50 protein-coding genes and 1 tRNA gene (1 of these 51 only partly in view) are annotated in these 49,401 nt (G+C 70.2%); 24 read left to right on the top strand and 27 right to left on the bottom strand.

Annotated elements, in window-relative coordinates; all coding sequences use genetic code 11:
* Nucleotides 1–517: 517 nt before the first annotated feature.
* Nucleotides 518–1,294, bottom strand: a complete 777-nt coding sequence (locus ABD848_RS05160; RefSeq protein WP_344967836.1) for an enoyl-CoA hydratase-related protein — start codon at nt 1,292–1,294, stop codon at nt 518–520.
* A gap of 162 nt (nt 1,295–1,456) precedes the next feature.
* On the opposite strand from ABD848_RS05160, the gene ABD848_RS05155 reads away from it, so the two are divergent.
* From ABD848_RS05155 to ABD848_RS05110, 10 genes are all read left to right on the top strand, one after another.
* Nucleotides 1,457–2,614 carry an acyl-CoA dehydrogenase family protein gene (locus ABD848_RS05155; protein ID WP_344967834.1) on the top strand — a complete coding sequence of 386 codons (1,158 nt, stop codon included), beginning with the start codon at nt 1,457–1,459 and terminating at the stop codon, nt 2,612–2,614.
* A gap of 52 nt (nt 2,615–2,666) precedes the next feature.
* Nucleotides 2,667–3,980 carry a phenylacetate--CoA ligase family protein gene (locus ABD848_RS05150; RefSeq protein ID WP_344967832.1) on the top strand — a complete coding sequence of 438 codons (1,314 nt, stop codon included), beginning with the start codon at nt 2,667–2,669 and terminating at the stop codon, nt 3,978–3,980.
* 21 nt (nt 3,981–4,001) lie between these two features.
* Nucleotides 4,002–5,177: a thiolase family protein gene (locus tag ABD848_RS05145; RefSeq protein WP_344967830.1), complete on the top strand. Its 1,176-nt coding sequence runs from the start codon at nt 4,002–4,004 to the stop codon at nt 5,175–5,177.
* Nucleotides 5,178–5,769: 592 nt separating this feature from the next.
* Complete coding sequence (locus ABD848_RS05140; RefSeq protein ID WP_344967828.1) at nt 5,770–7,278, top strand: 3-hydroxyacyl-CoA dehydrogenase; 1,509 nt, start codon at nt 5,770–5,772, stop codon at nt 7,276–7,278.
* A gap of 266 nt (nt 7,279–7,544) precedes the next feature.
* Nucleotides 7,545–8,363, top strand: a complete 819-nt coding sequence (locus ABD848_RS05135; protein WP_344967826.1) for a CoA-transferase — start codon at nt 7,545–7,547, stop codon at nt 8,361–8,363.
* Between the two features lie 160 nt (nt 8,364–8,523).
* Nucleotides 8,524–9,291, top strand: a complete 768-nt coding sequence (locus ABD848_RS05130) for a CoA-transferase (protein WP_344967824.1) — start codon at nt 8,524–8,526, stop codon at nt 9,289–9,291.
* Entirely contained in the window at nt 9,284–10,405 is a 1,122-nt protein-coding gene (locus ABD848_RS05125) for an acyl-CoA dehydrogenase family protein (RefSeq protein ID WP_344967822.1), read from the top strand. Before ABD848_RS05130 ends, ABD848_RS05125 begins: the two co-directional genes overlap by 8 nt.
* Nucleotides 10,402–11,463 (top strand): acyl-CoA dehydrogenase, encoded by a 1,062-nt coding sequence (locus ABD848_RS05120; RefSeq protein ID WP_344967820.1) that lies wholly within the window; start codon nt 10,402–10,404, stop codon nt 11,461–11,463. The genes ABD848_RS05125 and ABD848_RS05120 overlap by 4 nt, the downstream gene beginning before the upstream one ends.
* On the top strand, nt 11,460–12,263 hold the full coding sequence (locus ABD848_RS05115) for an enoyl-CoA hydratase-related protein (RefSeq protein WP_344967818.1): 804 nt from the start codon (nt 11,460–11,462) through the stop codon (nt 12,261–12,263). The genes ABD848_RS05120 and ABD848_RS05115 overlap by 4 nt, the downstream gene beginning before the upstream one ends.
* A 90-nt stretch (nt 12,264–12,353) precedes the next feature.
* Nucleotides 12,354–12,845: a hypothetical protein gene (locus ABD848_RS05110; RefSeq protein ID WP_344967816.1), complete on the top strand. Its 492-nt coding sequence runs from the start codon at nt 12,354–12,356 to the stop codon at nt 12,843–12,845.
* 612 nt (nt 12,846–13,457) lie between these two features.
* Here the strand turns inward: ABD848_RS05110 and ABD848_RS05105 are convergent.
* From ABD848_RS05105 to ABD848_RS05050, 12 genes are all read right to left on the bottom strand, one after another.
* The gene (locus ABD848_RS05105) at nt 13,458–15,557 is read right to left on the bottom strand and encodes a heavy metal translocating P-type ATPase (RefSeq protein WP_425567435.1); all 2,100 of its coding nucleotides are present in this window, start codon (nt 15,555–15,557) and stop codon (nt 13,458–13,460) included.
* Between the two features lie 108 nt (nt 15,558–15,665).
* Nucleotides 15,666–16,181, bottom strand: coding sequence for a DUF2752 domain-containing protein (locus ABD848_RS05100; RefSeq protein WP_344967814.1), 516 nt, complete (start codon nt 16,179–16,181; stop codon nt 15,666–15,668).
* A 240-nt stretch (nt 16,182–16,421) separates the two neighbouring features.
* Nucleotides 16,422–17,306, bottom strand: a complete 885-nt coding sequence (locus ABD848_RS05095; RefSeq protein WP_344967812.1) for a F510_1955 family glycosylhydrolase — start codon at nt 17,304–17,306, stop codon at nt 16,422–16,424.
* A 250-nt stretch (nt 17,307–17,556) separates the two neighbouring features.
* Nucleotides 17,557–17,949 carry a hypothetical protein gene (locus ABD848_RS05090; RefSeq protein ID WP_344967810.1) on the bottom strand — a complete coding sequence of 131 codons (393 nt, stop codon included), beginning with the start codon at nt 17,947–17,949 and terminating at the stop codon, nt 17,557–17,559.
* A 221-nt stretch (nt 17,950–18,170) separates the two neighbouring features.
* On the bottom strand, nt 18,171–18,878 hold the full coding sequence (locus ABD848_RS05085) for a hypothetical protein (RefSeq protein WP_344967808.1): 708 nt from the start codon (nt 18,876–18,878) through the stop codon (nt 18,171–18,173).
* Nucleotides 18,879–19,143: 265 nt separating this feature from the next.
* Complete coding sequence (locus ABD848_RS05080) at nt 19,144–19,647, bottom strand: hypothetical protein (protein WP_344967806.1); 504 nt, start codon at nt 19,645–19,647, stop codon at nt 19,144–19,146.
* A 156-nt stretch (nt 19,648–19,803) separates the two neighbouring features.
* Nucleotides 19,804–20,112, bottom strand: a complete 309-nt coding sequence (locus ABD848_RS05075; protein WP_344967805.1) for a hypothetical protein — start codon at nt 20,110–20,112, stop codon at nt 19,804–19,806.
* Nucleotides 20,105–20,542, bottom strand: a complete 438-nt coding sequence (locus ABD848_RS05070; protein ID WP_344967803.1) for a MerR family transcriptional regulator — start codon at nt 20,540–20,542, stop codon at nt 20,105–20,107. The genes ABD848_RS05075 and ABD848_RS05070 overlap by 8 nt, the downstream gene beginning before the upstream one ends.
* A 4-nt stretch (nt 20,543–20,546) precedes the next feature.
* A complete protein-coding gene (locus ABD848_RS05065) occupies nt 20,547–21,059 on the bottom strand; it encodes a hypothetical protein (protein WP_344967801.1) in 513 nt (170 codons plus the stop codon).
* Nucleotides 21,060–21,097: 38 nt separating this feature from the next.
* The gene (locus ABD848_RS05060; RefSeq protein WP_344967800.1) at nt 21,098–21,598 is read right to left on the bottom strand and encodes a DUF6789 family protein; all 501 of its coding nucleotides are present in this window, start codon (nt 21,596–21,598) and stop codon (nt 21,098–21,100) included.
* Between the two features lie 448 nt (nt 21,599–22,046).
* Nucleotides 22,047–23,015: an SDR family NAD(P)-dependent oxidoreductase gene (locus ABD848_RS05055; protein ID WP_344967798.1), complete on the bottom strand. Its 969-nt coding sequence runs from the start codon at nt 23,013–23,015 to the stop codon at nt 22,047–22,049.
* Nucleotides 23,016–23,734: 719 nt separating this feature from the next.
* Nucleotides 23,735–24,166, bottom strand: coding sequence for a SpoIIAA family protein (locus tag ABD848_RS05050; RefSeq protein WP_344967796.1), 432 nt, complete (start codon nt 24,164–24,166; stop codon nt 23,735–23,737).
* Here ABD848_RS05050 and ABD848_RS05045 point away from each other — a divergent pair.
* The 9 genes from ABD848_RS05045 to ABD848_RS05005 all read left to right on the top strand — a co-directional run bounded on the left by ABD848_RS05045 (nt 24,165) and on the right by ABD848_RS05005 (nt 29,372).
* A complete protein-coding gene (locus tag ABD848_RS05045) occupies nt 24,165–24,857 on the top strand; it encodes a hypothetical protein (protein WP_344967794.1) in 693 nt (230 codons plus the stop codon). The two genes, ABD848_RS05050 and ABD848_RS05045, sit on opposite strands and share 2 nt — an antisense overlap.
* 59 nt (nt 24,858–24,916) lie before the next feature.
* Complete coding sequence (locus tag ABD848_RS05040; RefSeq protein ID WP_344967792.1) at nt 24,917–25,123, top strand: hypothetical protein; 207 nt, start codon at nt 24,917–24,919, stop codon at nt 25,121–25,123.
* A gap of 70 nt (nt 25,124–25,193) precedes the next feature.
* Nucleotides 25,194–25,403, top strand: coding sequence for a hypothetical protein (locus ABD848_RS05035; protein ID WP_344967790.1), 210 nt, complete (start codon nt 25,194–25,196; stop codon nt 25,401–25,403).
* A gap of 74 nt (nt 25,404–25,477) precedes the next feature.
* The gene (locus ABD848_RS05030; protein ID WP_344967788.1) at nt 25,478–25,783 is read left to right on the top strand and encodes a hypothetical protein; all 306 of its coding nucleotides are present in this window, start codon (nt 25,478–25,480) and stop codon (nt 25,781–25,783) included.
* 166 nt (nt 25,784–25,949) lie between these two features.
* Nucleotides 25,950–27,182 (top strand): helix-turn-helix domain-containing protein, encoded by a 1,233-nt coding sequence (locus ABD848_RS05025; protein ID WP_344967786.1) that lies wholly within the window; start codon nt 25,950–25,952, stop codon nt 27,180–27,182.
* A gap of 87 nt (nt 27,183–27,269) precedes the next feature.
* A complete protein-coding gene (locus ABD848_RS05020) occupies nt 27,270–27,530 on the top strand; it encodes a hypothetical protein (RefSeq protein ID WP_344967784.1) in 261 nt (86 codons plus the stop codon).
* The gene (locus ABD848_RS05015) at nt 27,527–27,733 is read left to right on the top strand and encodes a hypothetical protein (protein WP_344967782.1); all 207 of its coding nucleotides are present in this window, start codon (nt 27,527–27,529) and stop codon (nt 27,731–27,733) included. Before ABD848_RS05020 ends, ABD848_RS05015 begins: the two co-directional genes overlap by 4 nt.
* Nucleotides 27,734–28,033: 300 nt before the next feature.
* Nucleotides 28,034–29,101, top strand: coding sequence for a methyltransferase domain-containing protein (locus ABD848_RS05010; protein WP_344967780.1), 1,068 nt, complete (start codon nt 28,034–28,036; stop codon nt 29,099–29,101).
* An 88-nt stretch (nt 29,102–29,189) separates the two neighbouring features.
* Nucleotides 29,190–29,372: a helix-turn-helix domain-containing protein gene (locus ABD848_RS05005; protein WP_344967778.1), complete on the top strand. Its 183-nt coding sequence runs from the start codon at nt 29,190–29,192 to the stop codon at nt 29,370–29,372.
* Between the two features lie 368 nt (nt 29,373–29,740).
* Here the strand turns inward: ABD848_RS05005 and ABD848_RS05000 are convergent.
* The 3 genes from ABD848_RS05000 to ABD848_RS04990 all read right to left on the bottom strand — a co-directional run bounded on the left by ABD848_RS05000 (nt 29,741) and on the right by ABD848_RS04990 (nt 30,907).
* Nucleotides 29,741–29,827 (bottom strand) — tRNA-Ser (locus ABD848_RS05000).
* Nucleotides 29,828–29,932: 105 nt separating this feature from the next.
* Nucleotides 29,933–30,451 (bottom strand): SigE family RNA polymerase sigma factor, encoded by a 519-nt coding sequence (locus ABD848_RS04995; RefSeq protein WP_344967776.1) that lies wholly within the window; start codon nt 30,449–30,451, stop codon nt 29,933–29,935.
* Nucleotides 30,452–30,694: 243 nt separating this feature from the next.
* Nucleotides 30,695–30,907, bottom strand: coding sequence for a hypothetical protein (locus ABD848_RS04990; RefSeq protein ID WP_344967774.1), 213 nt, complete (start codon nt 30,905–30,907; stop codon nt 30,695–30,697).
* Nucleotides 30,908–31,196: 289 nt separating this feature from the next.
* Here ABD848_RS04990 and ABD848_RS04985 point away from each other — a divergent pair, with 289 nt between their 5' ends.
* The gene (locus ABD848_RS04985; protein WP_344967772.1) at nt 31,197–32,150 is read left to right on the top strand and encodes a hypothetical protein; all 954 of its coding nucleotides are present in this window, start codon (nt 31,197–31,199) and stop codon (nt 32,148–32,150) included.
* Nucleotides 32,151–32,153: 3 nt separating this feature from the next.
* Entirely contained in the window at nt 32,154–32,945 is a 792-nt protein-coding gene (locus ABD848_RS04980; RefSeq protein WP_344967770.1) for a MauE/DoxX family redox-associated membrane protein, read from the top strand.
* 69 nt (nt 32,946–33,014) lie between these two features.
* On the opposite strand, the gene ABD848_RS04975 is transcribed toward ABD848_RS04980, so the two are convergent.
* Both ABD848_RS04975 and ABD848_RS04970 read right to left on the bottom strand, forming a co-directional pair.
* Complete coding sequence (locus tag ABD848_RS04975; RefSeq protein WP_344967768.1) at nt 33,015–34,214, bottom strand: ATP-binding protein; 1,200 nt, start codon at nt 34,212–34,214, stop codon at nt 33,015–33,017.
* 666 nt (nt 34,215–34,880) lie between these two features.
* Nucleotides 34,881–35,603, bottom strand: coding sequence for a hypothetical protein (locus ABD848_RS04970; protein ID WP_344967766.1), 723 nt, complete (start codon nt 35,601–35,603; stop codon nt 34,881–34,883).
* A gap of 148 nt (nt 35,604–35,751) precedes the next feature.
* Here ABD848_RS04970 and hisC point away from each other — a divergent pair, with 148 nt between their 5' ends.
* Nucleotides 35,752–36,834 (top strand): histidinol-phosphate transaminase, encoded by a 1,083-nt coding sequence (gene hisC / locus ABD848_RS04965; RefSeq protein WP_344967969.1) that lies wholly within the window; start codon nt 35,752–35,754, stop codon nt 36,832–36,834.
* Between the two features lie 81 nt (nt 36,835–36,915).
* Here the strand turns inward: hisC and ABD848_RS04960 are convergent, their stop codons facing one another.
* The 7 genes from ABD848_RS04960 to fbaA all read right to left on the bottom strand — a co-directional run bounded on the left by ABD848_RS04960 (nt 36,916) and on the right by fbaA (nt 46,934).
* Nucleotides 36,916–38,166 (bottom strand): transcriptional regulator, encoded by a 1,251-nt coding sequence (locus ABD848_RS04960; RefSeq protein ID WP_344967967.1) that lies wholly within the window; start codon nt 38,164–38,166, stop codon nt 36,916–36,918.
* Between the two features lie 272 nt (nt 38,167–38,438).
* Entirely contained in the window at nt 38,439–39,731 is a 1,293-nt protein-coding gene (gene murA / locus ABD848_RS04955; RefSeq protein WP_344967764.1) for a UDP-N-acetylglucosamine 1-carboxyvinyltransferase, read from the bottom strand.
* Nucleotides 39,732–40,849: 1,118 nt separating this feature from the next.
* Complete coding sequence (purB, locus tag ABD848_RS04950) at nt 40,850–42,157, bottom strand: adenylosuccinate lyase (RefSeq protein ID WP_344967762.1); 1,308 nt, start codon at nt 42,155–42,157, stop codon at nt 40,850–40,852.
* A gap of 347 nt (nt 42,158–42,504) precedes the next feature.
* On the bottom strand, nt 42,505–43,767 hold the full coding sequence (gene purD, locus ABD848_RS04945) for a phosphoribosylamine--glycine ligase (protein ID WP_344967760.1): 1,263 nt from the start codon (nt 43,765–43,767) through the stop codon (nt 42,505–42,507).
* Nucleotides 43,768–43,878: 111 nt separating this feature from the next.
* Entirely contained in the window at nt 43,879–45,162 is a 1,284-nt protein-coding gene (locus tag ABD848_RS04940; protein ID WP_344967759.1) for an adenylosuccinate synthase, read from the bottom strand.
* Nucleotides 45,163–45,350: 188 nt separating this feature from the next.
* Nucleotides 45,351–45,767 (bottom strand): DUF3151 domain-containing protein, encoded by a 417-nt coding sequence (locus tag ABD848_RS04935; protein WP_344967757.1) that lies wholly within the window; start codon nt 45,765–45,767, stop codon nt 45,351–45,353.
* A gap of 144 nt (nt 45,768–45,911) precedes the next feature.
* Complete coding sequence (gene fbaA / locus ABD848_RS04930) at nt 45,912–46,934, bottom strand: class II fructose-bisphosphate aldolase (RefSeq protein WP_344967755.1); 1,023 nt, start codon at nt 46,932–46,934, stop codon at nt 45,912–45,914.
* Between the two features lie 335 nt (nt 46,935–47,269).
* On the opposite strand from fbaA, the gene ABD848_RS04925 reads away from it, so the two are divergent.
* Complete coding sequence (locus tag ABD848_RS04925; protein WP_425567433.1) at nt 47,270–47,731, top strand: RodZ domain-containing protein; 462 nt, start codon at nt 47,270–47,272, stop codon at nt 47,729–47,731.
* Nucleotides 47,732–47,851: 120 nt separating this feature from the next.
* On the opposite strand, the gene pyrE is transcribed toward ABD848_RS04925, so the two are convergent.
* Complete coding sequence (pyrE, locus tag ABD848_RS04920; protein ID WP_344967753.1) at nt 47,852–48,385, bottom strand: orotate phosphoribosyltransferase; 534 nt, start codon at nt 48,383–48,385, stop codon at nt 47,852–47,854.
* Between the two features lie 87 nt (nt 48,386–48,472).
* Between pyrE and cutA the strand changes: the two genes are divergently transcribed.
* On the top strand, nt 48,473–48,814 hold the full coding sequence (gene cutA / locus ABD848_RS04915) for a divalent-cation tolerance protein CutA (RefSeq protein WP_344967751.1): 342 nt from the start codon (nt 48,473–48,475) through the stop codon (nt 48,812–48,814).
* Nucleotides 48,815–48,895: 81 nt separating this feature from the next.
* Here the strand turns inward: cutA and ABD848_RS04910 are convergent, their stop codons facing one another.
* Nucleotides 48,896–49,401: the 3' portion of an ATP-binding protein gene (locus ABD848_RS04910; protein WP_344967749.1), read on the bottom strand. It continues 46 nt past the right edge of the window; 506 of the gene's 552 nt are visible here — the last part of the coding sequence; its start codon lies beyond the right edge, outside the window; its stop codon occupies nt 48,896–48,898.

Here is a 49,401-nt window from a genome sequence, read left to right as displayed (position 1 = left end):
CGTTGGTGGGTTGTTGTGGTGTGGTGGGGTTTTTGTCGCGATCGTTTCGTGGTTTCGGCAGCTTCTGGGGGCCGTTGGTGGGTTGTTGTGGTGTGGTGGGGTTTTTGTCGCGATCGTTTCGTGGTTTCGGCAGCTTCTGGGGGCCGTTGGTGGGTTGTTGTGGTGTGGTGGGGTTTTTGTCGCGATCGTTTCGTGGTTTCGGTGGTTTCTGGGGGCCGTTGGTGTGTTGTTGGTGGCTGGGGCCGGTGGCGATAGTTCGCAGTGCTACCTCGGTGCGTCTCCCTGGGGCGCGGCCCCAGGCTGCCGAGCGAGCGAAGCGAGGGAGCGCATAGCGGCGCGAAACCTTTTCCGCTCCCCGAATATGCGCGGGATTCAGTTCTCGCGCCTCGGCCGCGCGACGGAAGACGGCCCGCTCCCTGCGTACACGCGAGACCCGGTCATGCCGGCCCGGAAGCCGGCGCTCCTCTCGTATGAGGGGAAAGACATAGCGGGGCGGGCGCTGTCGCAGCGCGGGCGGCTATTCGCCGGTGAAGTGGGGGGAGCGTTTTTCGAGGAAGGCGTTCGTCCCCTCCGTATGGTCGGCGGTGGACAGCAGCGTGGCCAGCCCGCCACGCTCGTGGGCCAGCCCTTGCGTCAGGCCGGTCTCCTCGGCGGTGCGCAGTGCCGACTTGGCGACCATGGTGGCGGCGGGGCTGAACCGTGCCATCTCGACTGCGGTGGCCACGCCGGCGTGGACGACGCGCTCGCGCGGAACGACCTCGTGAACCAGTCCCCACTGCCACGCCGTCCACGCGCTGACCGGTTGGGCCAGCAGCACGACCTCGGCAGCCCGATAGCGTCCGGTCACGCGCCCCCACCGCTGGGTACCGCCGGCCCCCGGGATGATGCCTAAGCGGATCTCAGGCTGGCCGAACATCGCGGAGTCGGCGGCTACGACGAGGTCGCACAGCAGCGCCAGCTCGCAGCCCCCGCCCAGCACGGGGCCGGCGGCAGCGGCGACGAGCGGCTTGGGGAAGTCGGTGAACCGTTGCCACAGCGCGCGTCGGCGTGACCGCAGGTAGGCGATGGGGGCGGTGTCGCGCAGTTCGCGGATGTCGGCACCGGAGGCGAAGACGCGCGTGCCGCCGGTGACGACCACGGCACGCACCTGCGGATCGGCGTCGGCGCGGTCCAACCCCGCCGCCAGTTCCTCCAACGTCTGGCTGGTGAGGGCGTTGCGCTGGGCGGGGCGGTCGATGCGCAGTACGAGGACGTCGTCGCGTCGTTCGTGGACGACGGCGGGTTCGCTGGTCATAGCGGATCTCCTGCCGGATTGGGGTGGGAGGTGGGCTTGACTGTCACATACGACTCGGTATGTTTGAGCAACATACTACGAAGTATGACGTGGCGGTGGGGGCTCTCCCCGGGGCGGCCCGGCGACACCCCACGGAAACCCCCATCGAGGAGAGGAAACGCCGTGGCAGTGATCTGGGGACCCACGTTCGACGAGGACGAAGCCGCATGGGTGGCACGTGCGCGGGAACTCGCCCGGAGCCGGTTCGCGCCCCTGGCAGCCGAACTCGACCGCGACCAGCGCTACCCGTGGGAGAACGTGGCCGCGCTGAACGAAAGCGGCCTGGCCGGCCTGCTCGTGCCCACCGAATACGGCGGCGCGGGCGGCTCCCTCACGCTGGTCTGCGGCGTCATCGAGGTGATCTCCACGGCGTGCGCCTCCACCGGCGCCATCCTCAACGCCTGCGCCCTGGGCGCCTACCCGCTGTTGCTGGCCGGCACGCCGCAGCAGCGCGAGCACTACCTCGGCGGCATGACCGCCGGCCGGGCCGTGAGCTTCGCCCTCACCGAGGAGGGCGTGGGCAGCGACGCCGCCGCCATCCGCGCCACGGCCGAGCCAGAGGGGGAGGGCTACCGGCTCCGCGGCGAGAAGATCTACATCGGCAACGGCGGTGCTTCTCAGACCTATGTCGTCTTCGCACGCACCGACCCCGAGGCGGGCAGCCGCGGCATCACCGCTTTCCTCGTCGACAAGGACGCCCCCGGCGTCGTCATCGACCACTACGAGGACAAGATGGGCATCCGGGGCACGCTCACCAGCAACCTCAAACTCGACACCCACGTGCCCCGCGACAGCGTCCTCGGCGAGCCCGGCCGCGGGTTGAAGCTGGCGCTACAGACCCTCAACGCCGGCCGCATCAGCGTCGCCGCTCAATCCACCGGCCTGGGCCTGGCCGCCTACGAGACCGCGAGCGCCGAAGCGGTGCGCCGCGCCACCTTCGGCCGGCCCATCATCGACAACCAGGGCATCTCCTTCCCGCTGGCCGACGTGGCCACCGACCTCACCGCGGCGCGCATGCTCACCTTCACCGCCGCGCGCGCGTTCGACGCCGGCGACGCCGCCGCCACGCTGGGCGCCATGGCCAAGCTCCACGCCAGCGAGGCCGCGCACCGGGCGGCCGACGTCGCCGTCCAGGTCCACGGCGGCGCGGGCTACTGCAAGCCCAACCTCGCCGAGCGGCTCTACCGCGACCAGCGAATCCTCCAGATCTACGAGGGGTCCTCCGAGATCCAGCGGCTGGTCATCGGGCGTGCCGTGGCCGACGAAGCCGCTCTCCGCTAGCCCAGCCGCCCCGCCCGACCCGACCACACCCGAGCCAGCAACGGGGTACGCGATGACCGCACGACCATGGGATTCCTGCGAGACCTGGCCCCGCGACAAGATCCGGGAGCACCAGCGCGTCGCCATGCGTGACCAGCTCGAACGGGTCTACGCTCGCAGTGCCTACTACCGGCGGGTCTGGGACGCGCTGGGCTTCTCCCCCGGCGACGTCGGCGACCTCGACGACCTGGCCGCCCTGCCGATCACCACCAAGCGCGACTACCAGACCGCGCTGACCCACGATCCACCCTGGGGCAGCGCCCTCGCACTCGCCCCCGAGCAGGTGCGCCGCGTCCACTTCTCCTCGGGGACCACCGCCGCCCCCACCCCGGTGTGCTGGAGCGCCTACGACCTCGACCGCTGGGCCGACCTGTACGCGCGCGGCGCCCACAGCCAAGGCGTGCACGACGGCGACGTCTACCAGTGCCTGTTCAGCTACGCCTGGTTCGTCGGCGGCCTGGGCGTGACCAGCGCCTACACCCGCCTCGGCGCCACGGTGATCCCCGGCGGCAGCGCCGACACCCAGCGCCAGATCGACACCCTGTTCCACTACGGCACCACCGCCGTCGGCGGCACCCCGTCCTTCCTGCTGCACCTGGCCGAGACCGCCGCCGAAGCCGGCCGGCCGCTGCACGAGTCCAGGGTGCGCACGGTGATGACCGGGGGAGAGCCGGGCGGCCAGCTCGCCGGCACGCGCGCCCGGCTCGAACACGAGTGGGGCGCCCGCGTCTACGACGGCTACGGCAGCCTGGAATTCCAGCCCATCGCCTGGGAGTGCGCCGAGCAGGCGGGCGCCCACCTGGCCGAGGACTTCCTCTACGCCGAAGTCCTCGACCCCGACACCCACCGGCCCGTCCCCGACGGCACCGCCGGCGTGCTCGTACTGACCCACCTGGACAAGCGGGCGTGCCCGCTCGTGCGGTGGTGGACCGGCGACATCGTCGTCCGCGACTCCCGGCCCTGCCCCTGCTCGCGCACCCACGCCCGCCTGGTCGGGGGCGTGCGGGGCCGTACCGACGACATGCTCGTCGTCCGCGGCGTGAACCTCTTCCCCAGCGCGGTGGAGGACATCGTCCGCCGCACTCCGGGCGCCACCGGCGAGTTTCGGATCGTCGTCGACCCCGATGTCACCGACCCCGAGACCGGCTACCTCACCGGCATCAAACTGCGCGTCGAAGCGCTGCCCGAGACTCACCGGCGGCTGCGCGGCGAACTGGCCGCCGCCATCCGCGCCGAACTGACGGTGCGCGCCCTGGTCGAGCCGCTCCACCCCGGCGAACTGCCACGCACCACCCACAAGGCACGGCGGGTCGTCCGCACGCCGTGACCCCCCGGCAAAGGAGATCGCTTGTCCCACGAAGCTTTTCTGGTCGGCGGCGTGCGCACCCCGCACGGCCGTTACGGCGGCAGCCTGCGCGAGGTGCGCCTCGTCGACCTCGGCGGGATCGCCGGCGCCGCCGTCATGCAGCGCGCCGGACTGGACCCGGCCCTGGTCGAGGAGGTGGTGGTCGCCAACTGCCGCCAAGCCGGCAACGGCCCCAACCCGGGGCGCCAGATCAGCCTGCGCGCCGGCGTCCCCGAAGCGGTGCCCGCCCAGACCATCAACATGGCCTGCGCCTCCGGGCTGAAGGCCGTGGCCATGGCCAGCCACGCCGTGGCCACCGGCGAGGTGGCCACCGCTCTGGCGGTCGCGGCCGAGAGCATGAGCACGATGCCCTACCTGGCTTCGCACCAGTTGCGCTGGCAGGGAATGCGGCGCGGCGACATCACCCTCGCCGACGGCTGGCAAGACGGCGGCACCGACCCCGTGTGTGGGCTCACCATGGGCCAGACCGCCGAGAACATCGCCGCCGACCACGACATCAGCCGCGCCGACCAGGACGCATGGGCGCTGCGCAGCCAGCAGCGGGCCGCCGAGGCGTGGCGTGCGGGGCGCTTCGCCGAGGAGGTCGTCGCCGTCCCCCACGGCGACGGCGTCTTGGAACGCGACGAGACCTACCGCGACACCACCGCCGAGAAGCTGGCCAAGCTCGCACCGGCCTTCGCCGCCCAGGGCACGGTCACAGCGGGCAACTCCAGCCAGATGGCCGACGGCGCCGCGGCCGTCGTCGTGGCCGGCGGCGACACCGTCCGCGCCCACGGGTTGCGCCCCTGGGCGCGGCTGCGCTCCTTCGCCGCCGTGGGTGTCGACCCCAGCCGGATGGGTGTCGGGCCGGTGGCGGCCATCCCGCCGGCCTTGCGGCGCGCGGGGCTCACCGTCGACGACGTGGACCTGTTCGAGATCAACGAGGCCTTCGCCGCGCAGATCGTCCACAACGTCCGGCAGTTGAAGCTGTCAGAGGACCGGGTCAACGTCAACGGCGGCGGCATCGCGCTGGGCCACCCCACCGGCCAAAGCGGCGCCCGCATCGTCGTGTCGCTGCTGCACGAGCTGGCCCGCCGCGGCCAGCGCCTCGGAGTGGCCAGCCTGTGCGTCGGCGGCGGCCAAGGCGTGGCCGCCGTCATCGAACGGGTCGACCCGTGACCGGCCGACACCGCGCGACCGGGCCGCGGGGGAGCGATCGGCAAGGCGCCGCTGTGGTGCCGCCGTGTCCGGCGTTGCAGGCGCCCCCGCGCCTGGCCACCGTGCGGGCCGGATCGGAACAGTCGATCCCGCCTCGCGGCAACGCGCCGGTCCCGCCGCCTATGACACGCCCTACTCCCCAGTGGGGACAGTCGTCGCGCCTCGCCCCCCGAGGCGCGGAGGCGGCCACGCCGCGCCGCCAGGGTCCCCCTCCCTCGGCCGAAACGAGGGGACTGCCTTGTGCGGGGCGGGTGCTCTGGTTCGCCGGCGGTTCCGTCGGCAGCGGTCGTTTTGAACAAGCGGCCCGGGAGGGTCGGCCGATCCTCGCTTCCGTGACGGCTCCACCGGCCGGGCATCCCGTTTCCCCGCCGGCTGGCCAGCCCGGCCTGGGGGCTCGCCCACCCCGCCAGGGCGGGTGCTACCGCCGATCCGAACCAGCGCGGGGGCGGGCCGTCGCCTCGGCGGCCACGCACCCTCTCCCGCCCCGCCCCGCAGGACCGCGAATCCTCCCCCGCCCCACGGCCGGGGCCACCAACCAACGTACGGAGATCCGATGAGCACGCTCTTGGCAACACCCGTGACGGTCATCGGCCTTGGCGCCATGGGGCGGGGCATCGCGCGAGCATTCGCCGGCCACGGTGCCCGGGTCACTGTGGTCGACGCCGACCCGGAAGCCACCCGCGACGGCCACCGCCAGACCCTGGACGAGGCGGCCGGCGACGGCGAACCCGTCGAGCTGACCGCCGCCCCCGACCTGGCCACGGCCGTGGCCGGCGCCGCCCTTGTCATCGAGGCGGTTGTGGAGGACATGGCGGCCAAGAAGGACCTCCTGGCCACCGTCTCGGGCGCCGCCCCCGCTGAAGCGGTCGTGGCGACCAACACCTCGTCACTGAGCATCGGCGAGATGGCCCGCGCACTGGAGGCACCCCACCGCTTCGTCGGCATGCACTTCTTCAACCCGCCCACCCGGATGCGTCTCGTTGAACTCGTCCGCGGCGCCCACACCGACGACCGCACCGTGGCGCTGGCCGGCGAATGGGTGCGCGCCGTCGGCAAAACCCCCGTGGTCTGCGGTGACTCCCCCAACTTCGTGGTCAACCGGATCTGTCGGCCGCTGTACTACGAGGCCCAACTGCTGGTGACCCAAGGCGTTGAGCCGGCCACCGTGGACGCGGTCGCGCGGTGCGCGCTGGGCCACCGGATGGGGCCGCTGCAACTCCTCGACTTCACCGGCCTGCACACCCACCTGGCCTCCTCTGAGACGGCGCTGCGCGAGTTCGGCGAACCCCGCTACCGGCCCGTCCCGCTGACCCGCCGGCTCGTGCGCAGCGGGCTCACCGGCCGCGCCGCCGGCCGCGGCTTCTACGACTACACCGCCGAGAAACCCCGCGCGGCCTTCGACCGGGTCGTGCGCACCTCCCAGGAAGCGCCGGCGGGCACGATCCACCTTGCCGGCCCCGGCACGGAGGCGCTGCTGGGCAACGAGCGGCTGCGCACCGCCCGCGACGGCGCCGCCGAGACGGTCCTCTACTCGGCGCCGGTGGCCCTCACCGACGACGATCTGGCCGCCGTGGTGCGGCTGCGCGACTCCGGGCGCCGGGTCGTCGTCGACTCCTCCGACGGCCGCCTGATCGAGGACCTGCCGACCGGGGTGGAGTGGCTGCGGCTGCACGCCCGCCAGGACGAACCCGCCGCGGAGGTCGTCGAGGACACCGAGGCGGCCATCGCCCCGGGGGCGGGTGTGGCGGCCGTCGCCCGCGCGGTCGGCGCCGTCACGATCGCCGTCCCCGCCCTGCCCGGCCTGATCGCCGACCGGCTCCAGCACTGCCTGGTCAACGAGGCCGTGTTGCTGGTCGAGGAGGGCAACGCGAGTCCCGCCGACGTCGACACCGCGCTGCGCCTAGGCATGAACCACCCGGTCGGCCCCTTCGAATACCTCAACGAGCAGGGCGCCGGCCTGGTGTACCGGGGCGTGTGCCAACTGCTCGACGGGTTCGGCGACGCCCGCTACCGCCCCTGCCAACTGCTACGTCGCCGCGCGGCCGGGCAGCGGCGCCAATGAGTCGGCCACCGAAGTCCGCGAGGACCGTGTCCGTCCCATCGCCGCACGTGCCACGAGAGCCGGTCGGTTTTCCAGCGGCGCAGCCCCGGGCCGCAGCCGTGAGGTTAACCGCCCCCCGCCGCGCGATCCGGGCGAAACCCGCACAGCAAGGGCGGGAGACCTCGCCGGTGGGCGGCCTGCGAAGCGGGAACCAGCGGGAAACCGTGAGGAAGCACCGATCCACCGCGAGTGGAATCTCCCGGCTTTGGCCGAAAGGAGGCCAACGCATGTCCCTTCCCCACCGTGTGGACCTGGCCACGGCAGTGGAGCGCCACACCGCCGACGGCCAGACGGTCTACCTCGGCAACTTCGGGGCCCAACTGTTCTGTGTGGGCCACGAGCTGATCCGGCGCCGCCGCGGGCTGCACGCGGTCGTGCCCTCCGGCGGCATCCTGCTGGACCAGCTCATCGGCGCGGGCACCCTCGCTGCCGCGACCTTCGCCCACTGTTGGAGCCCCGTGGGACCTGCCCCCGCCTGGAACTTCCGCCGTGCCTACCAGCGCGACGGAGTCCACGGCGACACCGTCACCTGGCACGAGATGAGCCTGGGCGCGATCAATGCCGCGCTGACCGCCGCCGCGTGGCGGGTGCCGTTCATGCCGGTGCCCGCCGTCGCGGCGACCAGCTACCTCACCGAGGGGCTGGGGCAGGGGCGCTACGGCAGGGCCACCTCCGACTTCGGTGAGGCCACGGTGGTCGCCGCGCTGCGTCCCGACGTGGCTTTCCTCCACGCCGACGTGGCCGACCCGTGGGGCAACGCCCTGGTGCGCGCGCCCCTCGCCGACAGCGCGGTCGCAGCCCAAGCCGCCGGCGACGTCGTTCTCGTCGTCGAGGAGAGCGTCAGCGCCGCGCGGCTGCGCGAGCTGGGCGGCGGAAACCTGCCCGGCGCCCTCGTCTCGACCGTGGTCGTCGAGCCGGGCGCCGTGCGCCCCGACGGCGCCGCCGGCCGCTACGACCGCGACCTCGCCGCCTACCTGCACTACGCCGAAGCCGCGGCGAGCCCGGAGTCGTTCGCTCGCTGGCTGCACCGGGAGGTTCTTCAGTGACGTCTGCCCGCCCCCAACCAGCCCACCTGCCGGGGGCATTCCGCTGGCCGGCGGCCGTCCCACCCGCGCGGCGCCGAGACCCCCGGTCGACACCCCCTGCCGTGCCGGTCGTGCCGCACTCCTCGCGCCGCGGCGCGAGGGCCGTTCTCGGAGGTGAGCCATGAGCACCGACCCCGCGGTTCTGGGGTTCCTGGCGCACGCCAGCGAGTACTACGCCGACGGCGCCACCGTCTTCACCGGCTTCCACTGGCCCGTGCTCGCCGCCGAACTCGCCGCGCGGCTGCGCGGCGACCGGTTCACCCACTACTTCGAGGCCGGGGTGGCGTGCGGGGGTCAAGCCCGCCAGCTTGCCACCAGCACCACCGACTACGCCGCCTACCACGGCTCCCACGGCTTCTCCGGCGCTATGGCCGACGTGCTCTTCGGCCTCGCGCCCCGGTTCGACCTGGCCGTCCTCGACGCCGGCACTGTCGACATGGCCGGCCGCGTCAACGCCACCGCCGTGGGCGACCTCGCCGCCCCGCGCGTGCGGTTGCCCGGCGGCGGAGGCGCCGCCGACATCGCCGGCGGCGCCCGCGATCTGCTGCTCCTGCACGGCGGTCACGACCCGCGGCGGTTGCAGCGCCGTGTGGACCACGTGACCGCCGCCCCCGGCGAGAACACCCGCGTGCGGCTGCTCACCCGCTGGGGGCTGCTGCGGCTGGGCCGGCGACCGTACCTGCTTGAACGGTTCGACACGCCTGGCCACACCGCCTTCACCGAACAGTTAACCCACCTCGGCGTGGCCCACGAGGAGGCCCCCTGGGCCGCCCCCGTGGCGCCGACGGCCCTGCGCGCCGCCGAGCGGGTACTGATCGACGCGGCCCACCGCGGCTACGCGGTGGCGGCCCGCGCCCTGGCAACCGACAAGGACACCACTCATGACTGACACCCCGCACGAGCTGTCCGTGCTGCGCCACGAGGTCCGCGCCCTGCTCGACCAGTGGCGTGCCCAGGAGTGGTTCGTTCCCCGCTGCGACGCTTGGCTGCGCGGCTACGACCTCGACTTCTCCCGCGCACTGGCCGAGCGCGGTTGGATCGGCATCACCTGGCCCACCCGCCTCGGCGGCGGCGCCCGCTCCAACCTCGCGCGGCTGGTCGTCACTGAGGAACTGCTCATGGCCGGCGCCCCGGTCGCGGCGCACTGGATCTCCGACCGCCAGATCGGACCGGCGATCCTGCGCTATGGCAGCCCGCGCCTCCAGGAGGAGTTCCTGCCCGCGATCACCTCGGCCCAGGTCATGTTCTGTCTGGGGATGAGCGAGCCCGAAGCCGGCTCCGACCTCGCCGCGGTGCGCACCCGCGCCGAGCGCGTCGCCGGCGGCTGGCACGTCACCGGGACCAAGATCTGGACCAGCCAAGCCCACCGGTCGACCCACGCCTACGTGCTGGCGCGCACCGGTGCCGCCGACCCCAAACACGAGAATCTGACCGAGTTCGTCCTCGACCTGTCCGCCCCCGGGGTGACGGTGCGGCCCATCATCGACATGGCCGGCGAACACCACTTCAACGAGATGATCTTCGATGGGGTGTTCGTGCCCGAGCACTGGACCATCGGCGAGCCCGGAAACGGCTGGCACCAGGTCACCGAGCAGTTGGCCTTCGAGCGCGGCGGCCCCGAGCGCCTTCTCAGCACCTTCCCGCTGCTGCACACTCTCATCGACCGCACCGACCCGCAGGACCGGCACGCGCGGCGCACCGTTGGTCGCCTAGCGGCCCGCCTGCTCGTGCTGCGCCGCATGGCCTGGGAGATCGCCGCCGCCATGGACGCCGGCGCCGCCCCCGTGCACAAGGCGGCGATGCTCAAAGGCATGGGCACGACCTTCGAGCGCGAGGTCGTCGAGGCCGCCGGGGAACTGCTCGACACCGAACCCGACCCCACCGGGGCGGGCGCGGCCCGGCTGCTGGCCGACGGTGTCCTCGCCGCGCCGGGCTTCAGCATCCGCGGCGGCACGACAGAGATCCTCGCCACGATCGTGGCGCGAGAGGAGGTCCGTCGATGAGCGACAGCGACCTGCTGCGCGAGATCGCCGCCGACGTGCTCACCGGCGCCACCTCGGAGAACGACCCCACCGTGGTGCCCGACGTGTGGCCGCAGATGTGCGAGCTGGAGTGGCCCCTCATCGGTGTCGCCGAGGAGGACGGCGGCGCCGGCGGCACGCTGAACGACCTGCTGGTGCTAGTGGCCGCCACCGGAGAGCACACCGTGTCCGCGCCGCTGGCCGAGACCGCCCTGGCCCACCGGCTCCTGCCGCCCACCGGCGCCGCCCCCGAAACCGAACCGGAGGCGATCGCGACCGTGGCCCTGCCCAGCCCCGGCCGCCCCTGCCACTATCGGGAAACCCCTGAAGGGCTGCTGCTGGACGGGCACGTGGAACGGGTGCCCTGGGCCAGGCACGCCGACCGCGTGCTCGTGGTGCTCGACCGCCACGTCGCCGTGGTGACCACTCGGGCGGCGGGCTGGCAGGTGGCGACGGGCGAGAACCTCGCCGGCGAGCCCCGCGACACCGTCACGTTCACCCGCTGCACAGTGCCGTGGGCCGACGTGGTCGAGTCCCCGCTCGCCCCCGACGCCGTGCGGCGCCACGCCACGGTGCTGCGCTCGGCCCAACTCCTCGGCGCGCTGCGCGCCGCCGTGCGGATGACGACCGAACACGCCGGCGTACGCGAACAGTTCGGCCGCCCGCTGCGCGCCTTCCAAGCCGTGTCAGCCATGATCACCGAGGCCGCCGGCCGGCTCGCCGGGGCCGAGAGCGCCGTGTGGGCCGCCGCCAACCGGCTCGACCACCCCGACGCCGAGGTTGACGTGGCCGCCGCCCGCGTCTGGACCGGTGAGGCCGCCGGAGAGGTCGCCCGCCTCGCCCACCAGGTGCACGGCGCCATGGGGATCACCCGGGAGCACTCCCTGCACCACGCCACCCGGCGACTGTGGTCATGGCGCGCCGAATGGGGGACGGCCCACGAGTGCGGCGACCGGCTCGGCGCTACGGTGCTGCACGGCGGAGCCGACGAACTCCGGCGCCTCCTCACCGCCTCCGAACCGGGAAGGAACGACCTGTGACCAGCAACACCGGCAGCAGCCACACCCCCGACGGCGCCGTCACCACCGAATGGGCCACGCTGCGATTGCAGCGCCACCCCGACGGCGTGCGCGTGCTCACCCTCGCCAACGAGCGCAAACGCAACGCGATCAGCCTACAGATGCGCGACGACCTCGCCGCGTGCGTCGCCGACGTCAAGACCGACCCCGACGCGCGGGCCCTGGTGGTGACCGGCGCGGGGATCGCGTTCTGCGCCGGCGCCGACCTGCCCGAGGTCTTCGGCGGGCCGCAGCGCTCCGTCGCCCAGACCCGCGACCACCTCAAGCGGATCTACGACTCCTTCCTCGCGGTGAAGGACCTGGCGATCCCCACGCTGGCGGCGGTCAACGGCCACGCTGTCGGCGCGGGCGTCAACCTCGCGCTCGCCTGCGACATGCGGCTGGCCGGGCCGGACGCCACATTCGGCGTCACCTTCACCCGTATCGGGCTGCCCCCCGGCGGTGGCTGCACCTACTTCCTCGTGCGCGAGCTGGGCACCCAGCAGGCCATGCGGCTGCTGCTGAAAGGCGAGACCCTCGACGCCGAGCAGGCCCTGTCCTACGGCCTCACCTTGGGAACCTATGACGACCCGCTGGCCGAGGCGCTGGAGTTCGCCCACGGTATCGCCGCCCTCGACCCGCACCTGGTGCGCGACATCAAGGCCGGCGTCGCCCTGGCACAAGAGGGGCTGGAGCCGGTGCTGGCCCACGAGGCGTGGGCGCAGGCCGCCACGGCCGCCGACCCCGAGGTCCGCGACAAGCTCACCCGGCCCCGGCGCTGACCAGAACGGGAAAGCGGCGACGGCTCGGCCGTGCGCCACGGCGACGCCGGGACGGTGCTCTCGGTTGAGATTTAAGAGAGGTGATGGTCGGTGGACAACGGGTGCGCGGTGGAGGTGGCCACCTCGATCCGGTACGCGGAGGGGAGGTTCGTCGACATCCACTCCGCGCTCCCACCCCGGTCCGGTCACCTCCCATCGGCCGGGGCGATCGAGCTGACCTTCGGTGAGACGCCCGTCTTGACCCGGGACATGTGGGACGACATCACCCTGCTGTGGATCAACCTGGTCGGTGCCCTCACCGACCTGGTACACCACGGCAGGGGAGCGGCGCGCTTCCCCGACCAGCCCATGGTGTGCGTGCTGCGGCGCAGGGGCAACGGCTGGGTCCGGGTGTCGGTCGAGGACGGCGGCCCGGAGCCGCTGACGGCGTCATCGGCGTTGGAGAGCGACCTGCTCGCCTGCCTGCGCCGGGAGGGGCCGGCGATCCTGCGTCGGCTCGGCGCCCTGGACCCCGACGGTGAGGGATGGGCGGACGAGGCCATCGCGGAGTTGGAGTCGCTGCCGCCCACTGGCCGGTGCTGACCTGCCCCGCAGGGCGGGAGCGCGCACCGGCCGAGGAGCCCGTCCCCCGCGGCCGGGCGAAGGGAGCCTCGACGGGGGCGTGTCATGCGGACGGTGGGGTGAGGGCGCCGTGCGGGGGTTCTCGCCGCTCGTCCCTCGATCGCTCCGCGATCTCGGCAGCCAGGGGGTGGGCTGTGGTTGGGGAGGCGCCTTGACCCGCCAGCCCCCCGGCGGTGTCGCCACCTCCCACGGCCCCTGAACTATAGGACCGCCCCTCCACCCCGGCGGCTACCTGTACGGGCTCGCACCACTGCCGGTTGTCCGTCGCTTCATGGACAGCGGCGTTGTCCTGTTGGGGTTGCGCTCATCGGCCGGCGCCGCCCTAGCCCCGCGGTCCCTGCGAGCCGCCGGGATCGCGAAGCGATCGGGGAGGGAGCGAACGAGGAACACCCTTGACCACCGCGTCTGCTTCCAGGCCCTGCCCGCGCGCAGGGAACCGCGAGCGGCTTATAGCGGTGGGGCACTCCCGCGTGCGGGAGTGCCCCACCGCTTGCTCCGCCACGGGCGTCGACGCCGTGGCGCTACCTGATCTGCGGCTCCGGCGACGCTGCCCCGCCGTGTGCCGGCGTCTCCTCATCGGGGGGCGATGCGCACGCCGCGCAGGAGTTGGGCGTTGAGAGCGACGACGATGGTGGACAGGCTCATCACGATCGCGCCGACCGCGGGCGGGAGCACGAACCCGACCGGCGCCAAAACGCCGGCGGCCAGCGGGACGGCGACGACGTTGTAGCCGGCCGCCCACCCCAGGTTCTGCCACATCTTGCGGTAGCCGGCCGTGGACAGCGTGCGTACCGCCACCACGCCCCGGGGGTCGTCGGAGGCGAGGACCACTCCGGCCGACTCGATCGCGACGTCGGTTCCCGCGCCGATGGCGATGCCGACGTCGGCGCGCGCCAGAGCGGGGGCGTCGTTGACCCCGTCACCGACCATGGCGACCCGGCCGCCGCGCGACTGTAGGTCCCGCACGACCCGTTCCTTGGCCTCGGGCAGCACCTCGGCGAAGACCTCGTCGATACCCAGTTGGGTCGCCACCGCGTTGGCGACACTGCGGGCGTCCCCGGTGACCATGGCCACCCGCGTCCCCGCATCGTGCAGGGACCGCACCGCCTCGTAGGATTCCGGACGGATCTCGTCGGCCAGCCCCACGGCGCCGATGACCTGCTCGTCGGCTAGCACGTGCAGCACCGTCACTCCGCGCTGCCGCCACTGGCGGGTACGTTCGGCCAGCGATCCCGGCTCGCTCACGCCCAGTTCGGCCAGCAGCGCCGGCCCGCCCACGTGGACCGTCGTACCGCCCACCTCGGCGCGCACGCCGCGCCCGGTCAGCGAGGTGAACCCCGACGCCTGCCCCAACTCGCCGCGTTCCCGGGCGGCGTTGACGATAGCTCGGGCCAGGGGGTGCTCAGAATCCGACTCGGCCGCGCCGGCCAGCGCGAGAACCCGAGCCTCCTCGTGGCCGTCGGCTGCGGCGACGTCGGTCACCGCTGGAGTGCCCCGGGTCAGGGTGCCGGTCTTGTCGAAAAGCACGGTGTCGACGCTCCGCGTACGCTCCAGGGCGAGACGGTCCTTGACCAGAATGCCCGACTTGGCGGCCAGCGCTGTGGAGATCGCGATGACCAGCGGAATCGCCAGGCCCAGCGCGTGCGGGCAGGCAATCACCAGCACGGTCACCGTGCGCTCCACCGCGCCACCCACGCCGTCGACCACCGCCCAGAGCGCGAACGTCACACCCCCGACGACAAGCGCGAGCCAGAACAGCAGTGCCGCCGCCCGGTCGGCCAGGCTCTGGGCCCGCGATCGGGAGCTTTGCGCTTCCTCGACGAGCCGTCGGATACCGGCGAGCGTGGTGTCCTCGCCCACCGCCTCGACCCGGATACGGATCGCGGAGTCGCTGGCCACCGTCCCTGCGGTCACCCGGTCGCCCTCGCCTCGGCCGACGGTTCGCGACTCGCCGGTGATCATCGACTCGTCCATCGCGGCCCGTCCGGAGACGACGGTGGCATCGGCCGGCACCCGGCCACCGGAACGCACCAACACCGTGTCGCCGACGTTGAGCTCCGCGATGCTCACCTCGTGAACCTCGCCGTCGTCGGTGAGGCGTTCGGCGGTGTCGGGCAGCAGTTCGGCCAGCGCCTCCAGCGCGCCCGACGCCTGCCCGAGTGCGCGCATCTCCAGCCAATGCCCCAGCAGCATGATGACCACCAGCAGGACCAGCTCCCACCAGAAGTCCAGCGTCATGGACCCCACGCCCAGCGTGCTCGCCAGGCTGGCGGCGAAGGCCACCGAGATGGCCAGCGTCACCAGGGTCATCATTCCGGGACTCCGCGAGCGCAGCTCGCCGGCCGCTCCGGTGAGGAAAGGCCAGCCGCCGTAGCCGAAGACCACCGTGCCCAGGACCGGGGGTATCCAGGCCAGCCACGTCGGTACGGCGTAGCCGAACCATCCCGAGATCATGGGGCTGGTCAGCACCACGGGGAGGGCCAGTACCAGGCTCAACCAGAACCGGGAGCGGAACGCCGCGGCGTGGTCGCCATGCCCGCCGTGGTGGTTGTGCCCTGCGTGCCCGGCGTGGTGGTTGGGTCCGCCGTTCTCGTGGTGGGCGTGCCCCGCCGCTCGTTGCCCGTGCCGATCCTGGCGCGGCGCTTCGGCGGGGTGGTCGGTGTCAGTATCCACAGCGACCTCCTTCGCGTTTCGACGCCCCCAAATATACCCCCTGGGGGTATGTATATGGAAGACTTCCGCGGTTCACGACCGGAGACGAAAGGCCGCGGTGTTGTGTCGCTACTCGCTGGAGCGGTCGACACTCCCGCGAACGGCTCGGTAGTGGATTCCCACTACCAGTGCTGTCACGACCAGCCCCAGAGCGGCGTTGACGAAGAGACCGAGCGCGGCGGACCCCTCCCCTGAGACGCGCAGCACGTCGGCATGCAGTTGCTGGTTGAGGCTCAACAGCGCCACGAAAATTCCCCCGAGCATCCCCAGGGCCGACCACGAACGCACGAAGACGTTGAGCCAACGCCCGGTCACCAGCCCTACGGCGAACCGCACGAGCGTGGCCACGGCGCCCAGCACCAGCGGTATCCCGATCGGGTTGTAGCGCCACGAGGCCGCCAGGTCGCCGCGCATCGCGGCCCACACCGACCGGGTGCCACCGCACGTGGGGCTCATGATCCCCAGGTGGTGCGCCGGACCGTGGAGGTCCACCGGCGGTAGCCCGAAGACGGCCATGAGCCCGCCGGCCACCAGCCCACCCACGGCGAGCACCGTCAGCCAGCGGTGTCCGTCCTTCGCGCTCACCCGTACCCCGATCGGCGCTTTCGGGAGGGTTATCTCCTTGTCTGGCCTCACCGTGCCTGCCTCGTTCCCGATAGCGTTACGTGGTTTCGCTGGACAGCCAAGACCCGCCGGAAGGCGTCCCGGCCCTGTATTCCGGCCCACGGCGAGGACGTGCCCGCGGGGGACACGCCGCTCACGGGTTTCATCATCACGATCCTCTTGGGGCGGGGGCGTGCCCCCGCGGGCACGCCCCCGTGGCGATCACCAGCCCTGGAAGGTGGTCCCTTCGTCGGTGGAGCGACGCACCTGATGGTCGGCCACCACGATGAGCTGCTCCGCATCGGCGTGCAGGGCGTGGGGCTGTCCGTCGAGAGAGCCGGTGGAGGTCCACGTCGTGCCGGCGTCGTCGCTACGGTGGATCTTTCCCTCCACCGTCACCCCGTACACCGAGTCCGTTCCCGCAACCCAGTCGACCAGCGCCAAGAGTGGCGCGTCCTCGACCGGTGCGAACTCGCCGCCACCGTCGGTGGAACGCATCGGCCCCCGCTCAGTGGTGGCCACGATGGTTCGCCCGTCGTCCGACAGCGCCAGGGACACCGGTTGTAGCCCGCCGGCGAGCGTCTCCCACGCGGTACCGTCGTCACTGGCCCGCAGGCGGCCGTCGAACCCCACGATGCGCTCCTCGGAGGCTGCCAAGGAGTGGAAATCCGAGGCTCCCGCCAGCGACAGCGCCTGCCAACTCTCGCCGCCGTCGCGGGACTCGATCAGCCCCACGGGGTTGGGCATGTCGGTCCCAGGACCGGGGTGTCCGCTGGCCACGAGCCGCCCGGGGCCGGCGACGGCGAAGCCCATAAGGTCGATGGTCGGTCCCACCTGCTCGGGCGCCGCCTTCTTGTCTCCGCCCGGAGGGGGCACGACGAACAGTCCCGCGTGGGTGGCGACGAGCACCTCGCCCGTGTCGGGCTCGACCGCCACCCCGTGTACGTGTGCCGCCTCCTCGGGCAGCGTGACGCCTTGAGTCGACTCCGTGGCACTGGTGGGAGCCGATTCGGAAGTCCCCGAGGAGCCCGGAGGCTGAGTCTCCTCCTCACCGGCCGGCGTCGCACCGCACGCCACGGACAGCGCCACAACGCCTGCCGCGCCCACCGTCCGTAGCGGCCCTGCCCACCTGCTTCGCCGTCTGTCGCGGTCGCTTACAGCCCCTCCGCCGCGGGCGGAGAACAGCCTGTTCGCGAGCGTGCCCGCAGGTGCCGAAAACGCGTTGTCGTGTTCCCTCATGGGTGGATCGATCCCTCTCAACGGCGCTGCCGGCTCGCGGCGCGCCGCGGTCGTCATCACTGGGTGAACAAACCGTGAGCGGACGTGAGGAAGCGCCGTCCCCGCGCCCGAAGGGCATCTAGATCCGCAACACCTGGAGCTTCGCCAGACACGGTGGAGCCGGCGGGGCGACATGGCACGCCGCTCGCCATAGCCAGGGCGGCGGTCGCACCGGCCCACCCGGCCGGGGAACCAGCGCCGGGGGAGCCACCCCCAGCAGCACAAACGCCATTCCGGCCAGCGCCAGACACACCGATGTGGGATCGAGCGACAACAGTTCGAGCGTGGCCTCCGAGGAAACGGGGTCGGTGTGCGTGACCACAGAGGCGGCAACGGTTTCCTGCCGATCGGTTTCCTGGAGGTGGCCCAGCGTGTGCATGGCGCCGATCCCCAGCGCGAGCGCCACCAGCAGCACGAGCCGCACCCCCACCATGGCTGGTGCGGTGGCGTGCTCCGCCGCTTCAGTGCTCACGGGTGCATACTAGCTCGCCACAAGCCGCTGCCGAGGCCGGGGCACCACCTCCGCGACCGTCCAGGACGGCCCACCGCGATGGGTACCCCCTGGCGGTATCCGTGCCACGACGGGCGCCCTGCGGCGAGCCGCAGAAGCAGCCGGCGCCCAGCCGGGGAGCCTCCCTGGTCCACGCCCGTGGCGGGCGTACCCGCCACGGGCGTCACCCCGGTCTGTCGACCTCAGTGCTCGTGATCGTGTCCGTCGTGAGAATCGCCCGCCCCGGCGTCATCAGAGCCCGCCGGCTCCGACGACTGCGCCGACGCAGTCGGTGAGGGGGAGGCGGTCCCGCCGGGGGCGGAGGTGGCCGGCTGCTCGGCCTCCTCCTGGTGGTGGCCCGGTTCGACCTCTTCGCCATGGTGGCCGCTCTCGTCCTCTGAGGCCCCGTGCCCGTGCTCGTCGGCGGCCCCCACGGCCGCCGCCGTGGCGAACGCCACCGCCACCGCCGCTACGGCCACAGCACTGATCACGCCGCCGCCCACTGCCGTGCTTCGGGACCGACCAACCGTCGCCAAAAGTGCGCCGGCCACCACCACGGCTTCCAGAACGACCGTGATCAGGTCGGTCAACCCGACGGCCTCGGGCGTACCCGCATGGGCTCCGAAGGGCAAGCCGTAGAGCCGGCTGACCCCCCACAACCCGATGGAGCCCAGGTTCACCAGCGTGCCGAGCCACAGCAGCGCGGTACTGCCGCGCCATGCGGCGACAACGGCCCACAGCACCTGGAAGGCACCGATGACGATGAAGAACACGCCTGAAAGCCACCACCCGCTCCAGTGGCTCGGCGCCATGACCAGGTGGATCTGGCCGGCCCCGGCAGAGGCGGCCACACTGACGAAACGAGCGACATCACTGCCGCTCCATGAGGTGGAGCGACGACTACGACTCATGAAACAACTCCCGAATGCGGTCGAATGCCTGACGGCGGCATCGCCGCACCGCGGCCCGTGCCCGCCGCGAACGCGGGCATGACCCGGCGGCTCCTGGCACAGAGCAGGAGCCGCGCACACGGCAGCCGTGCCAGCCTGTCCCGAGGTGGGAAACAGCGACGGCGCCGTACGGGTGAGGCAAGAATGGCGCGCAGTGCGCGATGCCGGAGAAACCCGTGCCTCGCGGGCGCCGGTCGGCGCCGGTTCCACGCAAGGCGGTGGGCATCTAGACCCGCAGTACTGAGAGTTCGGTGAGTAATCGGCGGCCCGCCCGGCAGCGCCCCGCCGGCCGCGTCCATGGCGAGGGCAGCACCAGCCCCATGACCGGACTGGTCGCCGACGGCCACAAGGCCCCCAGCGGGAACGCCCAGAACAAGAAGATGAGCAGCACGAACGCGCTGGCCGCCCCACTCATGCACTCCACGTGCCGATGGCCTTCGGAACCGCTCCACTCCGAAGCCACGCCCGCGTTCACCGCCTCTGCCGCCGCGGCATGGTGGGGCAGAGGCGCGGCCTCACCATGCCCTGCCGCACTCGCCGTCGCGGTGCCATGGTGGGGGGTGGTGCTGTGCGGCGCGTGGGTCAGCGCGCCCCCGACGCCGTGCACCAGCATGGCCGAGAACAGTGCGCAGAACAGCGCCAGCGGCCATAGTGCGACCGCGGCTCGGCTGGAATGGGCACGCAACGGCAGGGCGACTTCCTCGTGGGGGGTTAGGCCAAAGCAGCGCACCTGGCGCTCGGTGCGAAGGAGAAGACTTGAGGAACTCTACCGACTGTTCTCGCGCCTGGCCATGCCCTTCCTCCGGCCGTCAAGGCACAGCCCCATACCGCGGAAGGGGCAACTGGCCACGGCGGCGCGAGCGCTGCCGGCCGGGCACCCGTGGCGCTACCGGCGCCGGGCTTCCCGGCGCTGCTGTGGCGAGGCGGTGCAGCCGCACTCCCCAACGGTGTGGGAAGAACCGCAGGAGCAAGAGACCCAGCGGCGGCCCCGCCCGAGCCACCAGGTGCCCGCGGCCAGCGCCGCCAGTCCTACGGCCAGCGCCGGCAGCCAGCCCACCAGCCAGGCGGCCCCGCTGCCGAGCACGCCGGCGGCGATCAGCACCGGCAACAGGCAGCAGGCGACACACGCGATCCCGGCCAGCCCGGCCAGCCCGGTCGTGAGCGGTCGGGGGCCGCCGCGTTCGGGGTCAGTCACGGTGGTCTCCCTCGGCGAGGTCGGCGAACGGCAACGGACAACAGGGGCTCTGCATGCACGCACTCAGGTCGTCGCAGCCCGCGTCCAGGGCGCTCATCAGCGTCGCGCGGATAGTGGTGAGGTCGGCGATCTTCTCCTCGACCTCGGCCAGCTTGGCCGCCGCCCGCCGCCGCAGTGCGGGCTCGTGGCGGTCGTGCCGGTGCCTGCCCGCCTCCAGCAGGTCGGCGACCTCGTCGAGGGTGAAGCCGAGCCGTTGGGCGGCCTTGATCACCCGCAGCACGGTCACCGTCTCCGGAGCGTACAGCCGATGCCCGCCGTTGCTGCGCACCGGCTTGGCCAGCAGCCCCCGCCGCTCGTAGTAGCGCAGCGTCTGCAAGTTCACCCCGGCCGCACGCGCGACCTGACCGCTGCGCAGCTTCGTCTCGCTCACCGTGTCACCCCTTCGCGAGCGCACTCGCCGCACGCCCCGCCAGCTCGTCCAGAATCGGTGTATGCCTCGCGGGCACCGTGACGTCCAGGTGCAGACCGTCGTCGTGGGAAGCGAAGCTGAATACGAAGAACGAGCAGCACTCCCGCTCCCGGCCGGCCAACTCCCGGGCGGTGTCCCTGTAGGCGTTTGCCAGCACCAGGTGCAGCCGGGTCGGCTCCGGCCGCGTCACCGTGCGCAGCGCCGCGGCGAACAGCGCCTCGAACTCGGTCTCGCGCGCCGGACGCTCCGCCAATGGCAGCGTGCACTCCTCAGGTACCCACTCCACGATCGGGCCTGTCGCTGTCGCAGGCGTGGCCTCCTCGGGGGGCGCGCAGGTGCACGAGCCCGCGCTCACACACTCCGGGCCGCACGCCGCGCCGTCGCCATGTGCTGCTGTCGTGCCACCGGGCGGCGCCGCGTGTCCGGCGGGGCCACAGCCGCACCCGCCGGCGGAGCCGTCGCTACCGTGACGGTTCATGCTCGCAGGATCGTCGTCTCTCATCACTTGGCCCTCTCTCATCGCCCAACGCCGGGCCGCTCTCGCTTGTTTCGCCGGTCCAGCAGCAGGCCCAGGACAACGCCGTAGACCAGGTGCAGCACCAGCGTTGCCACGGCGACTCTCGGCGTGATGGCGGTACCGAAGAGCCCCCAGCCCAGGTAAGGCAGCCACGCCAGCCCCATCAGCGCCCACAGCACCACGCCGCCGGCGAGTCCGTGCCACACGGTGACCCGCCGCGCCAACGCGGCCAGCAGCACAGCCGCCGTTGCCCCGTAGCCCAGGTGGGCGACGGCGGCCAACGCGACCAGACCCGGCTGGGGCAGCGCCCCCACGGTGTGGGAGACCAGCGCCGCCGGGATCGGCTTGGGCATCGGTGAGAGTCCGGTCGCCGTCGCGGCCAGCATCACCACGCTCATCGCCACCGTGGCCACCGCACCCCAGCCGGCCGCTGTCGCCAGCCGCTTCGCATCCGGCCTCGTTCCCGATGGGGCTCCCGTCGTGTCGCGTGCGGTCGTCATCCTCGCCAACCTTCCGCTGTCGTCGTGGACGCCCGTGAGCAGCCGGGCTGTCATCTCACGTCGACGGTAAGCCTGTACCCAGGTACAGGATGCAACCCCGTAGTGCCCGCCGTATTCGAGAAGCCTCGCCTTCGGCCACCTCCCCGGCGGGTGCGTGTCGACCGGGCGCGCGACGCGCCAGCCGCCGCGAACGTTTCAGCCAAGGGGCGACGGTGACCGCGGTCTACGACACTGGTCGCCACGACCGCGGCCCTCGAGGGAGCAAGTCGCCCCCGGCGGTGGCCGTGGCGGGCCGGCCGCCAGGGGCGAGCCCCACCCCAATCCACGGCCGGCCCTCCCCAGGGCGGGGCGGCCAGCCGGCCCCTCAGGGCGGGTGGCGCCGCCCCCCATCACCGCAGAGTGCGGTGGTTCCCCACGGGCGGCGCCGATCAAGGGCGCCTGCGGTGTCTCAGGCGCCGGCCGGGAACGCATCGACGCCAGTCAGGTCCGCTGAGAGGGCCCACAGCCGCGCGGCCTGCTCGGGGTCGACGGCATGGTCGCGAACACCGACGAACGCGGCGCCGTCCGCCGGAGCGGGGGCGGCGACGTCGCAGTCCTCGCAGTAGAGTCCGCCCATACCGGCCAGGTGGGGGGAGGTGGCGGCCCACACCTGTGTCGCCGCCCCCTGCTCCGGGGTCTTGAAGCTCGGGTCGGCCAGATTGCCGGCCTCGTCGACCCAGCCGGCGGCGACCATCTCCTCCCGTGTGAGGTGGCGCTGCAACGGGGTGAGGATGCTGCCCGGGTGCACCGAGAACGCCCGCACGCCCGCGTCACGGCCGAGCCGATCGAGGTGGACGGCCAGCAGCGCGTTGGCGGTCTTCGCCTGCCCGTAGGCCAGCCACTTGTCGTAGCCCCGCTCGAAGTGCACGTCGTCCCAGCGGATGCCCGACAGGTGGTGCCCGGCCGACGACACCGCGACCACGCGGGCTCCGCCGGGCTCCAACGCCGGCCACAGCAGGTTGACAAGCGCGTAGTGGCCAAGGTGGTTGGTCGCGAATTGCGACTCCCAGCCGGGGCCGACCAGCCGCTGCGGGCAGGCCATGACACCGGCGTTGTTGATCAGAATGTCCACGCTGTGGCCGGTGTCCAGGAACCGCCGCGCGAACCCACGAACGCTCGCGAGGTCGGAGAGGTCGAGTTCGTCGACCTCGACACCGGCGATGCCCGCCAGGGCCGCCGCGGCGGTTCGGGGGGTTCGGGCGCCGACGACGACGTGGGCGCCAGCCTCGGCGAGGGCGCGCGTCGTCTCCAGTCCGATCCCGGAGTGGCCGCCGGTGACGACCGCGCGCTTTCCGGACAGCTCGATTCCGTGCAAAACGTCTCGTGCGGTGCTGCGGGCGTCGAAGCCCGAGCCGATCATGTGCTGAACCGTTGTCACGAACAGAAACGCTAGGACCTGGAGCGCGCTCCAGGTCAAGGCGCGAGCCGTGTTCCCGCATCCGGCCTGTCCCGCTGGGGGTTCGCCGTCGGCCGGCTCCTGCAACGCATGGACTGGCGCGAGCGTCCCAGGGGACAGGTGACGGTGCCGGTATGGGGCGGGAGAGCCGATTCCCGCTCGCCCCTTGCTCGTGCTCTGGGGCGCCGTCCGCCCACGTCCTTATTCCACGCCCGATGGTTGTCTGGAGACACCCCATGCGGCTACGTGTCGCTGCCCTCGCCGGAGCCGCTCTCGCCTTACCGGCGGTGAGTGGGTGCCCCCCCCCGTGGCAGGCCGGCCAGGACCCGCCGACGCTGACAGCCCGGAAGGTGGCCGAAGAGTTCGCGGCTGCGGGGCTGCCCCTGTCCAACGCGCGCGACACCTCGGAGGGCTGCACGCCGGTCGAGGGCTGCATCTCGCGGGTCACCGCCGACGAGATCACCATCCACGGTTACCGCCTCATCGACGAGCCAGGGTCATACGCGGCGGCCAACTTCGAGGACTACTCTCACAAGGCCGAGATCGTCCTGGTCTACGACACCGCGGCCACGTCCGAAGAGCTGCGCTCCGCCTATGAGGAGGCGCTGGAACAGGCCTATGTCGACGAGCTTTGGCCCCGCGCCCGCGATCGAGGCTCGACAGCCCCGCCCGTTTCAGGGGCCGCCGGGAGGTGGCGCGCCCTACCGGCCATCCTGCTCCTCGTCTTCCAACAGCCACGCCAGCGCCCGGCCACGTTCGGGCCAGTCAAAGTAGCGCATCCGCAGCGGTGCCAAGGGCCATACCGGTTTGATGAGGAACCACAGGCGGTACATGAGCCGCGCCCATCCCGAGTCGCCGACCACGGCGTAGCTGCTGATGGTGATCTCCGGGCCGTAACTCAGGTCGGCGAAGGTGCCGTACCGGACGTGGGAACGGAAGATCGGGCCGGTCCAGCCGGGGATCTCCTCGTAGACGCGCACCGCCCCGTGCCGCTCGGTCTCCTCGGCGAGCCAGGCATAGAGGCGCTCGTAGTCCTGCCCGATGGCCGCGCCGCCGGCGCGCACCGCCACCAGGTTCCCGCCCGTGGACGCCAGCACCTCGAACCCGGCGAACTCAGCCGACGAAGCACCCATGGCGCGCTCTCCTCACTCTCGCCGCTCCCTTGCCTGCCTACCCCACGGCGCCTCAGTACGCATCCCTGCGTCGAGCCCCACAGCCCTGGCCGCCGGGGCGCTGCTGGCCGGCTCGTTCGGACAGGCCAGCTACCACCTGTTGACCGCTGAGCGGCAGCCGCACGCGGCACCGATGCCGGTGGTGGTGTTCGTCACTGTGTTGCCGGTTGCCGTGTTGGGGCTCTCCTCGGTGCTGCACCTGGCCAAGCGGCACAGCACTGTGCCGGATACCGGCAGCCTGCCGGAGACCGTGCCGGAACCGCTGCCGGAGGACGACCCCACACCGCCGGTGCCGGAGGGCACCCCGTGGGACCGGATACCCGCGTGGACAGCTGAGGACGACGCCTATATGGAGCACCTCGGCATGATCCGGCACGACTCCGGCGCACCTTCTGCCGCCAGCGGCACGCCCGGCACAGCCCCGGCATCCCCACGTGCCGCCGTCGACACCCGGCCCCGTGCCGACGTGATCCCGATGCCCGAGGACGATCCGCGGCGTGCCGCCCGCGACCTGATCCACGCCGCCCACATGGAAGGGCGGCAGATCACCGGCAGCGAGGTCGCCGCTGCCTGCGGCATGTCCGAACGGTGGGGCCGCAACCAGCTCGCCGCCTACCGCGCCACCACCGGCCAGACGGCCGACGCCCAGTAACCCCGCGCCGGGCGGCGTAATGGCCGCCCGGCCACCCACACGCCAGAACGGAGAACACCGTGGACCTCAACGCCCCCCTCGACGACGCCCGCATGTGCGCGCCCTGCGTGCGAGGCGCATGCGAAGAATGCCACGCGGTCGACCATCCGGACATGCCCGGGCTGTACGCCTGCCCCCACATGACCGGCGGCGCCTGCCCAAGGCCGACCGGACCCGCCGAGATCGGCCACGACTACGGCATCCCCACGCTCTCCCACGACAAGTAGACCCCCGCGCTGGGCGGCACACCCGCGTGCCGCCCAGCGGCAGCTGAACAGCACAGACAGGAGAACAACCATGCTCGAATACCACGCCGTGATGGTGCTGCGGCTGCCCTCCGGCGCCTACTACACCTACGACCAGGTCGCGGCCGTGTCCCCCGGCGTCACGCGCGCCCAGGTCTACACCAACGTCCTCGACGCCGCCCGCCGCGCGGCCCGCATCAACCCCCAGCTGGTCGACAAGACCGTGCCGGTGTGGTGGTCGCTGGAACCCAACCAGCTCTAAACCGCACCGGTGCGGCCCGCCCCATGGCTACCAACCGGGCGGGCCGCTCTCCCACGGATAGGAGTAGCCCCAGCATGACCGATCAGGCACACGAACGCGACCCCGCCCCACGGCCGGCCCCGGACAGCTCCGCCCCGGGGGAGGTGATCCCCTTCCCCGGCGCCGCCCTCGACCCCACCCCGACCGGTGGGGCGGTCGAGGCGACCGCCGACACTGCACGGTTGGTGGCCGACCGCGTAACGGCACTGTGGTTCCACCTGCGTGCCGCCGGAGGATGGCGTGCCGCCACCATTGCCGCCCACGGTGCCGCCTGCGTGCCGGTGGGCACCGGTCGCCTGGTCGCCACCGCACGGCTAGACGCGCTCCTAGCCGCCTTCTAGACGCCCGGGCGCCCCTAGCCGCTAGGGGCGCCCCGACCAGGGACCTAGCGGCCCTAGGCCACCTAGAAGGGGTGTCTGAACGGGGGGAGATTCGCCATGGAACCAGGTACGAAAACGGCCCCGCCCTCTAGCCTGAAGGTGCGACCCGATCAGGAAGGGCAGAGCCATGTCCGACGATAGCTCACCCGGCGAACGCCTCCGAGGAATCCGGCGCCGTCGAGGATTGACACAAGAGAAGCTCGCCGAACTCTCCGGCCTCAGCGCAGGCGTGGTCAAGAAGATCGAACGCGGTGGCACCGCGCGGCTGGAGACCTATCACGCCCTGGCGCGCGCGTTGCAGGTGTCCACGTCGGCGCTGTTCGAATCCCCCGCTCCCCAACAGAACACCCACGCCGATGACGACAAGATCGCCCTGCTCTCCCTGCGGCGGGCGATCTCGCCCCCGGTCACCCTCACCGGCCGACTCGGTTTAGACAACGTCGACGAGGAACCCGACCTAGAGAACCTGCGCGCGTCCGCACGCGCGGCGGCCCTCTCCTACCACCGCGACCACTATCCGGCCATGGCAGAGCTGCTGCCGGAGCTGGTGCGCTCCACCCACGCCGCCGTCGACCACTTCACCACCGGCGAGCAACACCGCCAAGCACGCGCCGTGCGCTCCGAGGTGTTGCAGATGGCCGGACGCTACCTCACCCAGGTCCGCGCCTACGATCTCGCGCACTTGGCGCTACGCGACGCCGTCAGCGACGCGGTGAGCATCGGCGACCAGCTCAACGCCGCCTCGGCCATCATCGGCCAAGCCTGGGTCCTGCTGCGTCAAGGACGTCTCGACGAGGCCGAACACCTCGCTGGCGACACCGCCGACGAGGTGGAGCCGCGCATCTCGCGCGCCTCCCGGGAGGAACTGGCTGCGTGGGGGTGGCTGCTGCTGCGCGCCTCCGCTTCGGCCGCCCGCAACAACCGGCCCGACCAAGCACGCGAACTCGTCCGGCTAGCCGGCACCGCTGGCTCTGCCCTCGGCACGGAGGTCGTTGATCACCTGCGCGGGTGGGGCACCTTCGGCCCGCTCACCGTGACGTTGAAGGCCATCGAGAACGAGATGGTCGCGGACCGGCCCGACCGCGTGCTGGCCATGTCCGAGCGGCTTCCTGACGGTGTGGGGCGGGCGACCTCGGACAACTGGAACCGCCACTGTCTCGACATCGCCCGCGCGCACGCGATGCGTCGCCATGGCGACGAGGCAACCCGCGTCCTCGTCGCGCTGCGCGCACGGTCGCCGCAGTGGCTCAAGCACCAACGGTTGGCCGCTGACGCGCTGCGCGACGTCCTGGCCACTCGGAAGCGAACTTTGACCAAGGACCAACGGGAACTCGCCGCCTTCCTCGCCGTCGAGGGATGAACCTTCGTATCCCCTCGCGCGAGAGCCATGGGAAACAGACACGCACCGTGTCTGTCCCCCACTGTGTCTGGGTCATAGCTTCGCGTCATGGCTACCGCGACCTCCGAGGAGACTGAACGCCTGAACCGCCTCACCGACACCTACCGGGGCCGGTGGCGTATCTGGCGTACCCGTGACCGTGCGGGCAACCCGGCCGGCTACGTCGCCACCAACCGGGGCGGCAACGGCTACGCGCCCACCATCCACGCCGCCACCCTCGACGAGCTGGAAGCGGCCTTAGCGGCACCACCACGGGCGATCGGCTACCCCTCCCTGGCCACACTCCAACGGGCGTTGGAGCGGCTATGAGCGAGGAAACCACCATCACGCTGTATGGCGGCCCGCTCGACGGCGCCCAAGTTGCGGTCGAGGCCCACTTCTCCCAACTGCTGCCACCGGGCGCCACCGGCATCGTGTTCGCAACCGAGACCACGTCTGGCTGTTACCGGCCGATCGTGGGCCGCTGGACCTACATCGGCCCGCCCCGCCCCGAAATCGACGAGGTCGAGTAGCGGTCCGTGAGACCGGGTCGCCCGTTGCTGTCCGACCCTCCCCCGGAGTCTGGGGCGGGCGACCCTCTATGCGGCGGGCTGGCCGTGGACCGTGGAGGGGGCACGGCCAGCCCGCCCACCACCGCCCTGTGCGGCGGGAAGACTAAAAGATCAAGACCAGGAAGAGAGATCAACAGTGGCCAAGTGCGGCATGTGCTACGGAGAGGGCGGCTGGTGGGAAACCGTCGACGGCCAAACCCCCGGGAAACGGCAAAGCAGGTGGGTCAAGTGCCCGGGCTGCAACGGGTCGGGGCAGAAGTGATGGACACGACCACGCACCGCGTAGAGGCGGCCATGGCCGCCGTGCCCCGTAGCCACTACATCCCTGACCGGGCGTGGGACCGCGGCCAGCCAATCGACCGCTCGACCGATCCTGAGCGGTGGCAGGCGCTCGTCGACGCCGACGATGCTGTCGTCACCCAGGTCGACCAGGGCGCCCCTGATGGCCCTGGTCTGGCCACCTCGTCTTCGTCGGCGCCGTCGGTGATGGCGCGCATGCTCGACGCTTTGGACGTGGCCGAGGGGATGCGGGTATTGGAGATCGGCACCGGCACCGGCTACAACGCCGCGCTGCTCGCTCACCTCGTCGGCGGCGAGGGCCACGTCGACACGGTCGAGGTCGACGAAGAGGTGGCCGCGGGTGCCCGCGGGCGGCTGGCCGAGGCCGGCCTGTCCAACGTGGCCGTCCACCACGGCGACGGCGCCGCCGGTCATCCCGACGGTGGCGCCTACGATCGGGTGATCGCCACCTGCGCGGTCTCGCGCATCCCCCAGGCGTGGATCTCGCAGGCGCCGGGCGGGGTGATCGTGGCGCCGTGGACACCGCATCCTCGCCAGCCGGGCGGACTGCTGGCTCGCCTCCAGGTCAGGGGCAATACGGCATCGGGCCGCTTCGCCGGTGATCTCGCGTTCATGTCGATACGTGGCGCCGGCGCGCCGGAGCCGGCCGCGACCGGGCTCAACCTAGAGCCTGACACCGCCGAAACCGTCACCACCGACCCGTGGGAGCTGCTCAGCCCGGATAGCGTGTGGCCGCTGTGGATCACGGTGCCCGGCTGGATCTACGGGATGCGCCGCGACGACGACCTCCCCTGGGTGATGTGGATCGCCAGCACTCATGAATACGGATGGGCACGCATCTCCCCAGCATCGGAGGGATACCTCGCCGAGCAGGGCGGACACCGCCGGGTGTGGGACGAACTGACGGCCGCCTGGCAGTGGTGGCACCACCACGGCACACCCGACAGCACCGAGTTCGGCCTGACCGTGGCCCCACACGGCGAGCACCGGACGTGGTTCGCCCCCAACGGCCCCACTTGGACCCACTGAGCTGTCCTCCTGAACGCCCTGACCTCGCGCGCCCCGGTTCTCCCCAGCCGGGGCGCGCGGCCACCATCCCCACCCCGGGAGGAGCCTCGTGACCAGCGGACGCCCCACTCCTCACCCACCGTCGGCCTACGTGACCCGCTACCAGCAGGGAATGAGTATCCGCCAGATCGCGCGTGAGCTGGGCGTGGCCTACGGCACCGTCCGTGACGCGCTCATCCGCGCCGGTGTGGAGCTACGCGGACGTGGCGGACCGCGACAGAGGCGCCGATAGATACACGGAAAGCGCCCCCCTGTGGTGCTTGAGTTCTAGTGGTGTGAGGGCGCTTTTGGCTCAAACTGGCTCAGGCACCGAATGATCCCCGCACATAGCGGGGCGGTTCATCTGACCGTCGACAGTGGGCGCGGTTACGTGGGCTGCTCCCCCCGACTGCGGGGTGGATGTAGAAGCTACCCACGCGGAACAGCGCGCCGATAATCAATCCCCGCGTGTGCGGGGCGAACCACCTCCCCCAGCAGCTATCAGGGGCGCCGCGTGTGGGAGGGGTGCCGGGACGTCGGGCACGGAGATGGCTGGTACCCGGCGCAAAAAACCTGGGGCCTCTCAGCACTCGCGGGAGCTGAGAGACCCCAGGTGAGCCGCGGAGGATGAGGGATTTGAACCCTCGAAGGGGTTGCCCCCTAACCGCATTAGCAGTGCGGCGCCATAGGCCACTAGGCGAATCCTCCTTGACTGCGATAAGCGTACCGACCCGAGTGGGGCGGGTGCAAAACGAGTCGGGGCCGTGTCAGCCCCACCGGGCTGAGCGATCCCGCGCAGGGCCGATATCGGGGTCAGGAGGTGGCGCGTTCGATGGCCAGGTCGGCGTCGTGGCGCAGCTTGGCCACCGCGCGCGAGATCGTGCTCTTCACGGTGCCCACACTGACCCCAAGGCGGGCTGCGATCTCAGCTTCGGGCATGTCCTCGTAGTAGCGCAGCAGCAGTGTCAGGCGCTGGCGTTCCGGTAGGCGCTCGACCGCGCGACGGACAGCGTCGGCGAGGTCGGTCTGCCACGTCGGATCGTCCACGCGCTGGTCGGGGATCTCGTCGGTAGGGAAGATCTCCATGTGCCTGCGGCGCCACTCCGAGATCTGAGTGTTGACCATCGCCCGCCGGACGTAGCCGTCGCGGGCGTGCGGGCTGGTGATGCGGTCCCATGCGAAGAACGTCTTCACCAAAGCGGCTTGTAGCAAGTCTTCGGCGTCGGCGTGGTTCCCGGTGAGGCCGTAGGCCATGCGCAGCAGCGCGGGTCCGCGCTGTTCGACATAGCGCGAGAACTCCTCGTATCTGGTTTGTCGCGTTGGCGCGTTCACACGACCACCGCCCCGCTCGCCGAACGCGCCGACCGTAATGGTGTCGGCGCGTGCCCTATATCACATGCTCACCTTCCTCACTGTTGCATGAGCTGCGTAAACATCAGTTCTCGCTGTTTCCACAATCCAGCAAAACGGACAAGAGCGACAATCTACTCTGGCCTTATGTGCCAGGGGTTTCGGGAGACGGTGGGCGTCCGAAAAACGGGCTGCCCTTGGGACGCCCACCGCGCGTGTCGCTCGTTAGGAGTGGACGAGCACGACCACGGCCTCGCTGGTGCGGTCGAGGGTGTCCGCGACGACCTTGTCGACCTCCGCCGCGGTCGGCGCTAGCGCGGCAGCGCTGGCCGGCGCGGCCACTGCCACGCTCAGCACAGGGGCGGCGGCGGCCACGGCTGCCACTCGGCCAAAGCGGCGAATACGAGAGATGCGGGGGGTGGCAACCTCGTTGAGCATGTCATTCCTTTCGCTGCACAAATAGAACATTTCGGGATACAGCATTGCTGTGAACCCTTCGTATATACATGAACGCATAGAGTCACAGTTTCATGCAAGTTGAGTAACTGGTTTTTTTCACGCCGTAACAAGTTAGAAATATTTATCGGTCCAGTTAGGCCCATACAGCAGACGGTGTGCGGCGGTTTATACCGTTAGCCCGATTAGGCAGTGGGGTCTGCGCGACAATGGCCTGAGGCCGCAGCACATCCGGATATCCAAGGCAATTGGTGGAAAAGGGAAGGGGTTGATGGTGTCGAGAACGGAGGAGCGCCGCCGGTTTACGGCCGCCTTATTGGGCCCGTCCGCCGCCCCGGTCCCCGACGATCCCAGCGCACGCGTCGCGCGGGGGATGCTGTTGGACGTCAGCCCGCACACGCTCAGCGTGGCCACCGCGCAGGGGGAGGAGAGATTCGTCCTCGCGCGAGACACCACCTGCTGGCGGGGCCGCGACGTGACCTCCACCGAACTGACCCCCGGCCACGACGTCATCATCCGCCGCAACCCCCACAGCAGAACGGTGGCGGAGCGAGTATGGAGCGACCTCGCCCGTGTGACCGGGGTGATCACCGCCTACGACGGTGAACTCCTCGAGGTCGCCCCCGGCCACGACCGCGAGCGGGTCAGGCTCGTCATCCCCTACCGTGCATCCGGCCGGATGCGCGTACGCCACCACAAGCTCGAACCCGGCTACCTGTTCGACGCCATCGGGGTCTGGGAGAACGGGATAGTGAACGCCCTGCTGCCCGCCACCTCACAACCGCCCTACCCCGCCGCAGAGGCCCCGCCCCCGCCCCCCGTACGCCACCGCCCCGCCCGGGTGAGCGGCATGGTCTCCTGGTACGACCCCACTCACGGTCGGCTTCCCACCACCGATGCCGCAGCCACCCGCGCCGGTGCCGCCTACCCCGCCTTGGACCGCGCCGGTGACTGTGGAACCGAGTGCGATCGAGTGAAGAGCTGCGTTCCCCTGCCCCAACTATCGATCGGTGCGACCTTCCAATTGCGCAATGACTGCACCGGAGACACGGCCGCGATCCCCGTCGTCGCCTGTGGCGCGGCGATCAGCCACTTCTGTGATCGGTGTGTCACCTGCGGTTTCAGTGAGCGCGGCCGTATCGCCCAACTGACCCTCGCCAGCTACATCGCTTTGGGCGGCGTCCCCGAAGCTGGCTGCTTCAACGCGACTATGACGGTGGGTTGACCCGTGATCGAGATACTCCGTGAAGTCCAACTGCCCGTGATCAGCGCTGCCCTGCTGCTCGCGGCGTTGACGAAGTTCGCCGACCGTTCGACACAGGGGCAGGGGCCCCAAGCGGTGCTGCTGCCCTCCTGGCTGCACCGTCCGTCGGCCCTGGCCATCGCCGCTACCGAGGCCATCGCCGGAGTGCTCCTACTGCTGTGCTTCGGAGCGCTCGGAGACATCGTGCGCGCCGCCACGGTCGCGCTGTTCGCAGTGGCGACGGCGGCGCTGATCCAGACGCGCGAGCACGAGCCCGAGAAAGGGTGTGGGTGCTTTGGCGGGCTCAGCACGACCCCGGTGGGCTGGCGCACGATCAGCCGCGCCGCCCTGTTCGCCGTAGCCGCGGCGGTGACAGTGGGCGTCACCCCTTCCGGGCTTGGTGTGCTGACACAATTGACGCTGCCGCACCTGGCCGTGATGCTCGGCGAGGTCGCCCTGATCGCCGTCCTGTCACCCGAGTTCAAGGAACTCATCCAGCGCCTTTACTACCGCGATCCCTGCGATATTCGCGACGTGCCGCTGAACCGGAGCTTGGCGCGGCTGTACACCAGCGACGCTTGGCGCGAGCATGTCGAACTGCTCGACTCCTCGGAGCCGGTCGACGTCTGGCGGCAGAAGTGCCTGCGCTTCCTCAGGTTCCGCGGTACCCGCGCCGGACGTCCCGCCGATGTGATCTTCGCCGTTCCCCTGTCGAGACGGCGCTCTGTGGTGCGCTCTGTCGTGCTCGACACGACCGACTCCGATCAGCTCGTATAACGCTTTCTAGTGGATTTGCTAGACGGAGCTAGAAAGTCCGATGTGAGGGCCAGCACTTCCGCTGCGCCTTCAGTCGGGCCGGCTCCGCAGGAAGTGGCCGAAGTGGGGCACCGTGAAGGCGATGAGACCGCGCTCGGCGCTGTAGACGAGTCCTTTCTTAAGGAGGCTGTCACGGGCCGGTGACAGACTCGACGGGCGCCGGCCCAGCGACTTCGCGATCTCGTTGGTGGGGACGGGCTCCTCGCCCAGCGCAGCCATGGCACGCATGTACTCGCGTTCGGCGGGAGTGGCCCGCTCGTACCTGCTGCCGAAGAAGCCCACCGCCAGTTCCTCCTCAGCCTCGGGCGCGGCCACTGTGACGTCCTCGGCGGTGATGGGGCTGTGCAGCGCGAGATCCCACGTGACCTTGCCGTATGCCTGCACGAAGAAGGGGTAGCCGTCGGAGATCTCGTAGAGCGTCGCTAGCGCCTCGGGGGTGAAGCTGACGTCCTCCAGATGCGCCGGTGCGCTCAGCGCGTAGTCGGCCGCCTCCCGGCTGAGGCGGTCGATGCGGGTGTAGCGGAACAGCCGTTCCGAATAGCTCTTGCTCGCCGACAGCACTGCCGGCAGGTGGGGCAGGCCGGCACCCACCACGATGAGGGGACCGCCGATCTGCGACAGTTCGTGACAGGCGGCGCACAGGGCCGAGATGTCCTCGGTGGGGACATCCTGCATCTCGTCGATGAACAGCACGATGCCCACCCCCAGGTCGGTGGCCACCGATGCGGCGTCGACGAACAGCTCCATCAGGTCGATCTCCAGGTCACCGGAGTCGGCGCGCCCCCGCACGGCGGGAACCTCGATACCCGGCTGCCACCGGGCGCCGCCTTTGCTGTTCCTGCTCGGCTTCTCGTCGTCGGTTTTGGCTTGGGCAAACGCCTTGAGTACTCCCAGCACGTGCTCGACGCGCTCGGGGGCGCGGTGGCGCGGTGCGAGTTCGCGCAGTGCCATGTGCAGGGCCGCCGCCATCGGGCGGCGGATCGACTGGTCGGGTCGGGCCTCGATCTTTCCCGTGCCCCACAGGCGCTGAATCGCCATGGAGCGAAACGTGTTGAGCAGGACTGTCTTTCCCACCCCGCGCAACCCTGTGAGCACGGTGCTGCGTTCGGGGCGCCCGCGCGCGACCCGTTCCAGCACCACTTCGAACTGACGCACCTCACGCTCCCGGCCGGCCAACTCTGGAGGCCGCTGGCCGGCGCCAGGGGCGTAGGGGTTACGCACGGGGTCCATGCGATCGGACTCTATACGTGTTTCTAGCGCTGCTTCTAGAGAGCGGTAGAAAACCGCAGAAGAGGTCGCCTCCCACGCCACTTCGCGCAGAGCGCGGCGCTCACCGCGCGTTCCAGAGAGGGAACGGGGAGCGGACCGGACCGCACCGGGACGCGCGGTCAGTGGACCTGGTGCGGGCGCTGCCGGGACCGTACGACTCCCCATCCCCTCATCCTTCCGTTTTCGAACCTGTGTTCGATCACGTATGAGTGTAGGGGACACCGGGCTTTCTCGCCAACGGGCACACCGCCTTCGCCGCGCCCCGTGCCAGGGCGGGACGCGGCGGACATCGGAAGCGCCAGCGGCGTCCCCGAGCAACAGCGAGGGCGCTCGCGCAGGCGCGGGGCACCACCTCAGCACCGGTGGGCGGGGCCTCTACGTTTTTGTCAAGTGAGACGGGGAGGAGGTGCGAGCGACGGGAAACACCACGTGTCCTCCTCAGCCCCAACCCACCGCGCCCCGGCCCCGAGCACGACGAGGACCGCCCAACGGCACCGCTCGTGGCGACCATGGCGCGCAGACCGGCCTCGCCCGCTGGCTCCCGCTAGAGCGGCGCCCCCGCGGGCAGCACCCGACACACCGTGCCCATGTGCCCTCGCCCCCTCGCCGCCCCTCCCGAAAACACACCTAACTCAGCACCGTGCGCTCGCGCTCCAGCGCGGTCTTGGTGAACTCCACCAGCGTCTCCTCAGCATCCTCACCGCCGTTGAGTACGGCTGTCACGCCCAGGTAGCCGTCGCCGCGGTAGGTGAGGTTGTGCATCCGGGTGCGCTGGCCCTCCGGTCCGCTTGTGACGAGGAACGCGCGCGAGCCCGCCCCGATCTGGGCCAGATCCAACTCGTTCACGTGGTAGCTCGTGGCCTCCTCGCCACCCACGCTGGCCGTGTAGCTCGCGCATTCCTCAGGCACTTCGGTGGCCAGTGCCCGCTCGCTTTCGGAGTCGGAGAGTTCGATCAGCAAGTGGGTGATCGTCGCGTCGCCGTCGACGAAGGTCGCCAGGGAGGCCGGGGCTTGCCGCACCGCAGCCAACCTTCCCCACCGGTTCACCGCGTCCATGCAGTCGGCCTTGTCAACAGTGGCCTTCTCCCGCAGCTCCTCCATCCGGCGCACCGTCGCCAACGTACTGTAGGTGCCGCTCTCGCTGCGTTCGGGAACCACTTTGGCCTCGTTGAACTGCACGATCTGGGCTTGGCTCAGTTGGGCCGCCGCTTCGGCGTTGGGATCGGCGTCCTCCGCGCCGTCGCTCTCGTCGGCGCTGGCGCAGCCACTCAGTACGCCGGCGAGGGCGACACCCAAGACGGCTGTGCGTAGCCAAATGTGGACTTTCTGTAGTTCCATGGAGTGCTTCATGGTGCTGTTTCCTCTTCTGTGCGATATTGCCGCGGAGAATGGCAGAGGTGGCGTGCGGGCGTGGATCATGTTCGGAGGGACGTCGTGCGGCGACGTTCCGACGCGCATAAAGTGTTTGGTTTATTACTCAGCGTATCGACAAAGGATGATGGTGTCGGAGTCCAATTCGCCCCGTTTTAGAGCCGTCCTCGACTCGATCCCGGCCTACCGGCCGGGCCGCAAGGTAGTCGGCCCCGGCGGGCGGTCGCACAAGCTTTCCTCGAACGAGACGCCCTACGGCCCGCTGCCCTCGGTCGTCGACGCGATCGCCGCCACCGCGGCCGGGGTCAACCGCTACCCCGACGCCGCGGCAGCCGAGTTGACCGCCGCTATCGCCAACCGTTTCGGGGTAGCTGAGGAGGAAGTGGCGCTAGGGGCGGGCTCCGTCGGGCTGTTGCAGCAGCTCATGGCGGCCGTTGCTGAATCCGGTGTCGAGATCGGCTACGGGTGGCGCTCGTTCGAGGCATACCCGCTGTTGGCCGAAGTGGCCGGTGTGACCTCGGTTCGGGTGCCGCTGCGAGAGGAGTATCACGACCTCGACGCCATGGCGGCTGCCATCACCGATCGCACCCGCATGGTGCTGGTGTGTAACCCCAACAACCCCACCGGAACGGCGGTGGGCCGCGCGGAGTTGGTGCGCTTCCTCGACCGGGTTCCCAGCGATGTCCTAGTCATCCTTGACGAGGCTTACCGCGAGTTCGTCCGTGACCCCCAGGTGCCCGACGGGCTCACCCTGTACCGCGACCGCCCCAACGTCGCCGTCCTGCGCACCTTCTCCAAGGCGTACGGGCTCGCCGGGCTGCGCGTGGGGTTCCTCATCGGCCATCCCACCGTCGTCGACGCCGCCCGCAAGACTCTCGTGCCCTTTGCCGTCAACCAGATCGCCCAGGCCGCGGCCATCGCCTCGCTGGCTGCGGAGGAGGAGCTGCTGGAGCGCGTGGCGACCCTGGTCAAGGAGCGCGAGCGGGTACGCGAGGCCCTCCTTGCCGACGGTTGGACCGTCCCGCCCACCGAGGCGAACTTCGTCTGGCTGCGCCTGGGAGAAGACACCGTGGCCTTCGCCGAGACGTGCGAGCGCGCGGGGGTGGCCGTGCGCCCCTTCGCCGGTGAAGGAGCGCGCATCAGCGTTGGCACGCCCGAGGACAACGACGCCTTCCTGACGGCAGCGGAGTCCTTCCCTCGACGTCACTGATCCGGATGTCCCGGCGGCTCCCAGGGCACGGGCCACACCCGCGCCTTGGGAACCCGCTAAAAGCCGCTGACTTCGGCCCGCCTACTTACTCGCCTTGTCCTTGTCGAGCTTCTCCACGATCAGCCGGTAGAGCTGACGCGGTCGGCCGGGTTGCAGCGTGCGGTTCGGCGGCAGTGGCCACGCGAGCCCTTCCTCGACGAGGGTGCGCAACAGCCTGCGCGCCGTACGCGGCGTCACGCCCAGCATGCGGCCGGCGCTCTCGGCGTCGACCACGAGCGGGGCGTCCTCCTCCGCAATCTTCTCCGACAGCCGCAGCAGCGTCTCGCGTCCCTTAGTGCGCAATGGCTCGCCTGACTGGCGCTGTGGTGCCCGCTGAGCCGGCACGAGCGACCGGCCCTCCCGATCGACCGCGAAGCTCTGGCGCGTGGCCTGAGCACGGCTCAAGGCCGCTCTGGCATGGGTCTCGGCGTCCTGGGTGGTGCGCCCCATGCCGATCCCCACCTCGATAGCGATTCCCAACTCGGCTTTGATCCGCTCCACGAACGGCGGTTGGCGGAACCCCTCGGTGGCCGAGACGAGCGAACCGCGCGTGGCCGTCACCATGAACGTGTGATCGTCCACGGGGTGGGCCGTGGCGTTGATGCGGTGCGCCTCCTGCAAGAGCAGGCGTTGCAGCGCCAGCCGCAGCTCTTCGCGCCAGTATCTCGGGGTGGAGCGCCGGGTGGAGTCGCGCAACGTCGGTACGTCCACGATCACCACACCGAGCTGGGCCTCCTCCAACCGATGGTGGGCCCCTAACAGCCCCGCGGTCTGGAGCGCGCTGCGGACCCCGGCATTGGTGGGCCGTAGCCGCAGCGTCGGCACACCGATCGCCTCCAGCCGCTCGGCCACCCCGCGCACGCACGTGATGGCCATCCGGGTGGCTTTGCGCCGCCACAGCCCCTCGTGGAACGAGGTCAGGGCGGCTGTGCCCACTAACTCCTCATGTACGTGGATGCTGTCAACTGGCAGATCCACCTCCGAATACGCCTCGACCACATCGGTGCGACTGAGCACGTCCAGGCTTGCGCGCGTGGGGTCGAATCTCTCGTCCAACGTCGCACGCAACAGAGCCTCGTGCAGGCTCGCCCCGCTCAGCGGCACGTAGGTCGCTGGCATGGTCAGTACTCCGGCTTTACGGGCGAACTCGTAGGGGACCGGACTGGCGAAAAGATACGCGTCGATCGCCGATCCCAACCGCAGTACTTTGTCGGTTGCCTCTTGCTCGTCTCGATAAGCGGCGGCGATGAGTCTGGCGTTGAGCGGTCCTGTCGATCCCGGACCCATGAGCATGACACGCTCGACTACCTCGTGCGGCCCGATGACACCAATCGTCAGATCGCCGGTACGCTGCGCACTCACCTCGGGCTGCTCCCCGCTACCATTCCACGCTCTTCACTATGTGCGCCCACTGGTCCCGACCCAATTCCTGTCACGGCATGATTGCCGAGATCGTACCCATTGTGGGGAGCGTATGAAGATCGTTTGACACAGAACGTCAAAAGCGTGGGTGGGAGCCTGGACCCCCCACCCAGCGCGAACTGGGGTTATCCGGATCGACCGGACTAAACCCGCTCCACGTCCGCGCCCAATGCGGTCAATCTAGCCGAGAACTGAGAGTGACCTCGATCCACCAAGTAGCCGGGCGCGACCACCGTCTCCCCATCGGCGGCCAACCCCGCCAGCAGCAGAGCGGCGCCGGTGCGCAGATCGTGGGCGACGACTTCGCTTCCGTGCAGGTCGGTGGGACCGTGCACGATGGCTCGCGTGCCCGCGACCTCGACTTTGGCCCCCATCTTGTTGAGCTCGTCGGCGAGGGCGAATCGGCCGTCGTATATGGCTTCGTGGATGTAGCTCTCGCCGTCGGCCAGCGTGGACAGGGCCATCAGCGGCGACTGGAGGTCGGTGGCAAAACCCGGGTACGGTGAGGTGACGGCGTTGATCGGGCGCAGCAGCGTGTTGGCGTCGCGGCGCACGTGCAGCACCGCGCCCTGCTGGGCGAACTCCACGCCCATCTGCTCCAGCTTCCAGCGCGCCACACCCAGGTGCTCGATGTTAGCGCCGACCAGGCTGACCTCACCGCCAGTGGCGGCCGTCATCATGGCGAACACACCAGAGTCGATACGGTCGGACATAATAGTGTGCTCGACTGCGGTGAGTTCGTCGACGCCCTCGACAGTGATGAAGCCGGTCCCGCCACCGCTGATGCGGGCACCCATGCGGCTGAGGAACTCGATGACGTCGATGACCTCGGGCTCCAGCGCCGCGTGCTCGATCACGGTGGTCCCCTGGGCCAGCACCGACGCCATGATCAAGTTTTCGGTACCGGTGTGGGAGGGGGTGTCCAGGTAGAGGTGGCCTCCGCGCAGCGAGCCGGCCTTGACGTTGATGTGGTTGCGCTCGCTGTCCTCGGAGACCTCGGCGCCCAACCGGGCGAAGCCACGGTAGTGGAAGTCCAGGTTACGGCTGCCCAGATTGCAGCCCCCCACGCCTTCGATGCGCGCACGACCCATACGGTGCATCAGGGCGGGAACGAACAGCACGGAGCCGCGAAAGCGTGCGGCGATGTGGGCCGGTAGAACGGCACGCTCGGGGTCGCCGAGTTGAGAGGCGTCGATGACAACGGTGCGTTCGGCCTTGTGGAACTCGACCTTGGCGCCGACGTGTTCGGCGAGTTCCAGCGCGCGGTAGACGTCCTCGATGATGGGGACGTTCCGCAGCACCGTGCGCCCCTTGGCCGCGAGCAGGGCGGCACCGATCATCGGCAGGACGGCGTTCTTCGCGCCCTGGATGAACGCGGTTCCGTTCAATGGGCGGCCTCCGCGAACGCGGTAGCGAACCTCCTGGCCCATGCTCATTTGCTCCTTCGTGAGGCGATTCAAAGGTGGTACTCGTCGGGCGTGTCTATGTGCGATCAGACGCGGGGTTCACGCGGAGCGTTCCGACGAGATGGGCTCAACCGGTAGCCATGTGGCGATGACTCTATAGCAACACACCACGCATGCCCGTTCAATCTGCGGCGATTCACCGGATTCGCCGAAAACCGTGCATGCAGTCCGGTTTTCCAGGGTCTCCGGGGTCTCCGGGGTCTCTTTGCCATAGCAACCACGCTCGATCAGCCCTGTACCGGTGTGTGTGGCTCCTCCGCGGCGGCCCTACCCGGTGCGGTACGCGCCGATACGGAAAAACACCTCTACTACTGTAAGCCGTGCGCATTGTGGCTAGACCCATCGTGGTGCGGATCACCTGGCCGGGACGCCACCTTCACGGCGGTAGTGGAGTTGAGAGGTCGCTGCCACAGCCCCGGCGCCGCAGCGGTTGGCAGCGTCCGACGCTCGTCTGCGCCCCGCTTCCCCGCCCTTCGGCCAGAGACGGCCACCTCTCGGCACCGCCGTGGAGCCGCCTTGGCCCCTTTCCGTCTCGCCGTTGAAATCCGCTGGCCAGAAGTGGTGATCGACGTGACGGGGGCAGCAGGCACGCCCTGTCCGCCATCCGTGCCGTAGCAGGGTGGGTCCACCGCGCCACTGGCTAGCTCCCGAGCCCCGCCCCTTTGGTCCCGTCCCGTGTGTCCACGCGCATCGACGGCCCCCGGGGGATTGCGCTTGCTTTGCGCCCGCCCGAGAGATCTTCCCACCCTGCCCAAAGGCCCCACCTCTGGCAGCGCCCGCCGCAGGTCGGCGAAAAGCAACATGTGGGGACTTGGGTGCCTTTACATATGGCCGGCTGGGCTCGCGCTGGGGGCTGTGGGGGGCCAACCCCGGGCGGGAGCCCAGCCGGCCCTGAGACGGCGGTGCTGTGGCCGTTGAGAGGGCCCGCAACGGCCGGGCCGGCAACCGGGCCGTCGCGCCAAGGCCGGGGAAAGGCCCCACGGCCCGGCAGCGTGCCGGCGGCGCCAGCCCTTCCCCACCCCGGCGGGGCGTGCTCGCCCTTCCGCGGCCGGCCCACCTTCGTCTCACTACGCCCCGCGGGCGGGCGGTCAGCTCAGCTTGCCCAGCCGCTCGAACACCGGCCCCAGGCGCGCTACGAAACGCTCGGGGCGACACACCTCGTCCAGCCGGGCCTCGTCCAGGGTGACGCCGCGCGCGTCGGCCTCCTCGCGCAGCGTCGCCCGGAACGCCACCTCGGTCTCCCAAGTGCGCATCGCCGCCGCCTGTACCAGCGCGTAGACGTCCTCCCGCGACAGTCCCGTCTCGATCAACTCCGAGACTACGGTCGAGGAGTAGATCAGGCCGTGCGTGGAGTCGAGGTTGGCCCGCATCCGATCGGCGTCGACGACCAGCCCGCTCACCAGCCGCGTAGTCAGATGCAGCAGGTAGTCGGTGGCGATGGCGGCGTCGGGCAGCGCGATGCGCTCAGTGGAGGAGTGGGAGATATCGCGCTCGTGCCACAGCGGAATCCCCTCCATGACGGGCACGATCTGGCCGCGCACAATGCGCGCCATCCCGCAGATGCGCTCGGACAGGATGGGGTTCTTCTTGTGCGGCATGGCGCTGGAGCCCTTCTGCCCTTTGCCGAAGGGTTCCCACAGCTCGCGCACCTCCGTGCGCTGGCCATGGCGGACCTCTAGGGCCACCGCCTCGCACACCGAGGCCATGACCGCCAGCGCGCTCACCCATTCCGAGATGCCGTCGCGCATGACGACCTGGGTGGAAACGTCGGCCGGGGCCAGCCCCAACCGCTGGGCCACGTAGGATTCCACCGCCGGGTCGATGTTGGAGTAGGTGCCCACCGGCCCGGAGATGGCCATGACGCCCACGGCCTCGCGGGCGCGCCGCAGCCGGTCGCGCGAGCGCGCCATGGCGAACGCGAAATCGGCTACCCGGTGCCCCCACACATCGGGCTCGCCGTGGATGCCGTGCGTGCGCCCCACCCGCAGCGTCTCCCGGTGCTCCAGCGCGTGGTCCCGCAGCGCCGCCACCAGGCGGTCGGCCTTGCCCAGCAGGATGTCGGTGGCCTCGACCAGTTGGGCGGCCAAAGCGGTGTCGAGCAGGTCGGAGGAGGTCATGCCGAAATGCACCCACGCCGCGGCCTCACGCGGTTCAGTGTTGTCGGCCCAGGCGGTGAGGAAGGCGATGACGTCGTGCTGGGTGACGGCCTCGATTTCGGCCACCCGCTCCGGGGTGGGGGGCGGCGCCTGCCGCACCGGCTCAACGGTCTCGGCCGGCACGGTGCCCGCCCGTGCGTGAGCCTCCACCACCAGCGTCTCGACCTTGCACCAAAGTTCGTACTTGTGCGCGTCGCTGAAGACGCGGCCCATCTCCGGAAGGGTATAGCGCTCGATCACTCACCCATTCTGGCAGGACTGGGCAGGACGGGCGCGGCAGGCGGGCCGCACCGCCGCGGTTTCAGCGTGATCCAGCGAGGAACCCGCCCCTTTCCGAGGCCGGAAGGAACCGTTTCTCTGAGCTGCTCCGCCCCGCATGGGCGCAGGGGGCCGCACTGTTGACATGAGCCAGATCAGGCGGGTCGTTTCTGGGTCTCGAAGTACTCCTTAACGAGGGCCGGGGCGCGCCGCCGCAGGAGCCGGCGAAGCACGCGTCCCCGCCACCCCATAGGGGTGTCTGGACGGAGGAGGAGTTCCCCCAGCGGCCAGTTGGGCGCTACCTCCAAACCCGGTCCTTTAAAGCCAGGTCATGTCGCCCCTTGGTCGGCCAGTGCCGCCCGTCGCGCGATGTCGCCGCGGTAAAAACAGCCGCGCAGCTCGATGTGGTCCACCGCCTCGTAGGCGCGGTCGCGGGCTTCGGCCAGGTCGGGACCAGAGCCCACCACGCTGAGCACCCGACCCCCCGCGGAAACCAGGTGCCCTTGGGCGTCGCGCTTGGTGCCGGCGTGCAGCACGTAAGCCCCCGCCACAGCCTCGGCAGCATCGAGCCCGTGGATGGGATCGCCCTTGGCAGGGGAGCCGGGGTAGTTCTCGGCCGCGATCACCACGGTCACGGCCGCACCCGGCCGCCACTCCAGAGCCTGCACGCCGCCCAACCCGCCGGTGTCGCAGGCTTGCAGCAGGCCACCCAGCGGAGTCGCCAGCCGGTCGAGCACCACCTGCGTCTCCGGATCGCCGAAGCGGGCATTGAACTCCACCACCCGGGGGCCCTGCACGGTGAGCGCGAGACCGACGTAGAGCATCCCCTGGAAGGGGGCGCCGCGCCGCGACATCTCGGCCACGGTGGGCGCCACGATGCTGCCCATGACCTCCTCGGTGAGGCCGGCCGGAGCCGAGGGCAGCGGCGCGTAAGCCCCCATGCCGCCGGTGTTGGGGCCCTCGTCGCCGTCATAGGCGCGTTTGAAGTCCTGGGCGGGCAGCAGCGGTACTGCGTGTCTGCCGTCGCTGAACACGAACAGCGAGACTTCGGGGCCGTCGAGGAACTCCTCAACGACGACGCGGTGGCACTTCCGGGCGTGTTCCTTGGCGGCGGCGAGATCGGTAGTGACCACCACGCCCTTGCCGGCGGCCAGCCCGTCGTCTTTGACCACATAGGGCGGGCCGAACGCGGTCAGGGCCTCAGCGACCTGCGACGCCGAGGAGCAGGCCCGCGACCGCGCCGTGGGTACCCCCGCTGCGGACATGACCTCCTTGGCAAAGGCTTTCGAACCCTCCAGTCGGGCCGCGGCCCGGTCGGGGCCAAACACCGGAATCCCGGCGCGACGCAGCTCGTCGGCCACCCCCGCCACCAGCGGCGCCTCAGGGCCGATCACCACCAGCTCCGCCCGCAACCGCGCGGCCAGCTCGGTGACGGCACGCCCATCGGTGACGTCGACGACGTGATTCTCCGCCAGTTCCGCTGTCCCCGGATTGCCGGGCGCGCAGTGCACAGCGGTCACACCGGGGTCGAAGGACAGGGCACGGGCGAGAGCGTGCTCGCGGCCACCGCCGCCGAGAACGAGGGCTTTCACAGGGACGAACCAACCTTGGCTTAAGAGCGGACACGGGTGCGCACGTGGCGCCTATGTCCATTCTGAGTCCTTACCGGCCCCGGTTGGTCCGCGGCGGCGCCGGCCAGGGCGCTAGACCAACGAGCGCAGCTCCAGGGTCTGGTCGCGTCCCGGGCCGGTGCCGATGGCCGAGATGGGAGCGCCCGACATCTCCTCCAGGGCCCGCACGTAGCGCTGGGCGTTCTTGGGGAGGTCCTCGAAGGAGCGCACCCCCGACATGTCCTCGTTCCAGCCGTCCAGGTACTCATAGATCGGCGTGGCGTGGTGGAAGTCGGTCTGGGTAACGGGGAACTCGTCGTGGCGCACACCGTCGACCTCGTAGGCCACACATACCGGCACCCGCTCCAGCCCGGAAAGCACGTCGAGCTTGGTGAGGAAGAAGTCGGTGATCCCGTTGACGCGGGTGGCGTAGCGGGCGATCACGGCGTCGAACCAGCCGCAGCGGCGGTTGCGGCCTGTGGTAACGCCGTACTCGTGGCCCTGCTCACGCAGCCAGTCGCCGGACTCGTCAAGCAGTTCGGTGGGGAAGGGGCCGGCACCCACGCGCGTGGTGTAAGCCTTCACCACCCCGATGACCTTACTGATGCGGGTGGGGCCGATGCCCGCGCCCACGGCCGCGCCGCCGGCAGTGGGGTTGGAGGAGGTGACGAAGGGGTAGGTGCCGTGGTCCACGTCAAGCAGTGTGGCCTGCGAGCCTTCCAGGTAGACGACCTTGTCTTCGTCGAGCGCGCGGTTGAGGACCAAGCTGGTGTCGGCCACGTAGGGCCGCAGCTCCTCGCCGTAGGCCAGGTATTGGTCCAAGATGCGCTCCAGCTCCAAGCCCCGGCGGTTGAAGACCTTGGTCAGGATCTGGTTCTTGTCGTTGAGCGCTAGTTCCAGCTTTTTGCGCAGGATCTTGGCGTCGAACATGTCCTGCACGCGCACGCCCACGCGCGAGATCTTGTCGGCGTAGGTGGGGCCGATACCCCGCCCGGTGGTGCCGATGCGCGCCTTGCCCAGGAACCGCTCGGTGACCTTGTCCAGAGCGCGATGGTAGGGCATGATCAGGTGTGCGTTCGCCGAGACCAACAGGTTCTCGCAGGTGACGCCACGCGCTTGGAGGCCGCGGATCTCCTCGAAAAGCACCTCGGGGTCGATGACCACGCCGTTGGCGATGACCGGGACGACGTTGGGGGAGAGGACGCCTACCGGCAGCGAGTGGACCGCGTACTTTTCCTCACCGATGACAACTGTGTGCCCGGCGTTGTTGCCGCCCTGGAAGCGCACGACGTAGTCGACACGGTCACCGACCAGGTCAGCGGCCTTGCCTTTGCCCTCATCCCCCCATTGGGCGCCGATGATCGTGATGGCCGGCATCCGCGTCTCCCTCTTCTTCTGCTCGCGAGGACCGTGCACCCACAGTCATGGTGGCTAGTGCCTACGAAAGCCCCTGGCGCAAGGCGGCGACAGGGGCTCTTGCGTGTCGAGCGTACACGAACGCCGCTCACACGTCAGGGTCCGGTTTGCTGCTGTTTGACGTTTTTAAAGATTTGTTGCGATTACTCTCACCCGTTGAGAGCTTCCGCCGCCTCCCCGCTGCTGTCGCGGAGGAAGCTACCGCAGCGCTCGGCCTCGTCGGTCTCGCCGATGGCCGCGGCGGCCCGGCTCAGCGCATGCAGCGAGCGCAGGAAGCCGCGGTTGGGCTCGTGCGACCACGGGATCGGACCGTGCCCCTTCCAGCCCGCCCGCCGCAACTGGTCGAGCCCGCGGTGGTAGCCGGTGCGGGCGAACGCGTAGGCGGCCACGGGGTCGCTGTCGTCCAGCGCCCCTTCGGCCAGGTGGGCCCAGGCAGCCGAGGAAGTCGGGAAGCGGGCGGCGACCTCACGTGGGTCCCGCCCCTGCTGTAGCTCCCCGCGCGGGCCGGCGTCGTCGGGCAGCAGCGTCTCGGGCGGTTCGCCCAGCAGATTGGTGTGCGCGTCCATACCGCCCATCCTGCCAGCGCCGCCGCGTCAGGCAGACACGCACCGCCGGGCGCGGGTGGGGCGGGCGCTCCCGGCTCGACCGGCGAGCCGGGAGCGGGGCCGGGAACCGGCGCGGGGTCCCCGGCCGGCCTAAAGCGGCGAGCACTACTTCATTTTGTTGCCTGCCGACTTCAGCATCTGCGTGGCCTCGACGACGCGGGCGGCCATGCCAGCCTCGGCGGCCTTGCCGTAGGAGCGCGGGTCGTAGGCCTTCTTGTTGCCGACGTCACCGTCGACCTTGAGCACGCCGTCGTAGTTCTTCATGATGTGGTCGACGACGGGGCGGGTGAAGGCGTACTGGGTGTCGGTGTCGATGTTCATCTTCACGACCCCGTAGTCGATCGCGGCGTGAATCTCCTCCAGCGTCGAGCCGGACCCACCGTGGAAGACCAGGTCGAAGGGGCGGTCCTTGCCGTACTTGGCGCCGACGGCGTCCTGGATCTCCTTGAGGACCTCCGGGCGCAGCTTGACGTGGCCCGGCTTGTACACGCCGTGGACGTTGCCGAAGGTCAGGGCCGCCATGTAGTAGCCCTTCTCACCCAGGCCCAGTGCCTCGGCGGTGCGCAGGCCATCGCCGGGGGTGGTGTAGAGCTTCTCGTTGATCTCCCCGACGATGCCGTCCTCTTCACCGCCGACCACGCCGACCTCGATCTCCAGGATGATGTTGGCCTCCTTGGCGGCGGCCAGCAGCTCCTGGGCGATCTCCAGGTTCTCGGTCAGCTCGACCGCCGAGCCGTCCCACATGTGGGACTGGAACAGCGGCTCCTGGCCCTTGGCCACGCGCTCCTTGGAGATTTGCAGCAGCGGCCGTACGAAGCCGTCGAGCTTGTCCTTGGGGCAGTGGTCGGTGTGCAGCGCGATGTTGACCGGGTACTTGTCGGCGACGATGTGGGCGTACTCCGCCAGCGCCACCGAACCCGTGACCATGTCCTTGACGGTCGAGCCGGACAGGAACTCCGCGCCACCGGTGGAGACCTGGATGATGCCGTCACTCTCGGCCTCGGCGAAGCCGCGCAGCGCCGCGTTCAGCGTCTGGCTGGAGGTCACGTTGATCGCCGGGTAGGCGAAGCCCTGCGACTTCGCCCGGCTCAGCATCTCAGCGTAGACGTCCGGGGTAGCGATAGGCATGGTAGTGCCTCCTGATTGGCCTTGAGTGTTGCCTGTAACGGCCTCGACGAAGGCGCGAGACCGAGTTCTTATACGGGAATACCCATTGGGTTACCCGAGCCAGTATCGCGAACACCGGCGATAAGCGAAAGGTCTAGACCAGGGCGGCGCGGTGGGTTGCGCTGTTGTCCCTGGCGTTAGTGGTGTTGGTGAGTGATCTCTCTCGCAGTGTTGATCACTATGGGTAGTCAAAAGAGCGGTGGAATCTACCAAAATGTGGTCAAATTGGAGATAAGTTGGCATTCACGGGTACGTGCTGTCGCTTATGACGGGTGATTCACGCTACATTCAACTTCGTGGGACGACATCGCAATGATCCACGGGGCGTCGGCCAACTGTTGGCCATCGTCGGAGTGGTCGTTCTGTTCATCGCCCTCGTAGTCCTCGGTGGTTACTTCCTCTACCGCTCCCTACCTGGGAACGGCGAGCTCGTGGTGCCCGATGATTCGGCGGCCCTGACCCAGCCAGAGGAGACAGCCGCGGCCAGTTCGCTCTACATCAGAGTGCTGGGCGAGTCCAGCGACATACTCGTACGTGTACCCGGAGGCAAAGTCCTCACCGACACCACCATGCAGCAGGGCCAGTACGTCACCTACGACCAGCCGCGCCTGGATGTCACCATCGGTGCCCCCGGCGCGGTTGAGGTCTTCGTCAATGGCCAGGAACGCGAGGTAGCCGACGAGCCCCCCGGATACAGCTTCACCGTCAAAGCCGATTCCTCGCCCCGACCCAGCACCACACCCACCGAGTCCTCCTAGAGCCCTCCCTTGGTTCGCCCCTAGCGCAAAGCGCGACAGGTGCGCCCAGGCGTCGCCCGGTGGACCCATACAGGGACTGTTCGTTAGCTGTGCGGCGCTTGGTCAGGGCCGCCGGGTTGGCTAGATCGTGAGCTCGTCCAGTTCGAAGGCGGCACGGTAGGTCAGCCCCTCGCCGGTGATTTTGGCGCGCGCGCCGCGTTCGACGATCACGGCGACCCCCACGACGTGGGCACCAGCCTCGCGCAGCGCCGAGACGGCGGTGAGCACCGACCCGCCGGTGGTCGAGGTGTCCTCCACCGCCAGCACCCGACGGCCCGCCACATCCGGACCCTCGATGCGACGCTGTAGCCCGTGGTCCTTTCCGGCTTTACGCACCACGAATGCGTCCAGGGCGCGCCCGCGAGCCGCCGCAGCGTGCAGCATCGCCGTGGCGACCGGGTCGGCGCCCAGGGTCAACCCGCCCACCGCGTCGTAGTCGAGATCGGCCGTGGCATCCAGCATCACCCGTCCCACCAGGGGCGCGCTCGTGCCGTCGAGCGTGACACGGCGCAGGTCAACGTAGTAGTCGGCCTCCGCGCCCGACGAGAGGATGACCTTGCCGTGGATCACGGCCTTATCGTTGATGTGCCCGAGGAGATCCGCGCGATCGCTCATGATCATCGAGCCTAGACCCGCCGGTCGCCGGTTTCGACCACTGAGCGCCGGCCCACCCATGTCGACCCAGTCCATGAAGAGGTGTTCATGACCGACCAGAACGTCACAGAGCACATGCGTGTCGAAACCACCGTGGCCGACCGCGACAGTGCCGAGCGGTTGGCGAGGTCGGTGATCGAGGCCCGGGTCGCAGCGTGCGCCCAGGTGACAGGGCCGATCACGAGCTTCTATCGGTGGGAGGAGGAAGTCCACAACGACCAGGAGTGGCTGGTGGTGATGAAGGGCGCGGGAGACCGCCTCGATGCCCTCACCACCCACTTGCTGGCCGTTCACCCCTACGACGTGCCCGAGATCATCGCCACCCCTATCGAGGGTGGTAACCCCGAGTACCTGCGATGGGTGGTTGAGGAGACGCGCCCCACCGAGTGACCCGCTGTGCGTTGGCGCCTGCTGGCGCGGGGCGCCCCGCGCCAGCAGGCGCCCCGAGAAAAGAGCGCGGGCCCGTGGGCCCTACTCGATTGAGTGGCCGTCCTCGGCGGTTTCGCTGCCCGCCAGGGGCCAGCTCATACGCACAACCGTGCCGTCGTCATTGGGCTCGATGCTGACATCGTCGGCCAGCCCGACGATGACGGCCAAGCCCACATCGGGCGACAACCCCGCCAAACCACCGGCAGGCGTGGCCTCACCCAGATAATCATCGTCGAAGTAGCCGTCGAGGGCGGTGTCGGCCTGCGCTTCCTTCGCGGGAGCGCGGTCGGAGACGACCACTTCAAAACGCCCGATCCCACTTCCGTTGACCCGGGTGGGTTTGGGCGTCTCGCGCCGTTGGGAAGGCTCAGCCTCCTTGTCGGCGCTGTCGATGAGTTCGAGCTGGATCGGTAAAGCGGGGCAGTGCGCGCGGTGGGCCTCCACCGCGCGAGAGCATGCCTCCCCCACCGCCAGACGCACTTCGTCGAGGGCGGACTCAGCGATACCCGCCCGGCGCGCCACGGCCGTGGCCATAAGACGTGCCGTAC

The sequence above is a fragment of the Salinactinospora qingdaonensis genome (genome assembly GCF_039539445.1).
GTDB classification, from domain to species: domain Bacteria; phylum Actinomycetota; class Actinomycetes; order Streptosporangiales; family Streptosporangiaceae; genus Salinactinospora; species Salinactinospora qingdaonensis.
The sequence above is the reverse complement of the archived record's forward strand: the minus strand, read 5'-3'. Positions and strand labels throughout refer to the sequence as shown.

Excerpts from the sequence above, each read along its gene's own strand:
- ABD848_RS04975 (WP_344967768.1), bottom strand. The coding sequence starts at position 34,214 with ATGGACCCCGTGCGTAACCCCTACGCCCCTGGCGCCGGCCAGCGGCCT.
- ABD848_RS04960 (WP_344967967.1), bottom strand. The coding sequence starts at position 38,166 with ATGCTCATGGGTCCGGGATCGACAGGACCGCTCAACGCCAGACTCATC.
- ABD848_RS04990 (WP_344967774.1), bottom strand. The coding sequence starts at position 30,907 with ATGCTCAACGAGGTTGCCACCCCCCGCATCTCTCGTATTCGCCGCTTT.
- ABD848_RS05045 (WP_344967794.1), top strand. The coding sequence starts at position 24,165 with ATGGCGCGCTCTCCTCACTCTCGCCGCTCCCTTGCCTGCCTACCCCAC.
- ABD848_RS04940 (WP_344967759.1), bottom strand. The coding sequence starts at position 45,162 with ATGCCGGCCATCACGATCATCGGCGCCCAATGGGGGGATGAGGGCAAA.
- ABD848_RS05060 (WP_344967800.1), bottom strand. The coding sequence starts at position 21,598 with ATGACGACCGCACGCGACACGACGGGAGCCCCATCGGGAACGAGGCCG.
- ABD848_RS05035 (WP_344967790.1), top strand. The coding sequence starts at position 25,194 with ATGCTCGAATACCACGCCGTGATGGTGCTGCGGCTGCCCTCCGGCGCC.
- cutA (WP_344967751.1), top strand. The coding sequence starts at position 48,473 with ATGACCGACCAGAACGTCACAGAGCACATGCGTGTCGAAACCACCGTG.
- ABD848_RS05025 (WP_344967786.1), top strand. The coding sequence starts at position 25,950 with ATGTCCGACGATAGCTCACCCGGCGAACGCCTCCGAGGAATCCGGCGC.
- ABD848_RS05065 (WP_344967801.1), bottom strand. The coding sequence starts at position 21,059 with ATGAACCGTCACGGTAGCGACGGCTCCGCCGGCGGGTGCGGCTGTGGC.
- ABD848_RS05130 (WP_344967824.1), top strand. The coding sequence starts at position 8,524 with ATGAGCACCGACCCCGCGGTTCTGGGGTTCCTGGCGCACGCCAGCGAG.
- ABD848_RS05125 (WP_344967822.1), top strand. The coding sequence starts at position 9,284 with ATGACTGACACCCCGCACGAGCTGTCCGTGCTGCGCCACGAGGTCCGC.
- ABD848_RS05150 (WP_344967832.1), top strand. The coding sequence starts at position 2,667 with ATGACCGCACGACCATGGGATTCCTGCGAGACCTGGCCCCGCGACAAG.
- ABD848_RS05160 (WP_344967836.1), bottom strand. The coding sequence starts at position 1,294 with ATGACCAGCGAACCCGCCGTCGTCCACGAACGACGCGACGACGTCCTC.
- ABD848_RS05015 (WP_344967782.1), top strand. The coding sequence starts at position 27,527 with ATGAGCGAGGAAACCACCATCACGCTGTATGGCGGCCCGCTCGACGGC.
- ABD848_RS05050 (WP_344967796.1), bottom strand. The coding sequence starts at position 24,166 with ATGGGTGCTTCGTCGGCTGAGTTCGCCGGGTTCGAGGTGCTGGCGTCC.
- ABD848_RS05085 (WP_344967808.1), bottom strand. The coding sequence starts at position 18,878 with ATGAGTCGTAGTCGTCGCTCCACCTCATGGAGCGGCAGTGATGTCGCT.
- ABD848_RS05010 (WP_344967780.1), top strand. The coding sequence starts at position 28,034 with ATGGACACGACCACGCACCGCGTAGAGGCGGCCATGGCCGCCGTGCCC.
- ABD848_RS05020 (WP_344967784.1), top strand. The coding sequence starts at position 27,270 with ATGGCTACCGCGACCTCCGAGGAGACTGAACGCCTGAACCGCCTCACC.
- ABD848_RS04970 (WP_344967766.1), bottom strand. The coding sequence starts at position 35,603 with ATGAAGCACTCCATGGAACTACAGAAAGTCCACATTTGGCTACGCACA.
- pyrE (WP_344967753.1), bottom strand. The coding sequence starts at position 48,385 with ATGAGCGATCGCGCGGATCTCCTCGGGCACATCAACGATAAGGCCGTG.
- ABD848_RS05030 (WP_344967788.1), top strand. The coding sequence starts at position 25,478 with ATGACCGATCAGGCACACGAACGCGACCCCGCCCCACGGCCGGCCCCG.
- murA (WP_344967764.1), bottom strand. The coding sequence starts at position 39,731 with ATGAGCATGGGCCAGGAGGTTCGCTACCGCGTTCGCGGAGGCCGCCCA.
- fbaA (WP_344967755.1), bottom strand. The coding sequence starts at position 46,934 with ATGCCTATCGCTACCCCGGACGTCTACGCTGAGATGCTGAGCCGGGCG.
- ABD848_RS05120 (WP_344967820.1), top strand. The coding sequence starts at position 10,402 with ATGAGCGACAGCGACCTGCTGCGCGAGATCGCCGCCGACGTGCTCACC.
- ABD848_RS04985 (WP_344967772.1), top strand. The coding sequence starts at position 31,197 with ATGGTGTCGAGAACGGAGGAGCGCCGCCGGTTTACGGCCGCCTTATTG.
- hisC (WP_344967969.1), top strand. The coding sequence starts at position 35,752 with ATGGTGTCGGAGTCCAATTCGCCCCGTTTTAGAGCCGTCCTCGACTCG.
- ABD848_RS05140 (WP_344967828.1), top strand. The coding sequence starts at position 5,770 with ATGAGCACGCTCTTGGCAACACCCGTGACGGTCATCGGCCTTGGCGCC.
- ABD848_RS04935 (WP_344967757.1), bottom strand. The coding sequence starts at position 45,767 with ATGGACGCGCACACCAATCTGCTGGGCGAACCGCCCGAGACGCTGCTG.
- ABD848_RS05135 (WP_344967826.1), top strand. The coding sequence starts at position 7,545 with ATGTCCCTTCCCCACCGTGTGGACCTGGCCACGGCAGTGGAGCGCCAC.